We start from the raw sequence: 54,751 nt of genomic DNA, 5'->3' as shown, positions 1-54,751 counted from the left end.
TCGGGCGGCTTCGAGACTGTCGGCCCTATAGATGATGAGGCCAATGCCCTGCATATGCTCGCCGGTTTCATCCGACATGGGACCTGCAAAAGCCAGCTGCCCCGAATGTTCAAGCTTCGCCTGATACGCCAGGTGATCCGGCAGTGAAGCCTTTACGTCTTCGGGCGCTTTGGCTGGCGTGCTCAGTGCGACGTAAAGCTCCAAAGCAAGCGCACCGCGGCTTTTTGCTTCTGATTTGTAGTCTGCCCAAGCAACCATTCGCGGCCTCCAAAAATATCGATATTATTTGACATATGGCAAAATAGTCGGCAAAAATCAAGCAAGCTAACATGGAAGGTGACAATGAAATACCTGGTGGGAGAGACTTCGGAAGGCACAGCGGTTTTTGCCGTGAACGGTGAAAACGCAGTGAATCTAACGGCTTTGGACCCTGCCGTCGGTTCCGACTTGATGGGTTTGATCAGCAAGCCTGGCCTGGCCGACTCGCTGGCTGAAAAAATCACCTCGGCAGATAGTGTGCCGTTATCCTCAGTCACACCGGCGTTGCCCGTGGCGTCACCCGGCACGATCATTTGTATGGGTTTGAACTATACGGATCACATCAAAGAGGGCGGCTACGACATCCCCGAATATCCAACGCTGTTCATGCGCGGTAAGAATTCGATCATGGCGGCAGGCCAGCCTATGGTGCGGCCTGCGTGTTCGGAAAAACTCGACTACGAAGCCGAACTAATGCTGATCGTTGGAAAACGCGGCCGCCATATCTCGGAGCAGGACGCGCTGGATTATGTCTTTGGCTACACTGTATTCAACGATGGTTCGCTGCGGGACTATCAGCGCAAAACCGTTCAGTGGACGCCCGGCAAAAACTTTGATGACACGGGCGCGATCGGTCCTTTCACCGTGACGCCGGATGAGTTGCCGGAAGGGGCATCTGGTCTGAAGATCGAAAGCCGTGTGGGCGATGAAATCCTGCAAAGCTCGAATACGGCCAATATGATTTGGGGTGTCCGGCAGGTAATTGCGACGATTTCGGAATATACTACTTTGGAGCCGGGGGATCTGATTGCGCTGGGCACGCCGCCTGGTGTGGGACACGCCCAAAAGCCCAATCCCCGTTGGTTGAAGCCCGGCGAAACCGTTGAGGTCGAGATTGAAGGCATTGGAATTTGCGCCAGCCCAGTCATTGACGAAAAAGACGCCAAGTCCAAGGTGGCCGCAGCATGACCGCACCAACCGGGGCAGAGCTGGAAGAACTTCGCGCCAAGGCGCAGCAAGATCATCGTGATCTGCGCGAGCGCATTCCGCGTTTGTCCGACGATGCGATTGCCTTGATCCTTCGCGAGTCCAGGTCTCACTATGCGTGGACCGACCAGCCAGTTTCTGACGATCTGCTCGAAGAGATTTATGACATCACGATCAACGGTGCGACCAGCATGAATACGCTGCCCGCCCGCTTCGTTTTCGTGAAAAGCGCCGAAGGAAAAGAGCGGCTTGCCAAGTCGTTGAAGCCTAAGAACGTTCCAAAAATGATGGATGCGCCGGTCACGGCGATCATTGCCTATGACATGGACTTCTGGAAGGAATTGCCCTTTCTTTTCCCGCATGAAGACCGACGGCCATTGTTTGAGAACAATCCCGAATATGTAGCCGATACAGCGTTTCGCAATGGAACGCTTCAGGGCGCTTACTTCATGATCGCCGCCCGAGCGGTAGGGTTGGATGTCGGTGCGATGTCAGGCTTTTCGAACAAGATCGTCGACGAGGAGTTCTTTGCAGGAACAACGCTCAAGTCGAACTTTTTGTGCAATTTGGGCTACGCAGATGAAACGGGACTGTTTCACAAGCTGCCTCGCTTCCCATTCGAAAAGGTTTGCTCTTATGCATGAGGAGGTGACCCTGTGGCCATGAAAGTGAAACCTGTCGTTACGTATCGCACGACAGCTCAATGCCCGACGCACGCGCGCACCGAGATTCCCATTCGTGATTTGGATGTTGTCGTCGACGAACCGGTCGAACGGGGCGGAACAAATCTTGGCCCGTCTCCGACCGAAACCGCAATGGCAGCGCTGATCGCCTGCACCAACGTCATTGGGCACAAGAACGCGCACCGTTTGGGAATTGATCTTGGCACAGTGACGATAGACGCGAAATGCAGGTTGGATCGGCGCGGCGTCCTGATGGAAGAAGAGATCGATGTTCCGTTTCCGGAAATTGAACTCACCGTGAATTGTGAAACACCCGCCAGTCAGGAGGAGCTGACACGCGTTGGTGAGGAAACGGCCAAATACTGTGCCATCGCAAAGCTGTTCGAAGCGGCAGGCACTGACCTGACCGTCAACTGGGTCAAAACAAGCAGCTAAAAGTCAATAGACCCGACTTTCTGGGAGGAGAGAAATGAAAAACTGGACCAAACGCAGCCTTGTTGCGGCTGCTGTGGCAAGCGTCATGGCGATGCCTGCCAAGGCGGAAGAGACCATTTCAGCCGTTGTGATTGATGGGTACCCAGATCGGGCCCTATGGGTGAAGGAATTCACCAATTTCTTCATTCCAGAAGTGGACAAGCGGCTGGCTGAGTCCGGTAACTACAGGATGAATTGGCAAGAGAACTATGGCGGTTCGATCGTCAAGCCGAAGGGTGTTTTGGAAGGTGTCCAGCTTGGCCTTGGAGATATTGGGATCGTCACAACGATCTTCCATTCTTCAAAGCTTCCCAGTCAGGGTATCTCGGGTTCGACGCCCTTCGTTGCATCCGACGCCCGTGCTGTGGCCAAAGCCGTGGATGAAATCGCGCGTGAGTTCCCGGCGATGCAAAATGAGTTTGCCGCGCAGAACCAGGTTTACCTGGCAACTGGTGTCGTGCTCGATACCTATCAGGTTTTCTGTACAGAGCCGGTTTCGGCTGTTTCAGATCTGGAAGGCCGAAAAGTGGCCGGAGCTGGACTGAACCTCAGATATCTTGAAGGCATCAAAGACGCGGCCGGGGTGCGTGGTGGCCTGACCGATTTCTACAATATGCTTCAAACTGGCCTAGTCGATTGTGCGATGCTTTGGCCCGAGGCTGCCAAAACATTCAAGATCGCCGAAGTAGCTCCTTACATGCTCAAAGCTGACTTGGGTGCGGTGAATTCCAAGACGATAACTGTGAATTCTGACTATTGGGCAAAGTTGCCGGACGAAGTCAAAGACGTTCTTAAGGCCGTCGCCATCGACTACCGTGATCATGTGGCCGGTATCGCCATGGACCGCGCCGCGGCCTCAAGGGATGCCTATACCGAAGCCGGCGGAACGATTGTCGAAGTTTCGGACGAAGAACGAGCGGCTTGGGCCAACGCTATGCCAAATGTTGCACAGGAATGGGCAGCCACCCTGAATGAAAACGGAGAACAAGGCGACGCGATTTTGGCCGCTTACCTCGGCAAGCTGCAGGACGCCGGTTTCACCGGAGTTCGTGACTGGACGGCCAAATAACCAGTTGGCGATCCACGAAAGGGGCCTCTCATGCTGAAGACCGCAGTTGCTGGCTTGTCGCGGGTCGCCAATTCGCTTGCAATCGCCGCCAACGCATTGGGTACGCTCGTCGTCCTTGCGCTGGTGGTCATTCTGAATGTTGACGTCATTGCACGGGGTCTGTTTTCGGCCCCGCTGCGCGGAACCTATGAGATGGTGCAATTCTCGGTCGTGATGATCGTGTTCCTGCAGCTGGCCGACGTGGTCAGAGTGGATCGATTGACACGCTCGGACGGGTTTTTGAACCTGCTACACCATCGTCGCCCCGGTCTGACAGCCAATCTCAGGCGCATCATCAACGCGATTTCCGCAATCTTCATGGCCCTGATCGCTTATGTAACCTTCCCGGAATTTCTTCTTATGTGGGAGACACAGGACTACTTCGGAGTACCGGGTCTTTTCACATTGCCTTGGTGGCCGGTCAAACTGGTCATCGCGTGCGGTACCGCGCTTGCCTGCGTGATCTTCCTGCTCAAGGTCGTCACGGCGCAGGACCGCCCACAACTTGTCCGCACCCCAGAGCATGACGAGGCCGCAAAATGACTCCGATCGAGATTGGCCTGATCTCGGTCATCGCCATCGTCTTTCTGATTTACGCGGGCGTTTACATTCCTATCGCTCTGGGCGTGGTCTCGTTCGTGTCGATCTGGCTGATGCGGGACAACTTCACGCTTGCGCTCAACCTGTTGAAAGTGGCGGTTGGCGATAGTGCGATGGAGTATAGTTTTGCGACCATCCCGCTGTTTACTTTTATGGGGCTGATTGTTTCGAAGGCGGGTTTGGGTCGCGACATTTACGAAGTCATGACCATGCGGTTTCGAAAGGTCAAAGGCGGTATCGGTATGGCAACTGTCGGAGCCAACGCCGTCTTTGCCGCAGTTACCGGTTCGTCAATTGCATCTGCATCCGTTTTTACCAAAGTCTCGGTCCCGCAAATGATGGCGCAGGCTTATAACCCGCGCTTTGCGGTTGGGGTAGTAGCAGGGTCTTCGGTCCTGGGGATGATCATCCCGCCGTCGGCAATGCTGATCATCTATTCCTTCGTCGCCGAACAATCCGTTGGGGACATGTTTCTGGCGGGGGTCATTCCTGGGATAATGCTGGCAATCGCTTATGTCGGCGCAATTTGGGTCATGGGGCGCTTCACCCCAGCTTTCGTCGGTGGTCGTGTTGTTGAAGACACTGAGTGGATGTCTGGGCGCGAGATCGCCTCCAAGACACTGCCGACACTGTTCATTATTACCATCGTTCTTGGTGGTATCTATACGGGTTGGTTGACAGCAGTAGAAGCAGGGGCCGCCGGAGCTTTTGTCGCGCTAATCATAGCGGTTGCCCGCAAGTCGATGTCACCACGCGCATTCTGGGACGCATTGCTGGAAACCGGGCACATCACGGCGGCGATCCTGTTCCTGATTACGGCGGCTTCAATATACAGCCGAATGCTGGGACTGGCCGGGCTGCCCAATCAACTGCAGGATCTGCTCGCGGGCAATTCCGCATCTTTCTGGTCGATCATGCTGCTCTATGTTCTTCTGATGCTGTTCCTGGGAACACTGCTCGACACCGCGTCGATCATTCTGATCGTTGTTCCGTTGTTCCTGCCCATGGCTGAGGCGCTGGATATGTCGCTGATCTGGTTCGGCATTATCACCGTGGTCGGAGCCGAAATCGGTCTTTTGACACCGCCTTTGGGCATATCCTGCTTCGTTATCAAATCCACGATCAACGATGACCGCATATCACTCAAAGACGTGTTCATGGGCGCAATTCCCTTTGCGTTCGTGATGCTGATCGTTCTGTTCATTCTGATCGAGTTCCCGATCCTCAGCCTTGCCCTGATTTAAGGAGGCCAAGATGCGCTCTGTCACCAAAGACAATATCACTGACGTCTTCATGGGGTACCTGTCCAAAGACACCGATCCACGGATGCGTGAAATCATGGGCACTCTGGTCAAACACCTGCACGATTTCGCACGGGAAACCAACCTGACGCATGACGAGTGGCGGGCCGGGATTGCGTTTCTGGAAGGCTGCGCCGCGGTGGAAACCGAGGATAGGCATGAATTCGTGCTAGCCTCGGACGTGTTGGGCCTGTCGTCATTGGTTGACATGCTGCATTCCAGCCCTGACGCGACCAGCTCGTCTGTGTTGGGGCCATTCCATGTCTCGGGCGCCCCCCCGCTGCCGATCGGTGGCGATATGAAACGTAACTATGGAGGGCCGGTTCTGCTGGCCGAAGGCGTGATCCGGGATTCAAGGGGCAATCCGATTGCGGGTGCCGAGCTCGACATCTGGCAAACAGCGCCAAACGGGCTCTACGCCAGTCAGGATGAGGAACAGGATATCTACTCTTTTCATGGCTTGATGACGGTCGGCTCAGATGGCCGTTACGCTTTCACCACAGTCAAACCAGTCGAATACACGGTGCCATCTGATGGGCCAGTCGGAGACATTCTGCGAGCCTGTGGTCGCCATCCCTGGCGACCGTCGCACCTGCATTACATCGTCAAAGCTCCCGGTTATCGTACTTTGGTGACCGAGATATTTCCCGACGATGATCCCTATCTGGATGAAGACACGGTGTTTGGCGTGCGCGACGATCTAGTGATGACCTATGTTGAACGCCCAGCTTCTGAATTTCCTGATGGCATGGAGCTTTCTGGTAAGATCACTGAACCTTTCTTGCATGTGAATTTCGACGTGACGCTTGCCAAGGACTGATTGACAGATAGGAGGCTTGAGGTGCTGAAACGTATCTTCATTTTGGGCGCTGTGCTGTTTTGCAGTGCCGCCATCGCACAAGAGCGCCCCATCTTCGACGCGCATATTCATTACAGCCACGACGCCGTCGAACTGGTGCCACCAGAACAGGTGGCTAAAATCCTTCGGGATGCGGGAGTGCGGAAAGCGCTAGTATCCAGCTCAGACGACAATGGCACTCAGCTGTTGTTGGCCGCGGCACCGGACATCGTCGTTCCAGCGTTGCGCCCGTACCGTCGTCGCGGCGAAATCAACACCTGGATGCACGATGAAACTTTAATTGACTATCTGGAAGAAAACCTGGCCAAAAACGACTACGAAGCTATCGGCGAGTTTCACGCTTACGGCGACGATATCAAAACGCCGGTCATCCAGCGTATGATTGCACTGGCCAAAGAGCGGAACCTCATTTTACACCACCACGGTGATCGAGAGGCAGTTGACCTAATCTTCGAAACTTGGCCAGAGGCGCGGGTTTTGTGGGCGCATTCTGGCTTTGATGACCCGGCCAGTGTGTCTGACGCGTTGGATACCTATCCCAGACTTTGGGCGGACTTGGCTTTTCGGTCGGATATGGTTTCACGCGGCCGATTAGACCCGGATTGGAAGGCCGCGTTCGAGGCGCATCCCGATCGGTTCATGGTCGGTACGGACACATTTGCGCCGGAACGTTGGTACTATGTTGGCCCCCACGCAGATTTTTCGCGTGAATGGCTGGATCTGCTGCCGGATCGGATCGCAGACAACATCGCCTATGCCAACGCTGAACGTTTGCTGGCATCAGAATGATCCGTTGGGTTGTATGGCTTCTTGCTTCACCTGGCGCAGCAATTGCTTGTGACGCTGTGGGGCAACGCATGGGGTCGGAAGCCCCAGATGCGCCTGAGGTTTATTTGGATGTCATCGAAATTCCGTTGGCCCAACCGTTTTCCGTTCTGATTTCAGTCTGCGGTGAAGCAACAGCACATGAGATGCATGTTGATGCAATCATGCCCGCTCATCAGCACGGGTTGAACTACGCTCCCGAAGTTTCGCCATTGGGCGACGGAAAGTTCCGGGTCGATGATTTGCTGTTTCACATGCCGGGACTTTGGGAACTGCAGGCTGACGTTGATATTGGAGGGCGATCGTTGTCCTACACGTCAGAGATTACGCTCAAATGAAGTTCTGGACTTTAACCGCGCTAATGACGCTTCCGGCTACTGTACACTCAGAAATTCTATTGTCCGAAGATGAAATACAGCAAACGCTTTCCTTCGGGCCGTGGCCGCCAACATACCAGCCAGACCCCAGTAATCGCGTTTCAGGTGACTCAAGAGCTATTTCGCTCGGCGCGGCTTTGTTCAACGATCCGGTGCTGTCGGTAGACGGCGCTTTTTCTTGCGCGAGTTGTCACGACCCCGAACAGGCATTTGCAACATCCGAGGCGCGGGCGCTCGGCCGTGTCAGGTTGGATCAGAACACCCCATCCCTGAGAAACCTTGCGGGTCTGCGCTGGTACGGTTGGGGCGGCAAGAGCGATAGTCTCTGGGCAGCAAGTCTGCATCCGATCATCGAAGAACAAGAGATGGCTCATAGCAGCGAAAGTCTAAAGGCGGCAATTTCCGAGAGTTCTTATGCTGCTGATTTTGAGTCCATTTTTGGCAATATCCAAAATCAAGACCCGGAGTTGGTGCTGGTCAACACTGCCAAGTCTCTATCAGCCTATTTGGAGACGCTTAGAACCGAGCGGACACAATTTGACAGTTTCCGCGATGCGCTGGAACGCGGAGATCTGTTGGCGGCTGCGAACTATCCCGAAGCTGCTCAGAGAGGTCTAAAGCTCTTTCTGGGGCGCGGGAAATGTGCCCTTTGCCACAATGGCCCGGCATTTTCCAACAATGAATTTCACGACGCCGGGGTGCCTTACTTCCTAAGCGAAACCGAAGTCGATGAAGGACGGTTCGGCGGGTTGAACTTCCTGTTTTCAAGCGTCTACACACTGGACGGGGAATGGAACGACGATCCCGCCAAGCAAGGTGCATGGGCGGTTCGCAGTGTGCGTAGGCGTCATTCTGATTTTGGGACCTTTCGTACGCCAAGCCTGCGGGGAGTGGCTGAAACTCCGCCCTACATGCACGACGGCAGTTTGATCGACTTGGATGCGGTGGTCCGGCACTACAGCGAGCTTGATACCGAAAGGCTGCATGCCGACGGTGAGGCCATACTTGCAGAATTGAGCTTGTCCGAGCAGGAGATCGCCGATCTCGTTACGTTTTTGGAGACTTTGTCCGACGTTACATGGCGTTGAAATACTCTATTTCAGCCTAAGTGCCGCCCGAGTTATGCGGCACGCCGCATTTGGTTGACCCCATCTCCACGTCAGAGAGTGTGGCCATCAATCCAAGGTCGTTGCTGTCGTCCGAATGATCTATGCCGAATACCTTGTCGGCTACCGTGGTTGGGCCGTTCCCGAGTGAAATATCGTATTGCTCCAGCGCCTACCCACAAAAACTCTCGTCACGGGTCGCTTCGCATCCTGCAAGGCTGCACTAAGGCAATTGGGTTGGGCGCTATCAACAAACGGCAAATGGGCAGGTGACTCAACAACCACCTCGAGAATTCCCACCTGCCGTTTCGACGACTCGACCTCGCGTTACAGCGTTTCAAACACATGCGATATCTATAGAAATTTGCCGCCTTCAAATCCTCTGAATTTGACCACCTCAACTAGGAAAGATCGCTAACCAGCCCGGGCACCTTCAGGCTGATCCGCGCCGCCGGTCTCAGCGAGTGTTGTCAACTCTGTTCCGGACGGGTTTGGGGTTGCCGCGGTAAACTGAGACTAATTCGAATTCGCCTGACAGCGCCGCTACTCATTCCCGCCACCCTGCACTTAACTTTTCCGTCACGGGTTTCTGTCGACATTACCGTGGGTTGTGCCGCCTTCCTCAATCGGAGACGGCCCGATTTGCAGATTGAGGGCGCATTCTCGATGCAAGTCTCTGTTCCTTTTTTCGGACCAGGCCAGAGATTATTCGCTTGGAGGAAAAGACTGCATTCGGTTTCCGCTGCCGCTGCGGAATCTGCAGGATCTTGAGCACGAGCGCTGCATCGACGTGACCAATAATTCAGTACGGTCCTAGCGGCGGTTTGCGCACAGTTTGCGGCTGAGATGCGCAGGTAACACTTCCAGCTTATGCGCGGATATTCCAATTGGCGATGGCGCTTGGATGAGATGTTTGTGGGGATCAACGGCGACCGGCACTGCCTTTGCGGAGACTGGTTCTCATCCGTCCGACACCACGTTCCGGAAGACTGTTGGTTGTCCGCCCTAGGCCAAATCCAAAGTCACTCCGCAGCGATCGCTTTTTCTTGCTGAGTCTTTTCGCCTTCAACCAACAAAGTGCGGGTTGGAAACGGAATATTGATATCGGCTTCGTCCAGTGCCTCTTTGACCTTGCGCTTCATGTCTGCCTGGTATTGGAAGTAGTCCGAAGACTTGCACCAAACGCGGACAAGAAAATCGACGCTGCTGCTGCCAAGATTGTTCACCTGGATGAACGGTTCTGGGTCGGCCAGTGAACGAGCGTCCGACGTGATCGTGTCGCGAATTACACGCTCGGCCTCCGTCAGGTTGACGCCGTATCCAACGCCGAACGTCCACTCGGCACGACGGGTCTCGTAGACGGAATAGTTCTTGATGGTGTTTCCCCACACCTCGGCGTTGGGAACGATAACCTTGACATTCCCCATATCCGCAATTTCGGTATAGTTCAGGGTGATGTCTTTGACGGTTCCGAGCACCCCATTCACGTCGACGAAATCCCCGATCTTGAGTGGCCGGAACAGGATGATCATCACGCCGGCTGCAACGTTGGACAATGTGCCTTGCAGCGCAAGTCCAATGGCCAAACCCGCGGCACCGATCAGCGCGATGATCGACGTGGTCTGCACCCCGAACGTGTTCAGAATGAACAGCCCCGTAAACGCCAGAATCGTATAGCGCGCCAGATTGCCGAGAAAGTTGAACAGCGTATCATCCAGGCGTTCCGATTTTTCACCGACGCCCCGGATCTTCCGGCTGACATATCTTGAAATCACAAGCCCAAGAACCAGAAGGATCAGCGCCGCAATCGTGTTCGCGACGAGGCCAAGAAGGGCCTCGAGCGTCAGCAGGTCGCTTAGCGATTTCCCGTCATAAAGTTCGGTATTCAGAACTTGCGACAGCTCGGCCCAAACGGTGTTCGTCACGGTCTCTGCGGTCTGTGCAATCTCGTTTTCCATGGTATTCCTCGTGTGTCATCGCCGGAGTGTGAGTGTCTTGCAGCGCGGCCCAGCTGCGTCAGACCTCGATCACGGCGCTAGAGGCAAAGAACATGGCCTGGCTGACGGCCGATTTGACCTGTTCTTCAGTGTAGGGTTTGGAAATCAAAAAGGCCGGTTCGGGCCCTTTGCCCGTCAGAAGGCGCTCGGGGAAGGCGGTGATGAAAATGACGGGGCAATCGCCGTGCTGGGCAATGATGCGGTTCACCGCATCGATCCCGCTGGATTTGTCCGCCAGTTGGATGTCTGACAGGATCAAGTCGAACGGCTCGCGCTCGGCCAGTTCGATGGCGGCGGTTTCGGTGCGTGCGACCCCGGTGACCCGGTGGCCCAGGTCGGAGACCATCGTTTCAAGATCCATCGCGATGATTGCTTCGTCTTCGATGATCAAAATGCGACCGGATGTGTGGCGGGCCATTTCATCGTAGGCGATATCGATCAGCTTCTGAGCCTCGGCGGGTTCTATCTGCATGATCGCGGCGATATCGCTGACCGAGAACTCTTCGACCGTGCGCAGCAGCAAGGCCTCGCGCGTGTTCGGCGTCAGGCGTGCCAACTGGGCGTGAGCGCGCGATTGAATGTCAGAACTGCCGCCATCGGTGTCAATAGGCATTCCCGACGTTGACCAGATGCTGTGAAAAACACGAAACAACGCGACCCGCGGCGTGAGATCGGCATCGAACTGGGCGGGATCTGCAAGGATCGCTTCAAGCGATGCAGCGGCGTAGGCGTCGCCACTGTCCTGTGAGCCAGTGAGGGCACGGGCATAACGGCGCAGAAACGGCAGCAGCGGGCCAATTTGATCTGCGACGGAAACTCCGGTCAGCTCAGTCATCTATGTTTTCCTCATTTTTTTCTCTAAACTCGGGAACCAAACGCATACTGGGGCGTTATGGTTCCAGCAAAAGTAAAAATTTTTGATGATGCCATGACAAAACCACAGCCCAGCCGAGAACATCGGCAAGAAATAGAACAAAGGATCGACGAGAACCTCAAGCGGGCTTTCGATGAGGTTGCCAGCGAACCGGTTCCGGATCGGTTCGTCGATCTTCTTGAAAAACTGCGCAATCAGACCAGTGTTCCCAAGAGCGGTGACACGGGAGGCTCGGATGGTTGATCCCCGAGAAGAGCTTGTCGAACATATTGGCGCGATGCGTGCCTTTGCGATCAGCCTGTGCCGAAACGGGGCCACGGCCGATGACATCGTCCAGGACGCATTGATCAAGGCATGGAGTAATATCGACTCGTTCCAGGAAGGCACCAACATGCGGGCTTGGTTGTTCACCATCGTCCGGAACACTTATTTTTCCCTGCACCGCAAGCGCAAGCGCGAGGTCGAGGATGTCGATGGTGTCATGGCCGAGACCCTTTCGCAAAAGCCCGACCATGACGGACGTTTGGCCTTGAAGGATTTTGCGGTTGCTTTTGATCAGTTGACGGATGAGCAGCGCGAAGCGTTGGTGTTGGTCGGTGCACAAGGGTTTTCCTATGAGGAAGCGGCCGAGATGTGCGGCGTCGCCCTTGGAACGATCAAAAGCCGGGTGAACCGGGCCCGCGCGCAACTGGCCGAACTGATGGATTTGGAAGATGACGAACCCATCGAATTGACCGATGCGGTAACGGCGGCAATCGTTCAGACGCAACCGGCGGCCTGACGATCGATGGATGCGAAGCCGCGCAGCCTGACCGTCTATCTTGCCGCGCTGGTCACTCTGGCGCTTCTGCCGTTGGGCCTGATTGCCGTCCTCCAGACCCGTGCGGTCATCGCAGAAGCCGACGACAACTCGCGCTCCTCGGTTTTGGCCCGAACAATCGAGGCGGCCAGCCGGGAACAAGAGCTGTTGCAAAAGGCCGTGGGTGCCGGCGCCGGTTTGGCGGCGGCGCTGGCGGAGGTGCGGGAAGATGGGGTCGCCTGTTCCGCCCTTATGCAGCGGTTCCTGAAAAGTGCGCCGGAATTTGTATTTGCCGGGTTCATCCGACCCGACGGTATCATGGCGTGTTCGACAGCGGACGAAGTCATGGACCTGTCCGACGCTTCGGGCTTCTCCAAAATTATCGAAAACCCGCAGCTGACTTTTTCCGTCAACCGATCCGGCGCTGTTTCAGGGCAATCCGTGATTATCGTCACCCGACCGGTCATGGATCGGGCACAGCTGCTGGGGTTCGTATCCATATCCATCCCCCATGCCCTCGCCAGCATTCCTTTGGATGTCGAGGACCAAAAGAGCGACGTCGTCATTGCCCTGTTCGATGCGAGCGGTGAGGTGCTCTTGTCGAATGTCGGTCTGGACGAAGTGAGCGGCTATTTGCCTCCCGCGCCGGACAAGCGTTTGGTGCTTTCCAACTCGGGAAAGACGTTCTCTGACCGTACACCCCTTGGAGAGGAGCGTATCTTCGCGGTTGCGACGATCATTCCGGGTGAAGTCGCCGTGATTGGTAGTTGGCCACGAGACGTGGCCTTGGCTTCGGTCGGCGCCGGCAGTACCGCCCTGACCATTGCCTTCCCGATCCTTATGTGGGTAACGGGGCTGGGGGTGGCGCTGTGGGGCTTGCATCGGCTGGTGATCCGGCATCTCGACAGCTTGCGTTCGGCCGTGCGTCGTTTTGCGTTGGGTGAGCGCGATCCGATTGAAAGCCTGGAAGGGGCGCCGCAGGAGTTTCAGCAAATCCAGACTGCATTCAACCGCATGGTCTTGTTGATCCGCGAGGCTGAGGCACAGCACGAACGGGATCTTGTCGAAAAAACGCTGTTGTTGCGCGAGGTTCACCATCGTGTCAAAAACAACCTGCAACTGATCGCTTCGATCATGAACATGCATTTGCGCAAGGCTGAAACCCCCGAGGCCCGGCGCTTGCTGGAACAGTTGCAGCGTCGGGTTCGCGGCCTGGCCATGGTGCACCAAACCTTGAACCAGAACTCGCAGATGACGACGATCAACACCGAGGCTCTCATCGGGCATTTGGTGGCCGAACTGGCGCATCGACCGCCAATTCTGGGTCAGGTGGTCGAGGTCGACTGCCGGATCGCGCCGGTCGAACTGGGGCAGGATCAGGCCGTCACGATGTCGATGCTGGTGGCCGAGGCGCTGACGAACGCGGTCAAATACGTAGGCGTACCGCAGGACGGACCGCCGACAATCTCGGTGGAATTAACCCGACCCGAGGAGAGCATCTTGCATCTGAAAATCTCCAACACGCGCGGGCAGACAGACGACGGTGCGGATTTGTTCCACAGTGGCGGGATCGGTCAACGGCTGATGCAGGCCTTCCTTCGCCAATTGGACGGTTACGAAACCATAACCGAGACATCATCGCATTATGTATATGAGGTGACGTTCGAAATCGCCGAAGTAGAAGGGGATAGCGAACCACAGACCATTGCGGATGAGAGAGGCGGTGATGCCCGTGCCGCAGCAGAATGACTTTGAGGTCCTGATCACGGCCGAGCAAGCCTGGCCCGCCTTGGAAAAAGCGGTTCTGGAGGCCCGGCACCAGATCAAGGCAAGTTTTCGGATATTCGATTTCATGACACGGCTGCGCAGCGATGAGGCGCGCCGGATCGGCGATACCTGGTTTGACCTGATCGAGCATGTCATCCGCAAGGGTGTCTCGTTTCATTTGGTCATCAGCGATTTCGATCCGATCTTTGCGACCGAGTTACACGAACTGAGCTGGCGCACCAAACGGCAGGCAGTTGCGCTTGGGGAAATCCTTGGCCTAGAACTGGCCGCGCGCTTGAGCGTTCGCGTGTCCATGCATCCCGCGCAGGCCGGCGCATTGCCTTGGGCCACGCTGTTGCCCGCGGTTTTGCGAAAAAAGGCGCAGCGGATGCAGGAGCTGTCCCGCGAACGACGCGAACGGCAGGCGGTACGGCTGGGGTCGGACATGTTGCCCCGGCTTCACACCGTGTCGCACCATCAGAAAGTCGCCGTGATCGACAATGAGGTCTGCTACCTCGGCGGATTGGACTTGAACGAAAGGCGCTTTGACACACCGGATCACAACCGTCTGGCCAAGAACACCTGGTCAGACGTTCAATTGCTGGTCCGCGGACCCGAGGCCACCGAGGCCGCGCGCCATATCGACCGGTTCGAACATGAAATCGCAACCGGACAACCGGACCCCCAGACGACCCATCTGCGCCGCACCCTGTCCAGCCCGCGCCGGTTTGCGTTCTGGCGGCTGTCGCCAAAGACCATCGCGCATGAGATCGAGGACGAGCACATCGCCGCCTTTCAGGCCGCGCGGCAACTTCTGCACATCGAGACCCAGTATTTCAGATCAACCCGGCTGGCCGAGGCCTTGGCTGAGGCGGGCCATTCCAAGCAGGATCTGAAACTGGTGCTTGTTCTGCCAGCCTTGCCCGAGGAAGTGGCCTTTGGCGGGCATGACGGACTGGACGCGCAATATGGTTTGGACCTGCAGGCCAAATGCCTGGAGATCATCCAGCAGGGGTTCCAAGACCGGGTTTCGGTGTCGACCCCGGTCCAACCGATTTCAGCCAGTGGGGCCGATGCCAGCGCCGAGGTTCTGAGCGGGTCTCCGATCATTCACGTTCACAACAAAGTTCTGGTGGTGGATGACCATCATGCTTTGGTCGGGTCCGCCAACCTGAACGGACGGTCTTTGCGGTGGGACACAGAAGTCGCCCTTCGGGTAACCGACCGGCAGCGGGTTGCGGTTCTGCGGCAGGCCCTGGTGGACCATTGGTGGTTCTCGGATGATCTGAGCAAACCGATCGAGCCCGATTCCATGTTCGCGTGGTGGCAGCGAGAGGTTCGCGCCAACGGTGTGCGGCGCCCCGAAGCGCGCAGTGGTTTCTTGGTCCCGCATGACGCCGATGTCGCGCGCGACATGCGGCAACCGTTGCCGGGGGTTACTGAAAACATCGTCTAGGTGTTTTCGATCGAACTCATGACCTTGGGGTTCATCAACACGCCGAACCACAACAGGATCGGCAGCGCGACGATGGCCCCGACCGGCCCCCACAGCCAAAGTCCGAAGATGATGGCGATGAACACGACCAGCGGGTTCACCTGTAGACGCTGGCCGACGAAGGCGGGTGTCACGAATTGCGCCTCGGACAAATTGATTGCCAGGAAAACCAGCGGGGGCAACAAGGCCGCTGCCCCGCCGAACTGAGTCAAACCGGCAATCAGAAGGCCGGTCATGATCATCAGAGGCCCCAGATACAGCACAAAGTTCAGAAGGCCGGCGGCCACCCCCCAGATCACGGCGTCATTGATGCCTATCAGTCCCAAGGCCACGGCCGTTACCGTCCCAAGGCCAATATTGACCAACGTCACGGCAGCGAAATAGCGATAGACGGCGCGGTCGGCCAGATACAGCCGCTCTTTCAGGGGACCAGCTGCGGCATAGAGCTCGGGTCGGGTCAAAACGAAGAAGAACAGCGTGCCGATGAAAATCAGGATCTTTGATCCGAAATTGGGCGCCAGCCACAAAGCATCCATCACTGACGGAAGGGCGGACTCCGTTTCCGCTGCCCCATCGGCGCCGACGGTTTCCTCGATCTCGCGTCCAAGCGTTTCGATACCCCGAATGAATTCGGACATCGCAGCGACCCAAGAGCGCAACTCGCGTTTGATGGCAGGCAACTGTTCGACCAGCGCGGACAGCAATGGTTCGAGCAGCAGGAAAGCCGCGACGATGACGGTGCTGGTCACGAACAGCAGTGACGAAGCGGATATCACACGTGGGCAACCGACCTTCTCAAGCTTGTCGGCAAGCGGGGCGACCACGACCCCCAAAACCAACGCAAAGGTGATCGGAGCGACGATGGACCGGGCCAGGTACAAAGCGGTGATGATGGCGATCCCGGTCAGGATCGCCAACATTGCACGCAAGGCCGATGGAGAGCTGAAGGCAGTTGGCATGGGCGCGCTTCACTGACTGCGCAAAGCGTCAGAGGCCCGATCAGCCGCCTCATCCAGCCGTACACTGGCCGCGGCATGCAGCTTGTCCAGTTCTTCATTCAAAACCCTTTGGGCGTGTAGCATCAGCTGATCGCGCCGATGGCCCAGCAACTCGTCCTCTTTGCGGGTGTTGGGCAGCAGAGCACCAGCCAGAATACCTACGCCGAGCGCCAATGCTCCGGCCGCCAGCGGCTGATCATGAACGAAGGTTTGCGACGCCTTCGCCGCCTTCCGCGCACGCTTCTCGACCGCTTGCTGTGCACCGATTGCGGCCTTGCGCGCTTCGATCACACGGGCACGGGCTTGGGGTGAGAGCTTGTCCAGACCACGATCCAAGGCGGCGGACAGCACGCTGGCAGATTGGCTGTGTTCAGTCATTCCGGTCATCTCCTGTTTCATGCGGCTGTCGGCGTCGGCAACACGCCGGTCAAACCCGTCGAACGCCTGCTGCGGAGGTACGGCCTGGGGCGGGGATTGGGTGCTTTTTGCGCCAGACTCAGGACCCGCGACCAAAAGGGCTGCTCCTGCACCGAACAGAGCAAAGGCCGCCGGGTTTTTCCGGGCCGCGGACCAGAGCTGCGCACCGATCTGCCCGCCATAGGTTTCGAGCGTCGATTTCGCCTCGTCTGCCAGGCGCTGCGGTGCCAGCGTATCCGACAGAGCATTCAGCGAGCGCGCAAGGGCGCTGCGTTCATATGCGATCTGCGTTTCAAGGGGTGTCAGGTCAGACATGGGTCGACTCCTTCATCGCTTCGATGTCGCGCTGCAGGTTTTTCATGGCTTGCTCGGGAACCAAGGCGGTGGCGGACATGCGGGACCGGCCAAAAAGCGCCAGGCACGCAGCAACCAGTGCCAAGCCCGCGCCAACGAGCAACGAGGCCATACCCACCGATAAGCCATTGGCGGTGATATACGCGACCAGGGCTGTGGCCATGAGGTTCAGCGCGATCATCAACAGGATCAGAGCAATGCCAATGCAGGCCAGCCCTACGCCCGCTCGCGTCAGGTTTCGGGACAACTCCTCCCTCGCAAGCTTCGCCTCAGCCTGAAGCAAACCTGACAGATGTTTGAGCGCGTGTGCCAAAAGCCCCGGTGCAGATCGCAGATCGTTGGGGTTATGCATCGCGGCCACCATTCATTCGCGCCAACGCGCTGGTGTGGCCCGAGGTATCGACCGAGGTCCCATGCAGCGGCGACGGATCAATATCCCATGGATCTGCACCAAAAGATGCGGATTGAGCCGCGCCCGTATTGCGCGCGCTCAGAAAACGGGCTGCGGCAAACCCGGCCAGGGCAGCCGATCCGACGAACAACAGCGGGTTTTCCCGGGCGAAATCAGATACCTTTCGGCTCATACTGGCCAAGTCGGCAGAGCGCACCTGCCCAGCCACGGCCTCCATGTTGTCGGCAATCCTCGACAGGACCTGATGCTGCACAGATTGGTCGGGAAATGCATCGGCGGCTGCTTCGGCTGCATAAGCGGCACTCTCAGCCTCCTGCGCTGCGCTGTCTTTCAAGGATTCGGCCCGGGCCGATGCCTCGGCGGTCACGGTGTCCTTGACCTTGCCGGTCAAGTCCTGGGCATGGGCTTTCGCTTTCTCCGTGGTCTCGGTTCGACGTGGCATGGTTCAATCTCCTGTGTTGAGGTCTCGGTCCTCCAACGCATGGAAGGCGAGATTGTTCCCAAGACCAGTTCGAACGCCACTGAGGACAAATTTCGGTAACTGCCCGACCCCCTTTTTTCCGGGGCCAACGCAGAAATATCGCCGGCGCCCGGAACCAGCTCGCGTTTGGCGCGTTTCACTGACAGCGACGAAGCAATCGAAAGGAAATTACGATGAACTGGGACCAAATTCTTGGACGCTGGACCGAATTCAAAGGCAAGCTGATCGAGCGTTTCGGCGATTTGACTGATGATGAGATCGAACAAGCCCGGGGCGATCGCGAGCAATTGGAAGGCATCATCCAAAAGAAATACGGAGATTCGAAAGAAGACGTTCGGGAAATCGTGGATCGCCTGATGAAGGACATGTAGCCCAAAGGTAGATGCGCACATCGCGTGGGGTGGCGTCAGACCAATGGCGCCCCACACACTCCCAAAATCGACCCCAAAGGTAATCACGAGCGCCATGAAGCTGTCTGACCTCACCAACACGCCCGTTGTCCCAGCTGGAGCCGACCAAGCGATTGGTCGCGTTTCCGATATCGCCATCCGCGCTGGGCAGACCGAGTTGGAGTACGTCTTGGTCAATCTGAGCCTCACCGGAGGGAATGACCCGGTGGCGTTCACGGCCGATACGCTCGAATTTGGCGCAAGCGAGGTAACGTGCGCGATTTCCCAACAGCAAGTGGATCATCTGCGCCAGCGCAAAGACGACGAAGATCCCCTTGCAGTGGACATCGAAGGCCTGCCGCCCTTGGTCGTAGGGCCGTTCGGCAACGCGATTGCACCGGTTGTGATGGGGGCGGTCCTGAATGACGCCCTCCGCCAACGCCCCCAACCGACGCCACCCGGTAGCAACTTCCGGTGGTTTACGAAGGTGCAGGGCAACCCCGTGTTTGACTCGACTGGTGAGTTGGGCAGATTCAAGGATATTGAGTTCGACCCTGACACCAAGGCACTGCGGTTTCTTCTGATCGACGGGCGACCAGATATCCTGAGTTTTCCATTCGCCGAGTTACGCAATATTCCCGACGACGAACACTACATGGTTCTATCCAGGTCTTCCGACCCGCTGCACCCGGTCTGAGTATCTGGACACGGCTTGTCAAACTGCGCAGACGCGCGGTTTTTTCTTTTTAAAACAAATATTTTTGCATTTTTCTGGGAACAAGTTTCTGCGTCATTCGTTTGTTCAACAAGACCGCGGGAAATGCGGTCAGAACAGACCAAAGGAGTGAGCTATGAAACGTTTTCTGACCACAACTTCGATCGTTCTGGTGATGTCGGCATCGGCCTACGCAGAAAGCTCGAATGTCGAAGAAGTCGGCAAGAACCTGGAAGAGGCAGCCGAGGCAGCCGGTGATGCGCTGTCCAATACCGCGCAGGATATCAAGAACGCTGCGCAGAACACGGCGGAAGACGTCGACCAGGCAGCCGAAGCAACCGGTGAGTACATCAGCGAAAAAGCCGGACAGATGGCTGATGCGGTTGATCCCACCACCATCGACATCGAGGGTTATGTCCCCGTTGCCCAGGGCACTATCCCGGCCGAAGACCTGACCGGCATGCGCGTCTATGACGTCTCGCAAGAGTGGATCGGCGAGATCGAAGAGGTCGTCGTCGACATGGACGGAACGGTCGATGGGGCCGTGATCGGCGTCGGCGGGTTCCTCGGCTTGGGGGAAAAGGATGTTCTGATCGATTTCTCGCGCGTGTCGCTGATGCGTGAAGTCGATGGTGACAACACCTATGCATTTGTTCACGGGGACAAGGAGATGCTGAAGGACATGCCGGCCTACGAAGGGTCGTAAACCCTCTATTCAGTCGCAAAGCATGTGATCAAGCCGCCGGCCGATTTTTCGGTCGGCGGTCTTTCAATTCCTGTCCATCCGCCACGTTTAGATCAGCGGGCGCGGAACGGCTTCGGTGATTTCGACCAAGCCAAGCTCGGCTAGACCCTCAAGATCGTTAATCTGCAGCACATTGTTGGACCACTCGGCCAGGCCGAGAACCTTCAGCCGGCGCAGGGTCTTGTTCGTGTGAACCAGCGACAAGCCCAACGCATCCGCAAGATCCTGCTGCCGGTATGGCAGCGGACACCGCAAGCCTTTGGCCAATCCGACGGCCTGGGACCGTGTGTAGAAGCGGTGCAGGCTCCACGCGATCTTCTCGATCGCGCCGCGCTGGCCAACGGTTGTCAAGGCGTCGCCCAGGAAATGCTCTTCGACGGCTGCCAGGAATGTCAGGTCAAAGGCCCGATCAGGCTGGTTCTGATATAATTCGAACAGCCGCGAGCGATTGAACACGCATAGCCTCATCGCGGTTGTCGCCTCGACGGAGTGCCGCATCTCGCCCATGACCCCAGCCTGCAACCCGACCAAATCGCCGGGAAGCACAAAGCCGATGACCTGCCTACGACCGTTTTCCAGCGTTTTGTAACGAACGCCCATCCCGCTCAGGACCGTGAACAGATGCGCGGATTTCGCGCCCTCGATGAACAGTTGTGTTCCGGGTTCGGCCTGCATCTCGCCGGTTTTGAAACTCTGCATGAACCGCAGGTCGTCTTCCGCGAACGGCAGGAAGACGTCCATCTGCCTCAGCGGACAGTCCGCACATGCGATCAGAGAAATTTTTCGTTGCTGTGTCATAGTTTGTTGCGGCGCTGCGGGATTGCCCTACGGTGGCATCGAACAGATTTCAGGATGGTATTGATGAAAGCCTCTTCCCGCAGCGTAGCAGATGTTTTGATTGTTACGGAAAACTTTATCGAAGCAGCGGACATCAGTGATGCCGTCCCCGGAGTTTCGCCCGATCGCATTGTCCATATCCGCGAGCTGCACGCGGGCGGGCATTTCTGGCAGAATCCCAAATTCGCCCCGGCCTTAGGCGTTCTGAGCTATCGCAGAAGTGAGACGTCATTCAACGCCGTCGCGCGGCTGTTGGTTGAACGCGGCAGTGCACTGTTGCTGTTGGACCCGTCCCCCGAGGTGCAAGCTCAATTTGAATGCGCGGCTCTGACACGGCCTTTCACGGCCGCGGATCTTACCCGCACGATTGCATCCATTGATTTCAGTGGGAACGGCTTGAAGATCGGTTCTGATCCTGGGTGAAACGGCGCAGGGCGCATTGTGCCCCCAATATCCTTGAACGAAAAAAGCGCGGCCGATGCCGCGCTTTGTTTTGTACTGACAATTTCCGAACTGATCAGATCGCGCTGCGCGCGGCCTTCGGGCCAAAGATCAGCCAGCAGATGAATCCGATGACCGGAAGCAACAGAACGAAAAGGACCCACAAGATTTTTGCACCGGTCGTCGCAGACGAACCGATGATCGAGATAATGGCCCAGATCGACAAAACCAGGACGATCAGACCGCCAATGCCATATATTTCCACCATACCGAAGTTCCTTTCGAATTACGTGTCGTTGTTCCTACGAGGATACAACGCGATAGGTGGCTGAAAGTTCCCGACAAAGATCTGGGTGTGATCCCAGTTCTCGTAGAAGTCTTGAGGATTTCTTCGCCTGACGGAACCAAAACGACCGGCAGAACGTTGGGATTGAAGGTCGATACATGGGGTCAAAATGTCCGATACACACGAAGCGCCGCGAAAAGATCTTGTCGAGAAAGAAAGCGAGCGCGAAGCGGTCGAAGAAGCGTCTGGGCTGTCTCCGCGCCTGATATTCGAGATCATCCGCCAAAACGGCGAGGAGGAACTGGATCGCCCGACCAAAGCGTTGTTCTGGTCCGGGATTGCCGCAGGAGTGCTGATCAGCTTTTCGGTGCTGGGCGAAGCGATCTTGCGGGCACATCTGCCCGACACCAGCGGTCGGTTCCTGATCGAGAACCTGGGCTATTCTCTCGGCTTTGTTCTGGTCATTTTGGGGCGGATGCAGTTGTTCACCGAGAACACCATAACGACCGTCGTTCCAGCCATGATTAATCCGTCTGTTGCCTGCTTCACCAAAACCGCGAGGTTGTGGGCAATCGTTCTGGGTGCCAATGTGCTTGGGGCGTTTGCGATATCTGCCTTCCTGATCCATACGCCGGTGTTGTCGCCCCAGCTCGTCTCAGTCATCAACGACCTGAGCCACCACGCCACTGGCATGGGCGCCTGGGTTGGCTTTCTGCGCGGAGTACCGGCAGGGATCCTGATTGCGGCGATCGTTTGGATGCTGCCATCGGCACAGAACAACGAGGTGCTGGTCATCGTAATCTTCACTTGGATGATTGCGGCCGGTGACTTTACCCACGTCGTTGCCGGATCGGTGGAAATGGCGGTTCTGATGCTTCAGGGGCAGTTGCCACCAGGCGCAGCCGTTTTCAGCTTTTTCCTGCCCGTTCTGGCCGGCAACATCATCGGAGGAACCGCTGTCTTCACGATGCTGGCCTACGCCCAGATCAAACCCGAAATAGAAGAAGACCCAAAGCGCGGCTGAGGCGCTTTGGGTCTTTGGATCGCGGGTTGGTTGGCGTGGCAGTGACGAATAGCGGTTTCAGCGATTCCTGATGAAAAACCAGATCAGTAAACCGGCCAAACCCAAGCCGAGCATGGCCGGCAATACGTATTCGATGCCCATATCGGTCGCAGTGTACCGCGTGTTCTAACCGCGGTCCGCCTTGCGCAAAGCGAGGCCCAACAGGACACCCACGCCCAACGCTCCGACCATTGCCAAACCCGGGTTCTCGCGCACGAATGCGGCGCCCTTCTCGGATGTCTGTGTCAGCTGCTTTTGCGCCTCGTCGCGCGCCGTCTTCAACGTGTCACGCGTTGCGGTTACGCCATCTTCCAACGCTGATTTGGCCTCCTTGGCCACTTCGTCGATCCGCGCCGCCATCTCCACATGCGGAGTGTCCTGAGGGGCCTTCTTCGCCGTTTTCTGTGTCATGTCAGATCTCCTTTCACCGACCCAACGCGAGCGGTCGCCAATGGTTCCACCAAAATGATCCGGAACCAATCTGGGCTTCCAAGCGTTGACCCGTCAGTAGCCACAGAAATGAAAGGAAATTCCATGTTGTCCTGGGCGTTGATCTTTTTCGCACTTGCTATCGTCGCTGGCATCTTCGGGTTTGGCGGCATCGCGTCGGCCTCGGCCGGTATCGCGCAGATCCTTTTCGTGATCTTTCTGGTCCTGTTCATCGGTTCGCTGATCTTGCGGCTGATCCGTGGGTAAGCCCCCGCGCATCCGCACTCCCTGAAACAGTACCCCGAGGTTCAAAGCCCTATGAAAGATGCCGTCCATACCCAAACCGCCGCCGAATTGCTGATTGCCTGCCTCGAGGCCAACGGCGTGACCTGTGCATTCGGTGTTCCGGGTGAGGAAACAACCGATCTGATCGCAGCAATCGACAAGTCGAGCATCGACTTTGTCTTGTGCCGGCACGAGCAGTCGGCGGCGTTCATGGCATCGGTTCACGGTCGATTGACGGGGAACCCGGCGGTTTGCCTTTCGACGCTTGGACCTGGAGCGACCAACCTTGTCACCGGTGTGGCTGACGCTACGCTTGACCATGTGCCGCTGATCGCCCTCACAGGACAGGGTGCGCGGTCCAGGCTGGGCCGCGAAAGCCATCAGATCATCGATCTCGAAGCACTCTTTGCGCCAGTCACCAAGTTGAGCCGAACGCTGATGGTCGCGGATGAAATTCCCCAAGTCGTTGCCGAGGCCGTGCGGTTGAGCAAGATCGACAAACCCGGAGCCGTCCATCTTTCCCTGCCCGAGGATCTGGCCGAGGTCCCGACACTGGCCGAACCTTTCGTGGCCCCGCCGCCAGCCGAGGTGCGACCGGCGGCCGATGCGGTCATCCGTTCCGCGCGCCTGCTGGCCGAGGCGAAAAAGCCCTTGATCCTTGCAGGACATGGGGTGATCCGATCCGGCACCGCAAGCGACGTTCGGGCACTTGCGGAAAGCCTTTCCGCACCGCTCGTCACGACATTCATGGCCAAAGGCGTTTTGCCGCCGGGTCACCCGCTCTCGCTGCATTCGATCGGTCAACCGGGCAAGGAATTGGCATCAGAAGCCTTCGACCTGTGCGACCTGATCATTGCCATCGGGTTTGACCCGGTTGAATATCCACCCTCGAACATCTCGATGGGCGGTAAGAAGCCGGTACTCGAGATCACGGACGTGGCCTCGACTGTTGATGTGGACTGGCCGGTAAAGGCCGCTCTGACTGGGGATCTTCCGCACTGCATCGACGTTCTGGCCAAGGCCACCGCCGAACGTCCCACGCAAAGCTGGTTCAAAGGTCTCCAGCGGAGGATTGACGCCTCGCTGGAGGGTGGACCAACAGCTACCGATGCCGCCTGCGTCGCGCCGTCGGACATTTGTCAGGCGATTTCCGAGACGCTTCGCGAAAGCGACGTTCTGTTGTCTGGCGTGGGCCTGCACAAACTTTGGGTCGCCAGCAAGGTTCAAGCGCGCCGGGCGGGGCAAATCATCATTCCGAACGGCCTGGCCGGTATGGGCCTTGCGCTGCCCGGAGCGATCGAGGCTGCCCGCCTTTTGGACGAGGGTCGGGTGATCGCCGTTTGCGGTGATGGGGACTTTCTGATGAACGTTCAGGAGATGGAGACGGCGGCCCGGTTGTGCGTGCCCGTGACTCTTCTGGTCTGGGAAGACAACGGCTATGGTCTGATCGACGAAAAACAGCCAGGTGCGCGCGAGTTTTCCTTCGGCAACCCCGATTGGGAGTCACTTGCCCGATCCTTTGGCTGGGTCTACCACGACATCGAAAGCCACGGCAAACTGGCCCCTGCGCTGCAGGCGGCGGCTGACGTCGCCGTTCCGACCTTGCTGCGGGTGTCGGTCGACTATTCGGCTGATGGCGGGATGCCGACTGTCACCTGATTTTTTGCTGAAAGTGGAACAATACCCGGCTTTGGGCGTTTCTTCCCCAGTAGAAAAAAGGAGTTGTCATGACCGACGCATTGAACGTTGTCCCGAACGAAAACCCCGTTTCCACTGGCGTGCGCGACACCGCGCCCTTGGCCAAGGGTCTGGCTGATGTTCTGGCCGACACCTACCGGCTGACTTTCAAGACACATGCGTATCACTGGAACGTGGAAGGCCCGCTGTTCTATTCGATCCACAAGCTGACCGAAGAACAGTACGAAAACATGTTCGCCGCCGCTGATGAGATCGCGGAACGCATTCGCGCGCTGGGCCATCTGGCGCCCTCGCGGATGTCCGACATCCTGGATTTCTCGGCCATCAAGGATCGCGAAGGGGACCTGTCCGCCGCCGAAATGATCGAAGATCTGGCTGCTGATCACGAGCGGGCGGCTCACCGCCTGCACGCCCTGACCGAGCTTGCAGGAAGCCGCAAAGATGTCGTGACTGAAGATCTGGCGACCGAACGTTCGGCATTTCATGAGCAGGCAGCTTGGATGCTGCGGGCGATCTCGAAATCAAGCTGACGCGGTGACCGGGCGCGTGTGTCGTTTTGCGACCCAACTGTGCGCGTTTAAGGTCTTGTGCAGGCTTGCCGAAAAACCGGCAAGCCTGCACATTCCGATCTGGTGACTAGTCCAAAGGTCGGCAATGTCTGAAAAAAACACGAAAAGCCAAAACTTGGCCGAGGAGCGGACCGACTGGGCCGAAGACCGCACCATTTTGGCAAATGAGCGTACATTTGCGGGATGGATGAGAACCGGAATGGCATGCGTGGCCATCGCCCTTGGCCTCAAGGCCGTATTTTCCGCCGTCGAGCCCGAGTGGCTGGCGAAAGCCGCAGCCACTCTTTTTGTGTTGATCTCGCTGCTGATCTATTGGGGAGCGTGGATGAACGCCCGCCGCGTGTATTCCCGATTGGAAGCGCACAGCGCCCAACCGGCATCTCGCTTCCACTTGCAACTGGTTGTCGGAAGCCTGTCCCTAGGTTCAGTCGCGTGTTGCCTTGTGTTGTGGTTGGTTTAGACGCCCTTGTGCCGTCGTTGTTTGACTTCGTTTACGGTGCGGCCAAAGACAGCCAACCCTAATTTCCCGCTTGCCTGATCCCCAGTTGCTCTGCCTGCACTGGTCCAGGAAAAATCCAGCTCCCGGCGGTCCAATGCCGAGGAGCAGTGCACTAATTTTTTTTTGCAGCATCGAAATTTTGGGCTCGAAGTGGCCCTTCGCGGAATTGCTTTGTGACCGCTCATTGGAGCTATCGGCCGTTTGCCCAATAGCCCGGGCTATTTAGAACGCGTCGATAGAACGTACCCTGACTTCGCGCCCGTATATCTTGTCTTCTGTGCACAGTCCAAATTTAGAGCTTCTGAGGTTGCGGTTTGCCTTGCGATTTTGGACAGGGTGCTTCGTCAGGCGATCAAATTTTTTAGTATGACAGGCTGACTGGCTTTGAGCCGCAATTCCTCTGGAACGACACGACTCCAAGAAACCTCCCCACCTTTCTCGGAACATACTTGCAATCGTGCCTCTTGGCGTAGTCACCTATGAGCGACGAGCGGAGGAAGTCGATGAAGCCTTGGACAATCATGTTTTGTGCGTTCTGCACATTCGCTCTTGTCGCTTGTGCCCCGAAAGTTCGTACATATGAGAAGGTTAATTCGGTTTCATTTTCGGCTAGGACAAACAACGCACTTGGGCAGGCGGCGACCCGGCTTGGGGACCCAAAAGACGGCCGGTCCGGTGTCAAATTGATCAGCGACGGTGAACAAGCCTTGGTGTCACGGCTTCTACTCGCTGCAGCAGCTGAACAATCGATCGACGCTCAATACTACCTTTTGCATAACGACCCGACAGGTCATCTCTTTGCGGCCAGTCTTTTGCAGGCGGCGGACCGAGGCGTACGTGTTCGCTTGCTTTTGGATGACATGGACACATCCGGATATGACGCGATGACAGCCGCATTGGACTACCACGAGAATATTGAAATCCGTTTGTTCAATCCTTTCTGGCGCAATCAAAGCCTGATCATTGCCGGGCTCACGGATTTCAAGCGGATCAATCGCAGAATGCACAATAAGTCGATGACCGCAGACAACGTGTTCACAATTGTCGGTGGCCGGAATATAGGCGCCGAGTACTTCCTGGCACGGGAGGAAATGAACTATGCGGATCTGGATGTTCTGGCAGCCGGTCCCGTCGTAAATGAAGTTTCCAAAAGTTTTGACGAATATTGGAACAGTGAGTTCGCGGTTCCGGCCCGCGTGGTCGTCGGGCAACCTGAAGAATTTTCGCTTGGTCAAGCGCGAAGCAGACTGAATGAACTCGTGGAGGCGGCAAAGCGGACCCAGTACGGCGAAGCTCTCAGAAAATCTGCAAGGGAGAGTTTTGCAGACGGCACGCTTTCCTTGGATTGGGTGCCTGCAAAACTCTACGCCGACCCGCCTTCCAAAGCCGCAGGGCTTGATAACTCAGGTCCAATTCTCGCGTCGCAATTGCTGCCGTATTTCGAGAGTGCCGACAGGGAGGTCAATATCGTTTCGGCCTACTTCGTGCCACGCAACAACGGCGTGAAGTGGATGACCGAACTGGAAAACCGAGGTGTCGAAGTCAAAGTCGTAACCAACTCGCTTGCTTCAAACGACGTAGCGCCAGTCTATGCACACTACGCCAAGAAACGCCGGGCTTTGCTGCGCGGTGGTGTCGAGCTTTATGAATTGCGGCCTGACGCTTATCAGGTCCAACGTCGTGGAATAAACTGGGCTCAATCTCGGTCAGGTCTTCACTCCAAAGCGTTCGCTGTCGATGACCGATATCTGTTTGTCGGTTCGTTCAATTGGGACCCTCGTTCAGTCAACATCAACACGGAAATGGGCATTCTCATCGACTCTCCAGCGCTGACCGCACAAACGATGGGTGCTTTGGATGATGCGCTTCCAGCTTATACATATCATGTGACGCTGGAGAGTGCTGGCCAACTCAAATGGAGAACCCGGGGCGAGGACGGAGAAATTCTTGAATATGACTCAGAACCAACGGGTTCGGCTTGGGACCATATCGTGGCTGGATTTTTTAGTATTCTACCAATCGGCTCTCAGCTTTAGTAGAGTGGGAGAAGGTCCGTTCTTCTGCTGTGCTGTTGACGTTCTATCAATTGCATTGCGCTTGTGGCAGTCTTCTTCGCATTTGAAGAAAAGTGGATAAGCAGGAGGGGCACATGGAAATCCGAACCACATCCGGGCGCGGCCGTCTATACGACAGCGTCCTGGACACGGTCGGCAACACGCCGTGCATTCGCATCAACAAAATCGCGCCGGCCAACGTGAAGGTCTACGTCAAGTTTGAAGCCTTCAACCCCGCGGGCTCGGTCAAGGACCGCCTTGCGCTGAACATCATCGAAGCTGGTGAAAGGGAAGGTCGGCTGAAACCCGGGCAAACGGTCGTCGAGGCTACCTCGGGAAATACCGGGATTGGTCTTGCGATGGTATGTGCCGCAAAGGGTTATCCGCTTGTGGTCACTATGGCTGACAGCTTCTCGGTGGAACGCCGCCGGTTGATGCGGTTTCTTGGGGCCAAGGTTGTGCTCACGCCTCGTGCGCTCAAGGGTTTTGGGATGTACTACAAGGCCAAGGAGTTGGCCGAGGCAAATGGCTGGTTTCTCGCCAGCCAATTCGAGACAAGCGCCAACGCCGACATCCACGAGGCCACGACAGCGAGGGAAATACTAAGCGACTTCGAAGGAGAGCGGCTGGATTACTGGATCACTGGTTATGGAACGGGCGGCACTGTTTCGGGCGTCTCGCGCGTGCTCAAGCGGGATCGCCCTGACACCAAGATTATCCTGACCGAACCTGCAAACGCTGCGATTGTCGGGTCTGGCTACGTGAACACCCGCAACGAGGCCCATCAGCCCACTGAGAGCCATCCGGCCTTCGAGCCGCATCCCATTCAGGGTTGGACGCCCGACTTCATCCCGTATGTGCTTCAGGAAGCTCTGGACAATGCTTACTACGATGAACTGCTCCCCGTCGCCGGAGCGGATGGTATTGCATGGTCCAGGCGTCTGGCCGCAGAGGAGGGGATATTCACCGGAATCTCAGGGGGATCCACATTTGCCATCGCAATGGAAGTGGCCAAAAGCGCCCCGGACGGATCGGTGATGCTGGTGATGCTGCCCGACACAGGCGAGCGGTATCTTTCGACACCGCTCTTTGACGGGATTGCCGAAGATATGACGGATGAGGAACGAGCGATTTCCATGTCGACACCAACGGCGCAAATGCCGTCTGATTGAGCCGGGTCTCGTTGCTAATAGATCCGGGTATTAGACCGTTCGATCTGCGGCGTTGATGCCGTCTGAAATTCTGCGGACAGCGTGGTTATGGCAATGCGTGGCTCGACGATCAAACGCTCCGGTTGGGTCGCGATGCATACGTTGAGCAGGCTTCAACGAGGGGCTGCCGAGTTTCCTTTATCATGGTCGCGCCTGTGCGGGTGAATACTGACCTATTGCGTTGATCGAGAAAGCCTGTCGGTGACCAAAGACTGTCTACTCAGCGGGAAGCGCAGAAATTGCACCGCCAACTGAGCAGTGCCTAAGCGCCCTTCCGCAGGGCGGATTGGGTGATCCAGCACCTCCGCAGCCTCAGGCTGGGGGTGTATCATCTTCTGGGGCATTCGATGGGCAGCATGATCGCTCAGGAAATCGCCCGGCGGGATTTTGAAAGGGTGGACCGATTGGTGTTGTACGCAACCGGCGCGATTGGCGTTTTGCCCGAGCGGTTCGAGACCATTGAGGAAAGTAAAAAGCGTGCGGCAGAGGACGGCCCCGCCGCAACCGCCCATCGGATCGCTGCAACTTGGTTTCTGGATCGTGAAGCCGCACAAGGGTTTGAGCACTGCGCCGCCGTCGCCGCGCAAAGCAAACTGGCTGCAACAAACGCTGGCCTGGACGCGATGTACTCTTGGTCCGGAGAGCAGAACCTCAGCCAAATCCGGCAGGAAACACTTGTGCTTTGGGGCGATCGGGATCGGACTTATCCGTGGAGCCAGACTCATATGCTTTGGCAAGAAATCCCCAAGACCTCGCTTGCGGTCGTGCCGGGTTGCGCCCATGCGGTTCATGCCGAGAAGCCTGAACTACTCCAGCGTCTGGTCTCCGACTTTCTGGAGTGATGGGTGCTGCAGGCGGCAGGGTGCTCTGCAGGAAATAGCCGCGTTCGGGCTGTTGAAGTTGCCTTGGCGTCTATACAAGAGCGAAGCGGGTTTTTCTTCGTGCCAGTCGCAACGCGCAGGTTTCCTGCGCTGGGCCAGAAAAACCTAAGTCAATCGCTCGTAGCTTGATTTGACGGCGACATAGGGCCAACACTCATGTCTCACGAAATGCTTTCGCAAAATAGTCGCTGAACGGTTTGATCAGGTAGGCAATCGGTGTTCTGTCCTGCGTCCGTATGAAGGTTTCGACCGGCATTCCAGGAACCAGAGGTGTTTCCGCGGGCAGTTTTTTCTGCTCCCCGGCGTTCAGTGCGATTTCGGCCGTGTAGTAGGTCTGGTTTGTCGAAGCCTCCTCGAACGCATCCGCAGAAACCAAGGTGACCCGTCCTGTCAATTCGGGCGTCTTTCGCTGATCCATGGCCGAGAAGCGCAAAACGACATCTTGTCCCACGAACATCTGGTCGACGTGAATAGGGTCGACGCGGGCACTTATGATCAGCGGACGATCCTGCGGAACGAGGTACAATACCGGATCAGCCGGTTTTACGACCGCACCAAGGCTGAAGATGTTCAATCCGTGTACGACCCCAGAGACCGGCGCCGTGATTTCAAGGTTGGCGATACGATCTGCAATATTCGTCGTTTCCTCGCGCAACTCCAGTTCCCGATACCGCAGGTCCCTGAGGCGGGTAATGGCATCTTCGCGGCGTTTGCTTTGCAATTTGAGGATTTGAATCTCGATTTCGGTCTTTCGCCCTTCGGATTCCGCGATACGGGCAGTCAGATCACCCATCGTGCCGCTCAGGCGTGCTTCTTCCCGTTGCAATGACAGAACGCGGGATGCGGGGGCCAATCCGCGTTCAAACAAGGACTCTTGATCCGTCAGTTCCTTTCGTATCAGGTCCAGCTGGGTGGCAAGCGCCAGTTTTTGAGCATCAATCCCGACAATCTGGCTGTCGATCTGACCAACCCTTTTGAGTTGTTGATCAATCTCCTGCGCGATGGATTGCTTGCGCGCCACAAACAAACGTTCCTGCCCAAAGACCAAGTCCGCGATGTCGACGTCCAAAGATGCGGCTTGTTGAAGTATGGGATCAAAGCGGATTTCTTCGGATCCGTCTCTTTCCGCCTCAAGCCGGCCACGGCGGGCCATGAGTTCGTAAAGCTCTTTTTCGGCGATCGCCAATTTGGTGGCAAGGTCATTGGACGCCAGCTTGATCAGCACATCACCGGCCTCGACCACGGACCCTTCGTCGACACGTATCTCGGCGACCACGCCGCCATCAGGGTGTTCCACAACCTGTTGATTTTGGTCAACTTCAATTCGACCGCTGGCAACGATTGCCCCGGCAATATTGGTCGTGAAGGACCAATATCCAAAGCCCCCAAGCAACAGTATCAGGCCCACGAGACCCACGAGCACTGGCCCGCGCGCAGACCACGACAGGGACGAGTTCACGTCGGACCGTTCCGGTTTCATTTCAGGCCTCCCTGTCTGGCGGTTTTTGCGATTTGTTCGTGGTTGATAACGAGTTTCCGAAGAACGTCTTTCTTGGCGCCAAAGTCCCGGACGGTGCCGTTTTCAAGCATTATCAGCTTGTCGCATTCCTGGATTGCGGCCGGCCGGTGGGCCACGATCAACACGGATTTTCCGTTTGCCTTGAACTCTTCAATTGCGCGATTGACCGCGGCACTGCCTTCCACGTCGAGGTTTGAATTTGGTTCGTCCAGCACCAGCAGAACGGGGTCGCCGTACATGGCGCGGGCAAGGCCGATACGTTGCATCTGACCACCGGACAGTTGCCCTCCGTTCGCCGACACGTAGGTGTCATAACCATCAGCGAGCCGCAGTATCATCTCATGCGCATCTGCTTTCTTTGCGGCTGCCACGACGGCGGCATCGTCCGGCTCGGGCGCCATTCGGGCAATGTTTTCGGCAATGGTGCCGTCGAACAGTTGAAACCGCTGCGGAAGGTAGCCGATAAGGCTGCCAAGTTCGGTCGAGCCGTATTGATCCAGCGCGGCGCCATCCAGCCGGATCGTGCCGCTGTGCGGACGCCATACGCCAGTCAGAGATCTGGCGAGTGTGGACTTTCCCGCGCCGGACGATCCAATCAAGCCAACCGCTTCGCCTGGGTTCACGTTGAAGGAAACGGATTTCAGAGCGGCTTGCCGTGAGTTCGGCGGAAAGACGGTCAGGTTTTGAACAACCAACTTGGCTTTGGGTTTCGGCAGTCGCGTATTCACACGTTCGGGCGGTACGGTGCCGAGCAGTTCGGCCAGATTGTCCCAGCCTCTTTTTGCGGTCTGAACCAACTGCCATTGCGCCACAAGCTGCTCCATCGGTGCCAGCGCCCGGCCCAGCAGGATTGAGCTGGCAATCATTGCGCCTGCAGTCAGTTCCCCCTGAAGCACAAGATATGCACCAACGCCAAGGATGGCTGACTGCAAAAACAACCGGAAAGTCTTTGTTACGTTCGCAAAGCTGCCGCTTACGTCGGCCGAGCGGATCTGCTCCTTCAGCGCCCGGTCGCGCAAGGCCTTCCACCGCGTGAAGGTCGCATCGCGCATACCCATCGCCTCAACGATTTCGGCTTCGTTCCGCAGCTGGTTGGACATTGCTTCGGACGAGGCGACAGCACGGCTGGCATTCGACATGGGCCGTGCCGAAAAAACTCGGTTCAAACCCGTCAGTGCCAAGATGAGCAAACCACCCAACGCAGCAACAGCGCCAAGCCACGGGTGGAATATCCAGATGCCCAAGAGGAAAACGGGCGTCCAGAATACGTCGAAAAAGGCCATTGGAACCGGAGATGACAGAAGCCGCTGAACAGCCTCAAGATCGCGCAGGCCGGTTTCCGTTTGATCGTCCGGAGCGACCGAGGCCTTACGCTGCACAGCTTCGAAAACCCGACGGTCAAGGCGTGCCTGGAAACGCGCCGCGACGCGTCCGAAAATCCTTCCCCGCGCATATTCAAGCAGGCCCAGAATGCCGTACAAGAATGCAACAAGCACAGAGAGAGCGACCAGCGTTTCCACCGATCTGCTGCCCAGAACCCGGTCGTATACCTGCAGCATATACAATGGCCCGGTCAGCATAAGAAGGTTGGTGAAGCAACTGAGAACACCGACAAAAACGTAAAGCCGCCAGCTTTCCCGACGCACTTCGCGAAGTTCCTGACGCCCCGTTTCGACTACGAATTTGGGTTTTCCCATTGGCCGTCACCTTTGTTCTCAACTGATGACCGATACGCTGATCAGACCCGGCCGGATTTGTTTTTTGATTTTGGCCTCAGCGGGCGCGGGAACGATCCACGCGGTGTCGCGAGGAACATATCGTGATTCATAAATATTTGATCCGAACGGCCTGTGCGCTCCGTACCAGCGGTAAGCCAATCATTGGCTTGCAAATCTCAGGTGGAGGAAATTATGACGACAATTGCAGGAATTGCCGCAGGAAATCCAAGCTTTAGCATTCTTGTCGCAGCAATAGGTTTTATCGATGACCAGAAGGGGACTGACTACCTCGGTGTCCTCAGTGGAACGGCCGGTGACCCTTCTGCGACCTACACGGTTTTTGCCCCGACAAACGCGGCATTCGGGCAGCTCGCAGCTGATCTGGGTTTTGCGGGCGACGTTACCGACACCGCAGCCGTAACCGCATTTCTGACCTCTTTGAACGAAGATCCCGTCGAAACCGCAACGCTGCTTGAGACGATCGTCACCTATCATGTTGCAGCTGGCACCCAAGGGTCGTCCGAGATTGCGTCGGCGGGTTCGGTGACCTCACTTCAGGGCGGAGTGATCGATGCGTCCGAGCTGCCGACACTTGGCGATCTGGAGCCGGACCTCATCAACCCGTCGCTGGTGCAGACAGACATTTTGGCGGACAATGGCGTGGTCCACGTGATTGATCGCGTTCTGCTGCCGATCGATCTGCCAGGCAATGACGCCCCGACGATCACCGAAACCGTTCTTGCGGTAAGCGGCGCATCCGGTTTTGACGAAAACGGAGGTGATTTCGATATTCTTCGAGAAGCCCTGATCGCGGCTGATCTGGCGGGCGCCCTGAATGACCCGAATGCCGACCTTACCGCCTTTGCGCCGACCGATGACGCGTTTATCGCGCTCTCGAACTCGCTGGGATACGAAGGCAGCGATGAGGGCGGAGCGTTTGCATACCTTGTAGACGCACTGCGTTTGCTCAACGGCGGAAACGATCCCATCGAGCTGTTGACAACGGTGCTGACCTACCATGTCTCGGGTGAAAGCCTGCAGGCCAGCCAAGTTCTGGCATCTGAGGAAATCGAAACGCTCCAGGGCGGAACGATTGGTGTGGATGCCGAGACCCTTACCCTTATCGATGCCGATCCGGACGTTCAGGATCCAAGCCTCATCGCGACCGACATTCAGGCGTCGAACGGTGTGATCCATGTGTTGAACGGCGTTCTGCTGCCCGCCGATCTGCAGCAATCTGACGGTTCAGGGGCAGTCGATTTCGTCATCGGAGACGATGGTCGCGAAGTCATCCGCACGGGCCGGGACAATGACCTGATCGATGCCAAGGGCGGCAACGATATCGTTTTTGCAGGAAGTGGTGACGATCTGGTTCTCGCCGGTGACGGTCGGGACAAGGTTTTCGGCGGCAAGGGTGACGACACCCTGAACGGCGAGGGTGGAAACGACATCATCTTCGGCGGCCGCGGAAATGACGAGATCGCGGGCGGTGCCGGAAACGACAAACTCATCGGCGGCTCGGGCTCTGACAGCTTCGTCTTCGAACAAGGCGGCGGTCATGACACTGTGTTCGGCTTTCGCGCAGGTCGCGACAAGATCGACCTCAGCGCCTATGGCTTCACAGATTACGAGGAAGTCGAGGATGCGATCAGCGGCCGTTTCTTCAAGACCAAGATCGATTTGGGAGACACGGAAATCTCGTTGTTCGGCGTCCGCGCCAGCAGCCTAGACGAAGGTGATTTCATACTCTGATGGGCAAGCCCGCCTAGACTGGTCAAAACTGTTTGGGCGGGCTTTTCTTGTTGAAATTGCTTCACTACATTTTTCGTTAACAGTGTTTTGGATGTGTCTGGCGACAGCCGGGGCAAACCCCGTTACTTTACGTAAGTCATTAATTTTCAATGATTTTATTTTTTAGGCCCGCGTGCATCCTGCATGACGCAGGCACCCAATCAAGGCCGAAAACTCGTGATTACAGCGGTGCCGGGCGAGGTCGGACCACGCATCGCGCGAAGCTCACCGCTGGCGTCCTCAAGGCAGACCTCCCTGGCCACCATCGGCTGTATGTCAACGTCACCCCGCTCGATCAGTCCAAGCAGACGCGGGTACTTCCAGGACGGCATGCCCCGGGTGCCAAAAACCGAGAGCTGCTTGGAATAGATCGCGCGCATGTTCATGCGCATCCAACCGTCACCCGACGGCATCCCAATCTGTACATGACGGCCCAAGATCGCGAGGCACTCCAGTGACGCGTTCGTCGTTGTTTCGATGCCAAGAGCTTCGATGGAAACTTGCGCTCCTCCACCGGTGATTTCCAGGATCGCGGTCGCCGCATCCTCTTTGGATGCATTGACCGTCGCGTCCGCGCCGTGGAGTTTTGCGTGCTCGAGTTTCTCATCGACCACATCCACCACGACAACCCGGCATCCCAGCATTTTCGCAAGCAAGAGGACGGACAGACCAATTCCACCGGTTCCATGGACAGCAACCCATTCGCCCGCAGCAACATCTGCTCGGTCCGTCAAAGCATGCCATGCGGTGGTGACGCGGCAGCCCAGGCCGGCGGCGAGGGCAGGGGAGAGTGTGTCTGGCAAGTGAACCAAGTTATGGTCAAAGGGCACCGCAACATATTCCGCATAGGCGCCCGGTGCGCCAAATCCGGGAACGATCTGGTTGGCGCAGGTATTCGACACTCCGGTTTGACAGGCATGGCAACTGCCGCAGCCCAGGATGAATGGGGCGATGAGGCGATCACCCACCTTGTGTTTCGCATTGGACCCGGCCTCGACCACAGTGCCACAGTATTCGTGCCCCAGGATGGAGCCGTTTTGAACTTTCGGGTGGGCACCGGACCAGCCGTGGTAGTCCGAGCGGCACACGCCGCATGCGGTGACCTCCAAGACCACTCCGTTGTCGGGGCAGGTTGGGTCCGGGACCGTTTCAATCGAAAGGTCCTCGTTGAACTCTCTGACGACTGCAGCTCGCACTTCGCGCTCCCAAAATGGTTTCTTCGACGGTGAAATCCTGTCCAGTCGAAACTAGACGGGGCGGTCGCCTTTCACGGTTACACGCCGCCCCTTTCGTTCCGCGGGCCAATAGTCCCAGATGGCGCGATGCATACAGCAACGATTGTCCCAAAACGCCATATCGTTGAGCGACCACCGGAACCTGATTTGATAGTTGATCTGTTCGGCATGCTCGAACAGCATGTTGAGGATCGCCTCACTTTCCTTGTCCGACAAGCCGATAATCTTCGTTGTGAACGTTCGGTTGACGAACAGCGATTTTCGCCCTGTCTCAGGGTGAGTTCTGACGATCGGATGAATTGCTTCGGGGCAATCAATATCGGCGTCCTTTTGGCCCCGGTCGCTGTACCGGCCCTTGTAGATGTGCTCGGAGCTGTGGAGGGCGGACAGGCCGTCGAGCATGCTTTTGATCGGTTCGGACAGATCGTCGTAAGCCGCATACATATCGCTGAACATGGTGTCCCCGCCGCAAGGCGGGGCAATGTGGATTTGAAGCATTGTACCCAATGGGGGCGTTTCATCACATGACACGTCCGAGTGCCAGAACTCACCGTTGGCCACCTTTGAATTCTTGGTGGCATGGATCTCGAATATCTCCGGATACCCTTCCATCGTTGGGGCTGCGGGGTGTGCGTGGAGCGGCCCGAAGCGTTTCCCAAACTCGATGTGCTGCGCAGGCGGTATCTCTTTCTGCTCTTTGAAGAACAGAACCTGATAGGTGTGAAAGGCATCGCGGATTTCGGCGAACTGTTCGTCGGGCACAGGCTGGCTCAAATCGACCCCATAGATCTCGGCCCCGAGGTTCGGAGCGAAAGGCTTGGCAACGATGGACGTGTAGGTGTTGGACTTTGGGGCAACCATAGGGACCTCGGGGCGCTGTTTCATTGAGCTTGTTTCGCGCAGGTTACAGATCAAAAAATGTAAACAAAAACGAAAATGATTTGATCCATCGGTGAAAATCTCTCATCTTACGTGGACCAGGATAGAGGTGGCGAGGTCTTTGAAATGAGTATTCGTGCCTTGCGAACTCTGATCGCAATACATCGGCATGGAAGCTTTCGAGCCGCATCGGAGGCCGAGCATCTGACGCCGTCGGCGGTAAGCCATCAGATGCGGAACCTTGAAGTCATGTGGGGGCTCGACTTGTTTGACCGGTCGGCGAAGACACCCAAACTGACCAGTGCGGGGCTCATGCTTGTTGAAGAAGCGGCGGCGGTCGTCGCTGCCTATGACGGTCTGGCCGACAAGGTGAGATCAGACAAGGAACTTGCCGGCGAGATCATCTTGGGCGCAGTTCCAACGAGTTTGACGGGTTTGGTGCCTGCTGCGTTATCAAGGCTGAAGTCAGAACATCCTGACGTGCGTGTCAGAATTGTTCCGGGCTTGACCAATCAACTGCTGTTGCAGCTGGACCGCAAACAGGTTCACGCGGCAATCATCTCACGCCCGGATATCCTGCCGAAGTCGCTGGAGTTCTCGGAAATCGTGACCGAGAAACTGGTCTTGCTCGTCTCGGAAAAAACTCCGGACCTTTCTCCCGAAGAACTGCTCGGCGCGTTGCCGTTTATTCGGTTCACTCGCGACGCGGTTGTAGGGAGGCAGATCGAGACCTGGCTGCAAAGGATGGGCATAGAAGTCAAAGACGCCATGGAGCTTGAAAGCCTCGAGGCAATATCAAGCATGGTCGGCGCTGAACTCGGAGTCTCGATCATACCTGACAGTCGTCTGGCGTCTAATGACCATTTGCGGCTCAGAAAAATTCCTCTGGAGCAGTTCGGACCCCGACGCATCGTCGGTCTTGCGAGTGCGGCAATGTCACCCCGTGCCAGAATGGTAGATGCAGTCCGGGGCGCACTACTGGATGCGGTGGGCACCCAGTCGGATCTCAGGCGGAGCCGTAGCCCCTGATTGCTTTCGAGGAATGCTTTGGTGGCTACACGTCGTTGAAGTCAGAAGCCGGTAGAGGGGCGGCGATGATTTTCGCTGCACCCAGAAGCAGTTTCGTCATCGACGGGCGGGCTGCCGTTCGCTCGAAAACTGTGCATTTCTTGGTGGGCCGCCAACTAGAAAAGCCCGTACAACTTGCAAACTTTGAAATGATCGTCACACTTCTCGTATGAGCGAGTATTTTGATGAGATGTTCAACGGCGACGGATCTCTCAGAGGTCCTTACGAAGAGATCGGACGTTGGTTCAATGCGGAAGATGTCTCACGGCTGAGGGCCAAACAGCGCGAAGCCGAGGAAGTATTCAGGCTGACGGGGATCACTTTCAACGTCTACGGCAAGACCGAGGCCGAAGAACGCTTGATCCCATTTGATATCGTTCCGCGCGTGATTTCAGGGCGCGAATGGCAACGTCTGGAGCGCGGTATCGAACAACGGGTTCGGGCGATCAATGCGTTTCTTCACGACATCTATCACCGTCAGGAAATCGTGCGTGCCGGTCGCGTGCCGGCAGAGATGCTTGCCAGCAACGAAGCCTTCCTGCCGCAGATGCTGGGTGTCTCACCGCCGGGGCAGGTCTACACCCATGTGGTCGGCGTTGATCTGGTGCGTACCGGGCCGGATGAGTTCTTCGTGTTGGAAGACAACGCCCGCACGCCGTCCGGGGTCAGCTACATGCTCGAAAACCGGGAAACGATGCTGAAGATGTTCCCCGAGCTTTTCAGCGCCACGAATGTGCGCAATGTATCCGACTACCCCCGCAATCTGAGACGCTCGCTTGCGGCCAGTGCGCCGGCCTGCGCGGATGGCGAGCCGACCGTCGCGGTATTGACACCGGGGATCTACAATTCAGCCTATTTTGAACATGCGTTTTTGGCCGATCAGATGGCCGTTGAACTGGTCGAAGGGCACGACCTGCGGGTTGTTGATGCGCGCGTCTGCATGCGCACCACGCGAGGCTACAAACCAATCGACGTTCTTTACCGCCGGGTTGACGACGATTTCCTGGACCCGCTGAACTTCAACCCGGACAGCGCGCTGGGCGTTCCGGGAATTCTGGACGTCTATCGGGCCGGGGGCATTACAATCGCCAACGCGCCGGGCACGGGCATTGCCGATGACAAGGCCATCTATTCCTACATGCCTGAAATCGTTGAGTTCTACACGGGTGAGAAGCCCCTGCTTAAAAATGTTCCTACGTGGCGCTGCAGCGATCCCGAGTCGCTGTCCTACGTATTGGACAATCTGTCAGATCTTGTCGTTAAAGAGGTGCACGGCTCGGGCGGCTATGGGATGCTGATCGGTCCGACCGCCAGCAAGAAAGAGATTTCGGCCTTCCGCGACAAGCTTAAGTCGCGGCCGTCTAACTATATCGCGCAGCCCACATTGTCTCTCTCGACGGTGCCGATCTTCGCCCGTTCGGGACTTGCCCCCAGGCATGTCGATCTGCGGCCGTTTGTTCTGGTGTCCCCCGATGGGATCGAGATCACCCCCGGCGGCCTGACGCGCGTTGCGCTGAAAAAAGGGTCCCTAGTCGTGAATTCAAGCCAAGGCGGCGGGACCAAAGACACCTGGGTTCTGGAGGACTGACCATGCTGGGAAAAACTGCTGGCGGGTTGTTCTGGATGTCCCGGTTTCTTGAGAGGGCGGAAAACACGGCCAGACTGCTTGAAACAGGCCAGAGGATGGCACTGACCCGGACCAAGAACTCCGATGCGGAATGGGGCTCGGTTCTGAAAACCGCCGGCGTTTTCGGCGGTTACAGCGCCAAATATGATGAGATTTCAAAAGACAATGCCGTGGATTGGATGTTGCGTGATGCCGACAACCCATCCTCGATCAAGTCCGTCATCAAGCAGGCGCGAGACAACGCGCGTCTTGTTCGAACCGCATTGACCCATGATGTCTGGAGCGCGGTGAACGCCACATGGATGCAGATTGATCAAGCCATGAAGCGCCGCGTGAATGAGAGGGACCTGCCGGGGACGTTGGAGCTTATTCGTCAACAGGCGGCTCTGGTTCGTGGTGCGACGCTGGGGACCATGCTGCGCAACGATATTTTCGATTTCACCCGGATCGGCACTTTTGTCGAGCGGGCCGACAATACCGGGCGCATCCTGGACGTGAAGTACTATGTCCTTCTGCCCACGGCCTTTTCGGTCGGCTCGTCACTGGACAACATCCAATGGGAAAGCATTCTGCGGTCCGTGGGTGCGGGCGGTGGCTATCGCATGACCCACGGCCAGAATACCCGGCCGTCGGAAATCGCTCAGTTTCTGATCCTCGATCAGCGGATGCCCCGCAGTCTGCATTTCTGCTGCAGGAAAATCCAAGAGAACCTGTCCTATCTCAGCAAAGACTATGGTTTTATGGGGCCGTCGGTTACGGCAGCCGATGCGCTGTCCGAAAAATACCTCGACCGGCAGATTTCTGATATCTTTGACCTTGGGCTGCACGAGTACATTCAGGACTTTTTGAAGGATCTTGGGAACTTGAGCCGCCAGATTGAAGTTGACTACCGGTTCTATGAGTGACCAATGAAACTGCATATTCGCCATGAGACACGATACGATTTCGACGCGCCGGTTCCCTTTGGCCTGCAGCAGCTGAGAAAGACGCCCAAATCCTTCCGCAATCAGAATATCCTCTCTTGGAGCACCGAAGTGACCGGGGGGCGCAAGGAACTGAGCTTTGAGGACTACCACCGCAACACGGTGGAGCTGATCAGTTTCGAAGCGAATACACAAAGCATCTCTTTGATCTCGGAAGGTGTTGTCGAGGTTGAAGATACGAATGGTGTGTTGGGACGTCACGAGGGGTCGACACCGTTGTGGCTTTTTCAGCGGAGCACGCCTTTGACAACGCCGGGCAAGGGTGTTGCAGACGTAATCGCCGAGTTGCCGGATGGTGAGCCGCTTGAGCGGATGCATGCGCTGTCCGAAAGAGTTCGGGCTCAGGTTTCCTACGAAGTGGGAGGCTCGCACCCGGACTGGAGCGCAGAAGACGCCCTCAAGGCCGGGCGCGGCGTGTGCCAGGACCACGCGCATGTTTTCATCACCTGCGCGCGGAAGATCGGCGTGCCGGCCCGCTATGTCTCGGGTTATCTGATGATGAACGAAACCGAATTGCAGGATGCCACCCACGCGTGGGCCGAAGTTCATCTGGACGGGCTTGGCTGGGTTGGATTTGACGTGTCCAACGGGATTTCACCCGATGATCGATACGTGCGTGTCGCAACCGGTCTGGACTATGCCCAGGCGGCCCCGGTAATAGGAAACAGAATTGGGGCAGCGGGCGAGCAGTTGACGGTTCAATTGCAGGTCGCACAGCAGTAACGGAGAACCTGATGACCTATGCTGTGGGCATGCGGTTGAACCGCGGACTGGTTTTCATGTCGGACACGCGTACGAATGCAGGTGTCGACAACGTGTCCACCTTCAACAAGATGTTCAATTGGACCGTTGAAGGCAACCGTTCGATCACCTTGTTGTCGGCCGGCAACTTGGCGACTACCCAAGCTACCATAAGCCTGCTGGAAGAACGCACAAAAGCCCCGGAAGACCGGTCGCCGTCGATCCTTGAGGCGCCGACGATGTTTCAGGTCGCCCAATTGGTTGCGGCAACGCTGAACGACGTCATCGAGGGGCATTCCCGAGCGGGCCAGCAGGCTGACAGTGCCTTTCACGCAACCCTGATCCTGGGGGGGCAGATCAAAGGCGGCCCGTCGCGCCTGTTTCTGATCTATCCCGAGGGCAATTTTATCGAGGCCGGTGAGGACACCCCGTTCTTTCAGATCGGTGAGACGAAATACGGCCGCCCCATACTGGTACGTGCGTTTGATCCGGACATGAGCTTTTCCGAAACGGTCAAGCTGTTGCTGGTCAGTTTCGATTCAACGATCAAGGCCAATTTGTCCGTCGGTGCACCGCTTGATCTGCTGCTTTATGAGGAAGACAGCCTAACGGCCGGTACGCGTTCAAGGTTCGAGCCTGACGATCAGTACTTTCGGACAATATCCGAAGGGTGGGGCGATGCGCTGAAGGTCGCCCTGTCAAAGCTTCCGGCATACGAAGCCTGAGGAGCGAGTTCTTGTGCTCCTGCGGGGTGCATTTCGGGCTGCCAGACCCTCAGCAGGCATTTGACTCAGGGGCGCTCAGGTAGGCGATCATCTGGTCTAGGTCGCGGCGAATCCTGTGCAGGTCTTTGATCTTTTGATCCACATCGGCCAACTTGCTCCTTAGGTTCGCGATCACCTCGGGCCGCGGGATGGTGTTTTCCGGGTCTTCCGGTAGGAAGCGCTTGATTTCCGACAGAGAAAAGCCAAGCGACTTGCTCATTGCGATGGTCTTGATGCGGGAAATCATTGCATCGGGATAGTCGCGATAACCGTTCTCCAGACGCTCGGGCGGTGGGATCAGGCCGTGTTTTTCGTAGAACCGAATGCTTGACGCTGACACGCCCGTGGCTTCTGCCAATTTTCCGATCTTCATGCCCTTGACCTTCAACCATTGTCGAAGGTTTATATCACCTGGGATCGAGAAGAAAAGGATCCCAAGATGACTGTTTCACCGCTGTTTGAACCGCTCACATTGCCAAATGGGGCGGTTCTCAGAAACCGTCTGGCAAAAGCTGCAATGGAAGAAAGCCTGGCGGCTTTCGGGCAGGTGCCAGACGAGAAAATTCACCGGCTCTACCGCCGCTGGGCCGCGGGCGGCGCGGGCTTGTTGATCACTGGAAATGTAATGGTCTCGGCTGATGCGCTGTCCGGCCCCGCCAGCGTGGTTCTGGAAGACGGAACTGATCTTGCGCCTTTCCGGGAATGGGCCGAGGCAGGGCAGATGCGCGGCGGAGCAATCTGGATGCAGATCAATCATCCCGGTCGTCAGGTCCTGGCGAGCCTGGGAGAAGAAGCGGTGTCGGCATCCGACGTTCCGGTCGAGATCCCCGGCATGTCCAAAAACTTCAACCCGCCGCGGGCCCTGACCGAGGCCGAAATCGAAGGCTTGATTGCCCGCTTTGCCCGAACAGCCGCGTTGGCCGAAGAAGCAGGATTTGACGGCGTTCAGATACATGCCGCCCACGGTTATCTTATCAGCCAGTTTCTATCGCCCTTGACCAATCGCCGCACCGACCATTGGGGCGGCTCTTTGGAGAATAGGGCGCGATTTCTGTTTGAGGTCGTGCGCGCGATCCGGGCCAGCGTGTCCAAGGGTTTCACCGTTTCCGTGAAGCTGAACTCGGCTGATTTTCAGAAAGGTGGATTTGGGCAGGATGATTCCAAATGGGTGGTCGACCAACTTGGCGATACGGCTATTGATCTGGTCGAATTGTCCGGCGGTTCCTATGAGAGTCCGGCCATGCAGGGCAGGCAGGAGGATGGCACCAGCACGGCCCGGCGCGAAGCCTATTTTGTAGACTTTGCGCGGGACATCGCTGCTGACTCGAAAATACCGATCATGGTGACCGGCGGCATTCGCTCTCGGGCTGTTGCCGAGGATGCATTGGCCAACAACAGGGGCGGGATTGGCGTCTCGGTTCTGGGGGTGGCCCGCGCGATGGCGTTTGAACCTGATCTTGTCGAAAACTGGCGGAATGGCAAATCACAGTCGGTCAATATCCCGGAAGTGTCTTGGAAAAACAAAAGGCTGGCGGGGTTCGCCTCGATGGTGCTGGCGTATTTCCAGCTAGAACGACTGGCAAATGGCAAGCCACCGAAAGTACCGCACTCGGCGTTTTTGGCGCTGATGCGAAATCAGATGCGGGCGAAGCGATGGACGAAACGATACCGTTCTTGGCGCGATGCCCGGGCATAGTGTGGTCAGGGATGCCTAAAGCAAGGAGCCAACGCCTTTGTGCGGGTGGTCACCTTGTAGCGGTGTCTTTGACGCCTGGCTTGGGGCGCCGACCGGAGGTGTTTCTTCCGTTGCCGCCAGTGCCGAAACCGGGCGCAACCTTACACAGGTTGCGCCCGAACTTTTTGTCTGCTCGCCGCTTCTAACCAAGCAACCCCGGCAGGGTCAGCGAGATCGCGGGCACAAAGGTGATCAGCATCAGGGCGACCAGAATTGCGAGGTAAAAGGGCCATATTGTCCGAACCGCCTTTTCCATCGGCAGTTTGCCGACGGCGCAGCCGACAAACAGGCAGGAGCCAACCGGAGGGGTGCAAAGTCCCAGGCCCAGATTCACCAGCAAGATCATTCCGAACTGCAGGGGATCAATACCAAGGCTGTTGGCAACCGGCAGGAAGATCGGCGTGCAGATCAGGATCAGTGCCGCCATGTCCATGATCATGCCCAGAAGCAACAAAACCGCATTGATCATCAGCAGGATAAGGATCGGGTTTTCCGTCAGACCTGTTAGCAGATCCACCGTTTTGTCCGGCACTCTGTAGAAGGTCAGCATGTAGGCAAAGGCGCCCGCGCAGGCGATCAGGATCATGACCATGGCCGTCGTGCGTACGGCAGACGCAACCGCGATGCAGAACTTGTCCCAGGTGATGCTCCGGTAGACCACGAGCGTGACGACAAAGGCATAGATTGCGCCGAACGCCCCGGATTCGGTGACCGTGAAGATGCCTGACAGGACGCCTCCGACGATGATCACCGCAGTCAGCAGCCCGGGGATCGCGCTGAGAAAGCTGATGACCAGAGCGTTCCAGCCAGGAAAGGTTTCGGCCTGATACCCTCGGCGCACCGCAACAAGATACGCGGCGACGGCAAGGCAGAGGCACATCAATACGCCGGGAACTACGCCCGCGAGGAAAAGCTTCGAGATCGAAATGCCGCCGCCTGCTGCAATGGCGAAGATGATCATGTTGTGGCTGGGGGGGATGATGATCCCTGCGATCGACGACGTGACAGTCACATTGACCGCATAGTCCGCGTCGTAGCCTTTCTCTTTCATCACGGGAACCAGGATGGAGCCTAGGGCAGAGATATCGGCGATGGCCGATCCGGAGATTCCACCAAACAACATCGACGAAAACACGTTCACGATGCCCAAGCCGCCACGAACGGCGCCAACCGCTGCTGACGCGAACCGCACCAGACGCATGGCGATCCCACCGTGGAACATCAGTTCACCGGCGAAGATGAAGAACGGGATTGCCATCAACGAGAAAACGTTGATGCCCGAGACAATTCGCTGGAACCCGATCATCAGCGGCAAGCCTTCGAACCAGAAGGCCGAGATGGCGGCAATGCCCAAGGCGAAGGCCACGGGTGTTCCGATCAGTACACACAGGGCAAATACGCCAAGCAAAAGAAAAATTCCCATGATCCGCCTCTATTCGATGCTGTCTTTTCGCTCGTCAAAGCCGACGCAGAGGCGGATCAGATGACCAACGGAAAACATAAGGATAAGGCCCCCGCCAATGGTCAGGGGCAGTGACCGCAAGCCTTCTGGAACCTGGATCAAGGGGATGAGCGACCCCCATTTAAACATCGTAAGCCGCGCCCCGAACACCAGCATCAGAGCACCGAATCCGGCCATGATCACGTCTGTACAAACGACCAGAGCCGTCCTGACTCGCCGCGGAACCGCCGAGCGCACGAGGGACACGGACAAATGCGTGTTGTCGTGCACACCGACCGCCGCGCCGATGAACGCGATTGTCATGACCAGTAGCAGGGCGACCTGCTCGACCCACGTTGGCGTTGCGTTCAGGACGTAGCGGCCGAAGACGAGCCACCCGAAAATGACGGTGACCACGACCAGCGCGACACCGGTCACGATCCGGCATGCATCGGCGATGCGGTCCAGAATCCGGACCATCTTGCGCAGCGCGGACGGGGGCGGAGATGTATTGCTCATAAGCCTGAAACTCTTGATCAGATGTCCGGCCCCGCATTGGCAGGGCCGGGCGGTGTCAGATCCGATGCGGTCCGATCACTCGGTCGCCTGGATGGTTTCAACCAACGGGCGGAGGTCAGGGTTCGTTGCGAAATAGGCCTCGTAGACCGGGGCCATCGCGGCCTGGAACGGCGCTTTGTCGGCCACTTCGTTCACTACCACACCTGCAGCCTCGACTGCTGCGCGGCTGGCCGCTTCACGTTCGGCCCACAATTGCCGCTGCAATTCAGCGGACTCTTGCGCCGCCTCTCTGACTGCGGCCTGCAATTCGGGCGACAAGGCGTTGAATTTGTCGGTGTTGACGCAAACGCATTCGGGAATGATCAGGTGCTGGGACAGCGAGTAATAGCCGGCAACCTCGAAATGGCCGGTCGACTCGTAGGATGGCCAGTTGTTCTCGGCGCCATCGACGACCCCGGTCTTCAGCGCCTGATAAACCTCGGCGAAGGCCATGGGTGACGGGTTGCCGCCAAGCTCGGCGATCATGCCGGTGAACAGGTCGTTGTTCATGACCCGAACTTTCATGCCTTGGACATCGGCCGGGGTATTGATCGGCTTGGTTCCATTGTAGAAGGATCGGGCACCGGCGTCATACCAGGCAAGCGGGGTCAAACCCTTGGCTGCCATACCGGCCGCGATCGCGGCACCGCCCTCGCTGTCCAGAACGCGGAACATGTGAGGGACGTCCTTGAAGATGAAGGGCAATGAAACGACATTTGCCTCGGCGACAATCGGTCCAATCGGACCCAGGTTGAAATTTCCGACCTCCAGGGCGCCAGCACGGACCTGTTCTACCGCATCGGGCTGGCTGCCCAATGTGCCGCCGTGGAACATTTGCAGGTTGATTTCACCGCCGGTCTTTTCGGTGACCAGTTCGGCGAATTTGTCCATCGCGACAGTATTCGGGTAGCCGTCTGCGTGGATGTTCCACCCGCGCCAATCCTCGGCCAAAGATGCGCTGCCGGTCATGACGACCATGGCTGCGGCGCCAATCAGTGTTTTTGTAAGTTTGGTGTTCATGCTTTCCTCCCTAGAAGCAGACAGATGTTTTTGGTGATCGGTCGAAGCCGGCTATGAAAAGAGCAAGCCTCCGTTGATGTCGATGTTCGCGCCCGTAATGAATGCGGCGGCGTCCGAGGCCAGAAACGCGACGAGGTTTGCCACATCCTCTGACGTGCCTTCGCGTTTCAGCGGTGTGGCGCTGGCCACGTTGGTTCGGACTTCGGTCTTGGTGAAGACATTGTGGAAATCTGTGTCGATCATGCCCGGGCAAACCGAATTGATCCGGATGTCGGGGCCCAGTTCCTTGGCCAGCCCACGTGTCATCGTCATGACCGCCCCCTTCGAGGCCGCATAGGCGACCGCGCCGGGACCGCCTCCGTCACGACCCGCTTGACTTGCAAACCCGACGATTGCGCCACCTTTTTTCATGTGCGGCAACACCGACTGAACGGCACGGGCAAAAGAAGTGGTGTTCAGGTCCATAACGTAACGCCAATGGTCCATGTCCATCTCGGACAGGGTCTTTCGGGCCACCAACCCTCCGGTCACGTGGACAAGAATGTCGATCTGGGGCCCGAAGGCGGCAATCGTTTCTGAGACCAGCCTGTCTACATCTGCGCCAGAGGTCATGTCGCCCTGTACGGCGATCGCTTGACCGCCGGCAGCCGTTATCTCCTGGACCGCCGACTCTGCACCCGTGGATGAGCTGTGATAGTTGATTGCGACCGACGCTCCGGCCTCGGCCAGTTTCAGAACACAGGCACGGCCAATGTCCCGTCCGCCGCCGGTCACGATCGCAACCTTTCCTGCAAGGTTCCGGTTCAGGCCAATCTGTTCAGCGTTCAATTCGGTCATTCTCTTGTCCCTTTGGATCCCCGGTCAGCCTGTTGGCGCGCCCGTTCCGAACTTTGAGTCCCAACAGGCATGGAGCAGTGTTGCATATTTTAGTCGACTAGGATACTAGTATTGTCAACAACTTTGTTTGGGGATCACAAACGGCATCGCACGGCGCGTGCCAAATCAATTGGCTAGAGATACATTGAGGAGTATCGAGGGAGGGGCCTCGAGCCTCAGAAGATCGCCCGAGTTGGTCACGCGCAGAAAAAGGCAGGAAATGCAAAGTATTACGGACAAGATCGAGCGGCGCACAACCACCGACATCGTTTATGAGAGCCTGTACGAGGCGATCGTTTCGCTTGAAATCCTGCCGGGGACGAAACTGTCCGAAGCAGACATCGCAAAAAAATTTGAGGTGTCCAGACAGCCTGTCCGCGATGCTTTCAACAGGCTCGAGGCGCAGGATTTGCTGCTGATCCGGCCTCAGAAAGCCACCCGGGTACGTAGCTTTTCAATGGAACGGATCGGTCATGCACGCTTTGTTCGCCTGGCCGTCGAGTTGGAGGTGGTGCGCGCTGCATGCCAGGTCTGGAAGCCCGAATACTCGAAGCTGCTGGAAGACAATCTCAAGCAGCAGAAAGACGTGGTTTCAAGGAGCGACGCCGAAGAGTTCCATCAACTCGACTACGACTTTCACCGGTTGATATGCGAGTTGAGCGGCAACCCGCTGGCCTTCGACACGATCCAGGAATGCAAAAGAAAGATCGACCGCCTGTGCGTTCTGAGCCTCGGGCGCGAGAGCGAGGCCGAGACTCTGGTTCGGGATCATGTGGCGCTGGCCAAGGCGCTTGCAGACCGCGACGAGGCGATGGCAAGCGAAACCATTCGCCGTCATCTGGGCCGTATCGACAAGACCATCGAGGAGGTTCACGCGAAACATGCCGAGTATTTCGAGTGAAATGAACGCCGCCGCCTGACCGAGGACACTGCATCATGACAAAAAGCTATCCGATTGTGTCGCCCGCGCCGGGCGTATGGCGCCAGGTTTTGGCAGATCACGAAGACCTCATGATGGTGTCGTTCCGGTTTGACGAAGGTGCCGAAGGCGCACTTCACGACCACCCGCATGTTCAGTCGACATTTGTGCGGTCCGGGCGGTTCAATTTCGTCATCGGAGATCAGGAGCGAGAGCTTGGGCCCGGCGACAGCCTGATCATTCCGTCCGGGGTTAGCCATGGTTGTGTTTGCCGGGCGGCCGGAGAGTTGATCGATTGTTTCACGCCCAGGCGGGACGACTTTCTGTAGGACGCTTACCACGAGCGACCTTGCCTCGGGCTGCGATTATCTTGACGCCTTGAGGCCACGTAATCTGTTTTTTGGCGAGACGGGCCGGGCGCGGGGCATATCATTGCGCCGGAAATCGGATCAACCGACAGTGGCTCCGCAGCTTGGGCTAGGAATTGCGGCCCTCGCGTGCTGATCCAATGCCAAGGATCAGGTCAGCGCATCGTTCGCCCAGCATCATGGCGGGTGCGTTTGTATTGCCTGCGTTAATGTCCGGCACGGCGGACATATCGCACACCCGCAAGCCCTCGATTCCGCGCACGCGCATTCTGGGGTCCAGCACGGCCATTCCATCACCGTCCCGGCCCATTCTGGCAGTGCCCGCCGGGTGATAGTTCGTCTTCACGAACCGTTTGCAATGTGCTCGCAGCGTCTGGTCGTCGTCCGCTGTAGGAATCACGATTTCGCGGATCCTTTGCGCAAGCGGGCCCGAGGTGAATGCCCGACGAAAGAAACGCTGCCCCCGGATCATCTCCTGCATATCGTCTTCATGCTTAAGAAGGTTCGGCGAAACCACTGGCATGGCGTCGGGGTCTGCCGAGCGAAGCCGAACCTCACCGCGTGATTTCGGTTTGACCACGACGGTCGTGACGGTCAGGCCAAAGTCATCCTGCACCTCGTCCAGCGCGTCGCGATCCAGATAGACGATGGGAACGCAAAAGGCCTGAATGGTCGGTTCCCCATCAGGGTTCGACGGATTGACGAACGCGCCGGCTTCTACCCCCGCCGAAGTCACCGGGCCGCTGCCGAACAGCTTGAACTGGATGCCGTTGCGCAGCATCCGCCAGCCCTCACCTTGCTTGAAATATCCGTAAGCGCCGTTGGCAAAGGCGGTGATCGGAACCTCGGGGTGGTCGATCAGGTTCTGGCCAACCCCGGGCAATGAGCAGACCACGGGAATATCGTGTTCGGCAAGATGTGCATCCGGTCCGATACCCGACAGCATAAGAATTTTCGGCGTGACCAGGGCGCCAGCCGCAAGCACAACCTCACCATCACACCGGACGGTGTGGGACCCGCGTTTGTCGCGATACTGCACGCCGACGGCCCGGTCGTTTTCGATGATGATTTTGCTGACTTTTGCGCCAAGCCGGATGGTCAATTTCGGGTTCGTCTCGAGTGGGGCGAGGAAAGCGTAAGCTGACGAACTGCGCTTTCCGGCGCGATTGGTGAATTGATAGAACCCGACACCGCGCTGCGTGGCGCCGTTGAAGTCCGTGTTGAATGGTTCGCCAAGGGCCTGCACCGACTGAACGAACCAACGGGACATGTCGTCGATATGCCCCGGATCCGAGACCTGCACCGGACCGTCGCTGCCATGCAGGTCGTTGTGAAGCCTGTTGTTGCCTTCCATCCTGCGGAAATAAGGCAGCACATCGTCCCACCCCCAACCGACCCCGTCGTTGTTCTGTCGCAGCAGGTCGTCCCACGAATCATAGTCGGAAGGCCGGCCACGCATATAGACCTGCGCATTCACCGACGACCCGCCGCCCAGTACATTGGCCTGCGGAATGTCATGCATGCGGCCGTCCAGGTGGTCCTGCGGTTCGGTCTGGTGGTAGGTCATGAACTTGGACCCGTTGATCATCTTGAAGATACCCGGCGGCATGTCCAACAGCGGATGGCGATGCGAATGCCCCGCCTCCAGCACCAGAACCCTGCACTTGCCCTTGTTGACCAGCAGCGCTGCTGCCGCGGCGCCGGCCGAGCCGCCGCCGATGACGATGTGATCGAAGGTTTCCGTCATGATTTCGCCTTCAGGTCCGGCGTTTGGGTTCGCTGATCGAGTCACGCTCGACCAGTTCGCATTCAAGCTTCACGAGTGGATGCCGCTGACCGTCCGTCGGTCCATGGAACAACTGTTCGACGACCCAGCGTCCCATCGCCCGGGTGGGAAGGATCATCGACGTCAGGGGCGGCGACAGGTGTCGCGCGGTTTCGTCATCGTCAAATCCAATGACCGAAATGTCCTCGGGGATGGACAGGCCAAGTTCCTTGAGCGCCTCATAGCACCCGATCGCCATGCGGTCATTCTGGCAGAAAATGGCGGTTGGCGGTGAGGGCAGGTCCATCAATTCCCGCGTGGCGGCGTAGCCTGCGCTGGGCAGCCAGTTGCCCTCGATGACCAAATCCTCGTCAAATGGGATGTCGGCGGAAGCCAGAGCGTTTCTGTACCCGGTCGTACGCCCGGCGGCGCATTCCATAAACGGCTCGCCGGTGATGGTGGCAATTCGTTTGTGCCCGGCCTTGATCAGGGCGTTGGTCGCCGTATGTCCGGCAGCGACTTCGCCGGGGATCACCGCAGGAAAAGAGAGGTCGTCGCAGAAGCAGTTCAACAGCAGAACCGGGGTGGCCGTCTGCCTGAGGATGTCCGGCACGACCACCCGTCGCGTGAAAACGGTCGCGTAGATGATGCCTGCAACCTGTTGGTCGAGGAAATACCTCAGCGTTCTGGGCTCGACCTCGGGGTCGTTTTGGGTTTCGGCCAGCAACACAAGATTTCCGGTGTCCCGAACGGCCTGTTTCACCCCGTTGAACGCGTTCACCATTTCGGGGCTCGACGCCAGATCATCCACGACGAAAGCGATGGTTCCGTCCAGCGCCGCGGGCCGGCGCGCGCTGTCCTGGGGTGTCCTGAGTTGAGAGGGCATGGCGTATCCAAGCGTGTTGGCGGCATCCAGGACCCGTTGCTTGGTATCCTCGGAGATCTTGACGGAATCATTCTTGTTGAGAACCAGCGATACTGTCGTCTGCGAACACCCGGCGACCCGCGCAATGTCGTGCATCGTTACGCGCTGCCGGCCCGCGACTCGTCCTACGCCCCTGTGCTGCCCGGCTTTGTTCGCTTGATCGTTCATCGCTCAACCTTTTTGTTCGCATCCTATTTATCGACTATCCGGAGGGCGCGCAACTAATATTAGTGGATGATAATTAATATTAGTGTTGACGAAATAATATTATTAGTGTTTTGATCGGCGGTGCGGTCGCCATTGTGGTCTGGCCGAGCAAGTGCGGGAGGCGAAATTGCGGTCTGTTGTGGGGGAGTTGGGTCAAGTCGTTCGTCATTCGATGTTCATCGATGGCCGCTTTGCCGACTTTGACGCGAACGCGGTCGATGTCGAAAACCCTGCAAATGAAGAGATCGTTGCGCAGGTTCCAGATGGTGGTGCCATTCATGCCGATGCGGCGGTCGATGCGGCCCGCCGGGCTTTTGGCGCGTGGTCTGCGCGCCCGGCGATCGAGCGGGCGCAAATGGTCCGAAAGCTCGCCGAGGCTATCCGGGCCGACGCCGCGCGTCTGGCTGCTTTGATCACAGCCGAGCAGGGCAAGCCGATCTCGCAAGCTCGAGGTGAAGTGGATGCCGCCGTCACCTTTCTGTGCCATGCAGCTGAAGAGGCCCGACGCATTTCGGGTGACATAGTGGCCTCGGACAACAGGTCCGAAGAAATCCAGATTCGGCGCCATCCCTATGGTGTTGTCGTTGCGCTGACGGCCTGGAACTATCCCTTGGCATTGGCCGCCAGGAAAATCGGGCCAGCGCTGGTCGCGGGCAACACCGTTGTTTTGTTGGGGCATGAAATCACGCCGCTGTCCGGTCTCGCGGTTGCCGAGCTTGCGGACAAGGTCGGCTTTCCGCCCGGCGTTCTGAATGTTCTGACGGGGAAAGGGCCGGTGGTCGGGCAGCGGTTGGTTGAACACCCCGATACGTCGCTGATCACGATGACCGGCAGCACGCGCGCCGGGAAAGAGATTTTTCGCACCGCGGCCGACCGGATCAAGGTTGTCCGGCTCGAGCTTGGGGGCAAGGCTCCGTTCATCGTGATGGAGGATGCGGATGTTGACGCCGCCGTTTCGGCCGCCATTGCCGCCCGGTTTGCCAATTGCGGCCAGATTTGCACCTGCAACGAGCGTATGTATCTGCATCGCGACATTGCGGATCAGTTTTTGGAGAAATTCGTGTCCGCAGCCCGCGCTTTGTCGATCGGGGATCCGATGGAGGACTGCGACCTGGGGCCCAAAGTCAGCAAGGACGAAGTGACCAAGGTCGCCGGAATCATCCAGCGCAGCATCGCTGAGGGTGCCACGGTGCATCTCGAAGGTGGGCCTTTGAAGGACGGCGCGCACCGCAAAGGGCACTGGATGTCCCCGACCGTTCTCGAGGTCTCCGACAACGGCAATGCCGCAATGCAGGAGGAGGTCTTTGGTCCCGTGGCGACAGCCATGCGAGTCGATGATTTTGATCAGGCGATAGCCTTTGCGAATGACACGTCTTTCGGGCTGTCCGCCTATCTCTTTACGGCATCGCACCGTCGATTGATGGAGGCCCCGAGCCGTTTGAAGTTCGGCGAACTGTACCTGAACCGGTCGAATGGCGAGGCCGTGCAGGGGTTTCACACTGGTTGGGGGCTGTCCGGGGTTGGGGGCGAAGACGGCGCCTATGGCTTCGATGGCTATCTGAGGAAACAGACAACTTACATGAATTGGGCATGACCTGAAAACTCGCGGTCAAAACGGAGGCGACCGCACCAATGGAGGAGGAATAACCATGAAACGCAGAACTCTTTTGATCTCGACGGTTGTCGCAGGTGCGCTGTTGGGCACCACGGCGATGGCGCAGGATCTGCCGCCGCTTGAGCAGAAAGATCGCTACAAGGTCGGCTTTGCGCAGATGGAGTCGAACAATCCCTGGCGTATTGCCGAGACGAAATCGTTCCATGACACCGCCGAGGCCTGCGGCTGGGATCTTATCGCGACGGATGCGGCCGGATCTGCGGCCAAGCAGGTTGCGGATGTGGACAGCATGATCGCCCAAGGCATCGACGTCCTGTTCCTGCCCCCGCGGGAAGAAAAGCCGCTGATCCCGGCCGTTATGAAGGCTCGTGCCGCCGGCATTCCGACCTTTCTGGTGGACCGCTCGGTTGATCCGGCCGTCGCCAAGCCGGGCGAACATTTCGTGGCATTCCTTGGGTCGGATTTCATTGATCAGGGCAACCGGGCCGCGCAATGGCTGATGGAAAATTTCGAGGGCGACAAAGGCATCATCGTCCAGTTGGAAGGCACGACAGGGTCCTCGCCTGCAAATGACCGCAAAAAGGGCTTCGACGACGCGATCGCAGCGGATGACCGTTTTGAAATCGTGGCGTCTCAGACCGGGGACTTTGCGCGCGACCTGGGTCGTCAGGTGATGGAAACCCTGCTGCAGGCGCATCCTGACGTGAACGTGGTCTACGCCCA

The 54,751-nt window shown here is 57.4% G+C and carries 58 protein-coding genes (2 of these 58 only partly in view); 37 read left to right on the top strand and 21 right to left on the bottom strand.

Annotated features, from left to right (window positions below; genetic code table 11):
- Positions 1 to 258, bottom strand: partial view of a YciI family protein gene (locus AC2FNL_RS10085; protein WP_170585915.1) — the 5' portion only. The gene continues 129 nt to the left of window position 1, outside the view; only the first 258 of its 387 coding nucleotides appear in the window; its start codon is at positions 256 to 258; its stop codon lies beyond the left edge, outside the window.
- Positions 259 to 342: 84 nt separating this feature from the next.
- Here AC2FNL_RS10085 and AC2FNL_RS10080 point away from each other — a divergent pair, with 84 nt between their 5' ends.
- The 10 genes from AC2FNL_RS10080 to AC2FNL_RS10035 are packed head-to-tail and all read left to right on the top strand — an operon-like array spanning position 343 to position 8,560.
- Entirely contained in the window at positions 343 to 1,227 is an 885-nt protein-coding gene (locus AC2FNL_RS10080) for a fumarylacetoacetate hydrolase family protein (protein ID WP_496833422.1), read from the top strand.
- Positions 1,224 to 1,889, top strand: coding sequence for a malonic semialdehyde reductase (locus AC2FNL_RS10075; protein WP_176432412.1), 666 nt, complete (start codon positions 1,224 to 1,226; stop codon positions 1,887 to 1,889). Before AC2FNL_RS10080 ends, AC2FNL_RS10075 begins: the two co-directional genes overlap by 4 nt.
- Positions 1,890 to 1,907: 18 nt before the next feature.
- Entirely contained in the window at positions 1,908 to 2,363 is a 456-nt protein-coding gene (locus AC2FNL_RS10070; RefSeq protein WP_093961649.1) for an OsmC family protein, read from the top strand.
- 34 nt (positions 2,364 to 2,397) lie between these two features.
- A complete protein-coding gene (locus AC2FNL_RS10065; RefSeq protein WP_170366813.1) occupies positions 2,398 to 3,471 on the top strand; it encodes a C4-dicarboxylate TRAP transporter substrate-binding protein in 1,074 nt (357 codons plus the stop codon).
- Between the two features lie 30 nt (positions 3,472 to 3,501).
- Positions 3,502 to 4,053: a TRAP transporter small permease subunit gene (locus AC2FNL_RS10060; RefSeq protein WP_093961651.1), complete on the top strand. Its 552-nt coding sequence runs from the start codon at positions 3,502 to 3,504 to the stop codon at positions 4,051 to 4,053.
- Complete coding sequence (locus tag AC2FNL_RS10055) at positions 4,050 to 5,354, top strand: TRAP transporter large permease (protein ID WP_496833419.1); 1,305 nt, start codon at positions 4,050 to 4,052, stop codon at positions 5,352 to 5,354. Before AC2FNL_RS10060 ends, AC2FNL_RS10055 begins: the two co-directional genes overlap by 4 nt.
- Before the next feature lie 10 nt (positions 5,355 to 5,364).
- Positions 5,365 to 6,231: a dioxygenase family protein gene (locus AC2FNL_RS10050; RefSeq protein ID WP_496833418.1), complete on the top strand. Its 867-nt coding sequence runs from the start codon at positions 5,365 to 5,367 to the stop codon at positions 6,229 to 6,231.
- A 21-nt stretch (positions 6,232 to 6,252) separates the two neighbouring features.
- The gene (locus AC2FNL_RS10045; RefSeq protein WP_496833416.1) at positions 6,253 to 7,059 is read left to right on the top strand and encodes an amidohydrolase family protein; all 807 of its coding nucleotides are present in this window, start codon (positions 6,253 to 6,255) and stop codon (positions 7,057 to 7,059) included.
- Positions 7,056 to 7,433, top strand: coding sequence for a hypothetical protein (locus AC2FNL_RS10040; protein WP_496833415.1), 378 nt, complete (start codon positions 7,056 to 7,058; stop codon positions 7,431 to 7,433). The genes AC2FNL_RS10045 and AC2FNL_RS10040 overlap by 4 nt, the downstream gene beginning before the upstream one ends.
- Positions 7,430 to 8,560 carry a cytochrome-c peroxidase gene (locus tag AC2FNL_RS10035; RefSeq protein WP_496833414.1) on the top strand — a complete coding sequence of 377 codons (1,131 nt, stop codon included), beginning with the start codon at positions 7,430 to 7,432 and terminating at the stop codon, positions 8,558 to 8,560. Before AC2FNL_RS10040 ends, AC2FNL_RS10035 begins: the two co-directional genes overlap by 4 nt.
- A 1,040-nt stretch (positions 8,561 to 9,600) precedes the next feature.
- On the opposite strand, the gene AC2FNL_RS10030 is transcribed toward AC2FNL_RS10035, so the two are convergent.
- Positions 9,601 to 10,536 carry a mechanosensitive ion channel family protein gene (locus AC2FNL_RS10030; RefSeq protein ID WP_496833413.1) on the bottom strand — a complete coding sequence of 312 codons (936 nt, stop codon included), beginning with the start codon at positions 10,534 to 10,536 and terminating at the stop codon, positions 9,601 to 9,603.
- Positions 10,537 to 10,594: 58 nt separating this feature from the next.
- Positions 10,595 to 11,410, bottom strand: coding sequence for a response regulator (locus AC2FNL_RS10025; RefSeq protein WP_496833412.1), 816 nt, complete (start codon positions 11,408 to 11,410; stop codon positions 10,595 to 10,597).
- A 57-nt stretch (positions 11,411 to 11,467) separates the two neighbouring features.
- Between AC2FNL_RS10025 and AC2FNL_RS10020 the strand changes: the two genes are divergently transcribed.
- The 4 genes from AC2FNL_RS10020 (at position 11,468) to AC2FNL_RS10005 (ending at position 15,471) form a co-directional block, all read left to right on the top strand.
- Positions 11,468 to 11,692, top strand: a complete 225-nt coding sequence (locus AC2FNL_RS10020; protein WP_254430821.1) for a NepR family anti-sigma factor — start codon at positions 11,468 to 11,470, stop codon at positions 11,690 to 11,692.
- Complete coding sequence (locus tag AC2FNL_RS10015; RefSeq protein WP_093961659.1) at positions 11,685 to 12,230, top strand: RNA polymerase sigma factor; 546 nt, start codon at positions 11,685 to 11,687, stop codon at positions 12,228 to 12,230. The genes AC2FNL_RS10020 and AC2FNL_RS10015 overlap by 8 nt, the downstream gene beginning before the upstream one ends.
- Before the next feature lie 363 nt (positions 12,231 to 12,593).
- The gene (locus AC2FNL_RS10010; protein ID WP_496833410.1) at positions 12,594 to 13,997 is read left to right on the top strand and encodes a sensor histidine kinase; all 1,404 of its coding nucleotides are present in this window, start codon (positions 12,594 to 12,596) and stop codon (positions 13,995 to 13,997) included.
- Positions 13,975 to 15,471, top strand: coding sequence for a phospholipase D family protein (locus tag AC2FNL_RS10005; protein ID WP_496833409.1), 1,497 nt, complete (start codon positions 13,975 to 13,977; stop codon positions 15,469 to 15,471). Before AC2FNL_RS10010 ends, AC2FNL_RS10005 begins: the two co-directional genes overlap by 23 nt.
- Here AC2FNL_RS10005 and AC2FNL_RS10000 read toward each other — a convergent pair.
- Genes AC2FNL_RS10000 through AC2FNL_RS09985 form a run of 4 tightly spaced genes read right to left on the bottom strand, consistent with a single transcriptional unit; the run spans position 15,468 to position 18,133 of the window.
- The gene (locus tag AC2FNL_RS10000; RefSeq protein ID WP_093961662.1) at positions 15,468 to 16,469 is read right to left on the bottom strand and encodes an AI-2E family transporter; all 1,002 of its coding nucleotides are present in this window, start codon (positions 16,467 to 16,469) and stop codon (positions 15,468 to 15,470) included. The two genes, AC2FNL_RS10005 and AC2FNL_RS10000, sit on opposite strands and share 4 nt — an antisense overlap.
- A gap of 9 nt (positions 16,470 to 16,478) precedes the next feature.
- Positions 16,479 to 17,240, bottom strand: coding sequence for a hypothetical protein (locus AC2FNL_RS09995; protein ID WP_496833407.1), 762 nt, complete (start codon positions 17,238 to 17,240; stop codon positions 16,479 to 16,481).
- Entirely contained in the window at positions 17,233 to 17,643 is a 411-nt protein-coding gene (locus AC2FNL_RS09990) for a phage holin family protein (RefSeq protein WP_496833406.1), read from the bottom strand. Before AC2FNL_RS09990 ends, AC2FNL_RS09995 begins: the two co-directional genes overlap by 8 nt.
- Positions 17,624 to 18,133: a hypothetical protein gene (locus AC2FNL_RS09985; RefSeq protein WP_496833404.1), complete on the bottom strand. Its 510-nt coding sequence runs from the start codon at positions 18,131 to 18,133 to the stop codon at positions 17,624 to 17,626. Before AC2FNL_RS09985 ends, AC2FNL_RS09990 begins: the two co-directional genes overlap by 20 nt.
- Before the next feature lie 212 nt (positions 18,134 to 18,345).
- On the opposite strand from AC2FNL_RS09985, the gene AC2FNL_RS09980 reads away from it, so the two are divergent.
- From AC2FNL_RS09980 to AC2FNL_RS09970, 3 genes are all read left to right on the top strand, one after another.
- Positions 18,346 to 18,543: a CsbD family protein gene (locus AC2FNL_RS09980; RefSeq protein ID WP_093961665.1), complete on the top strand. Its 198-nt coding sequence runs from the start codon at positions 18,346 to 18,348 to the stop codon at positions 18,541 to 18,543.
- A gap of 94 nt (positions 18,544 to 18,637) precedes the next feature.
- On the top strand, positions 18,638 to 19,258 hold the full coding sequence (locus AC2FNL_RS09975; RefSeq protein ID WP_496833403.1) for a PRC-barrel domain-containing protein: 621 nt from the start codon (positions 18,638 to 18,640) through the stop codon (positions 19,256 to 19,258).
- A gap of 154 nt (positions 19,259 to 19,412) precedes the next feature.
- Positions 19,413 to 19,982: a PRC-barrel domain-containing protein gene (locus tag AC2FNL_RS09970; protein ID WP_496833401.1), complete on the top strand. Its 570-nt coding sequence runs from the start codon at positions 19,413 to 19,415 to the stop codon at positions 19,980 to 19,982.
- An 87-nt stretch (positions 19,983 to 20,069) separates the two neighbouring features.
- Here the strand turns inward: AC2FNL_RS09970 and AC2FNL_RS09965 are convergent, their stop codons facing one another.
- Positions 20,070 to 20,762 carry a Crp/Fnr family transcriptional regulator gene (locus AC2FNL_RS09965; RefSeq protein WP_496833400.1) on the bottom strand — a complete coding sequence of 231 codons (693 nt, stop codon included), beginning with the start codon at positions 20,760 to 20,762 and terminating at the stop codon, positions 20,070 to 20,072.
- Between the two features lie 111 nt (positions 20,763 to 20,873).
- Between AC2FNL_RS09965 and AC2FNL_RS09960 the strand changes: the two genes are divergently transcribed.
- A complete protein-coding gene (locus AC2FNL_RS09960) occupies positions 20,874 to 21,281 on the top strand; it encodes a hypothetical protein (protein WP_496833398.1) in 408 nt (135 codons plus the stop codon).
- A 94-nt stretch (positions 21,282 to 21,375) separates the two neighbouring features.
- Here the strand turns inward: AC2FNL_RS09960 and AC2FNL_RS09955 are convergent, their stop codons facing one another.
- Positions 21,376 to 21,567, bottom strand: a complete 192-nt coding sequence (locus AC2FNL_RS09955) for a PLD nuclease N-terminal domain-containing protein (RefSeq protein ID WP_496833397.1) — start codon at positions 21,565 to 21,567, stop codon at positions 21,376 to 21,378.
- A 187-nt stretch (positions 21,568 to 21,754) separates the two neighbouring features.
- Between AC2FNL_RS09955 and AC2FNL_RS09950 the strand changes: the two genes are divergently transcribed.
- Entirely contained in the window at positions 21,755 to 22,609 is an 855-nt protein-coding gene (locus AC2FNL_RS09950; protein WP_496833396.1) for a formate/nitrite transporter family protein, read from the top strand.
- Between the two features lie 165 nt (positions 22,610 to 22,774).
- Here the strand turns inward: AC2FNL_RS09950 and AC2FNL_RS09945 are convergent, their stop codons facing one another.
- Positions 22,775 to 23,059, bottom strand: coding sequence for a hypothetical protein (locus tag AC2FNL_RS09945; protein WP_496833395.1), 285 nt, complete (start codon positions 23,057 to 23,059; stop codon positions 22,775 to 22,777).
- Positions 23,060 to 23,182: 123 nt separating this feature from the next.
- On the opposite strand from AC2FNL_RS09945, the gene AC2FNL_RS09940 reads away from it, so the two are divergent.
- From AC2FNL_RS09940 to AC2FNL_RS09910, 7 genes are all read left to right on the top strand, one after another.
- Positions 23,183 to 23,344: a DUF1328 domain-containing protein gene (locus AC2FNL_RS09940; protein ID WP_093961673.1), complete on the top strand. Its 162-nt coding sequence runs from the start codon at positions 23,183 to 23,185 to the stop codon at positions 23,342 to 23,344.
- Positions 23,345 to 23,395: 51 nt separating this feature from the next.
- Positions 23,396 to 25,021, top strand: a complete 1,626-nt coding sequence (locus AC2FNL_RS09935; protein ID WP_496833393.1) for an acetolactate synthase large subunit — start codon at positions 23,396 to 23,398, stop codon at positions 25,019 to 25,021.
- A 68-nt stretch (positions 25,022 to 25,089) separates the two neighbouring features.
- A complete protein-coding gene (locus tag AC2FNL_RS09930; RefSeq protein WP_496833392.1) occupies positions 25,090 to 25,590 on the top strand; it encodes a Dps family protein in 501 nt (166 codons plus the stop codon).
- A gap of 226 nt (positions 25,591 to 25,816) precedes the next feature.
- Positions 25,817 to 26,089, top strand: coding sequence for a DUF202 domain-containing protein (locus tag AC2FNL_RS09925; RefSeq protein WP_496833390.1), 273 nt, complete (start codon positions 25,817 to 25,819; stop codon positions 26,087 to 26,089).
- 542 nt (positions 26,090 to 26,631) lie between these two features.
- Positions 26,632 to 28,164, top strand: coding sequence for a phospholipase D family protein (locus AC2FNL_RS09920; RefSeq protein ID WP_496833389.1), 1,533 nt, complete (start codon positions 26,632 to 26,634; stop codon positions 28,162 to 28,164).
- A gap of 113 nt (positions 28,165 to 28,277) precedes the next feature.
- Positions 28,278 to 29,354 carry a PLP-dependent cysteine synthase family protein gene (locus AC2FNL_RS09915; RefSeq protein ID WP_496833387.1) on the top strand — a complete coding sequence of 359 codons (1,077 nt, stop codon included), beginning with the start codon at positions 28,278 to 28,280 and terminating at the stop codon, positions 29,352 to 29,354.
- Positions 29,355 to 29,683: 329 nt separating this feature from the next.
- Positions 29,684 to 30,235, top strand: coding sequence for an alpha/beta fold hydrolase (locus AC2FNL_RS09910; protein ID WP_496833385.1), 552 nt, complete (start codon positions 29,684 to 29,686; stop codon positions 30,233 to 30,235).
- Between the two features lie 193 nt (positions 30,236 to 30,428).
- Here AC2FNL_RS09910 and AC2FNL_RS09905 read toward each other — a convergent pair whose 3' ends face one another.
- Together AC2FNL_RS09905 and AC2FNL_RS09900 are read right to left on the bottom strand one after the other, a co-directional pair.
- Positions 30,429 to 31,754 (bottom strand): HlyD family type I secretion periplasmic adaptor subunit, encoded by a 1,326-nt coding sequence (locus AC2FNL_RS09905; protein WP_496833384.1) that lies wholly within the window; start codon positions 31,752 to 31,754, stop codon positions 30,429 to 30,431.
- Entirely contained in the window at positions 31,751 to 33,490 is a 1,740-nt protein-coding gene (locus AC2FNL_RS09900) for a type I secretion system permease/ATPase (protein ID WP_496833382.1), read from the bottom strand. The genes AC2FNL_RS09905 and AC2FNL_RS09900 overlap by 4 nt, the downstream gene beginning before the upstream one ends.
- A 213-nt stretch (positions 33,491 to 33,703) precedes the next feature.
- Here AC2FNL_RS09900 and AC2FNL_RS09895 point away from each other — a divergent pair, with 213 nt between their 5' ends.
- Complete coding sequence (locus tag AC2FNL_RS09895) at positions 33,704 to 35,263, top strand: fasciclin domain-containing protein (protein WP_093961680.1); 1,560 nt, start codon at positions 33,704 to 33,706, stop codon at positions 35,261 to 35,263.
- 200 nt (positions 35,264 to 35,463) lie between these two features.
- On the opposite strand, the gene AC2FNL_RS09890 is transcribed toward AC2FNL_RS09895, so the two are convergent.
- A complete protein-coding gene (locus AC2FNL_RS09890) occupies positions 35,464 to 36,498 on the bottom strand; it encodes a zinc-binding dehydrogenase (protein WP_496833381.1) in 1,035 nt (344 codons plus the stop codon).
- 51 nt (positions 36,499 to 36,549) lie between these two features.
- Entirely contained in the window at positions 36,550 to 37,422 is an 873-nt protein-coding gene (locus AC2FNL_RS09885; RefSeq protein WP_496833379.1) for a TauD/TfdA dioxygenase family protein, read from the bottom strand.
- 120 nt (positions 37,423 to 37,542) lie between these two features.
- Between AC2FNL_RS09885 and AC2FNL_RS09880 the strand changes: the two genes are divergently transcribed.
- The 5 genes from AC2FNL_RS09880 (at position 37,543) to AC2FNL_RS09860 (ending at position 42,560) form a co-directional block, all read left to right on the top strand.
- Positions 37,543 to 38,445: a LysR family transcriptional regulator gene (locus AC2FNL_RS09880; protein WP_496833377.1), complete on the top strand. Its 903-nt coding sequence runs from the start codon at positions 37,543 to 37,545 to the stop codon at positions 38,443 to 38,445.
- Between the two features lie 208 nt (positions 38,446 to 38,653).
- Positions 38,654 to 40,072 carry a circularly permuted type 2 ATP-grasp protein gene (locus tag AC2FNL_RS09875; protein WP_496833376.1) on the top strand — a complete coding sequence of 473 codons (1,419 nt, stop codon included), beginning with the start codon at positions 38,654 to 38,656 and terminating at the stop codon, positions 40,070 to 40,072.
- Between the two features lie 2 nt (positions 40,073 to 40,074).
- A complete protein-coding gene (locus AC2FNL_RS09870) occupies positions 40,075 to 41,016 on the top strand; it encodes an alpha-E domain-containing protein (protein WP_093961683.1) in 942 nt (313 codons plus the stop codon).
- Positions 41,017 to 41,019: 3 nt separating this feature from the next.
- On the top strand, positions 41,020 to 41,817 hold the full coding sequence (locus tag AC2FNL_RS09865; RefSeq protein ID WP_496833374.1) for a transglutaminase family protein: 798 nt from the start codon (positions 41,020 to 41,022) through the stop codon (positions 41,815 to 41,817).
- Positions 41,818 to 41,828: 11 nt separating this feature from the next.
- Entirely contained in the window at positions 41,829 to 42,560 is a 732-nt protein-coding gene (locus AC2FNL_RS09860; RefSeq protein WP_496833373.1) for a proteasome-type protease, read from the top strand.
- A gap of 49 nt (positions 42,561 to 42,609) precedes the next feature.
- On the opposite strand, the gene AC2FNL_RS09855 is transcribed toward AC2FNL_RS09860, so the two are convergent.
- Entirely contained in the window at positions 42,610 to 42,972 is a 363-nt protein-coding gene (locus AC2FNL_RS09855; protein WP_496833371.1) for a MerR family transcriptional regulator, read from the bottom strand.
- A 66-nt stretch (positions 42,973 to 43,038) separates the two neighbouring features.
- Between AC2FNL_RS09855 and AC2FNL_RS09850 the strand changes: the two genes are divergently transcribed.
- On the top strand, positions 43,039 to 44,295 hold the full coding sequence (locus AC2FNL_RS09850) for an NADH:flavin oxidoreductase/NADH oxidase family protein (protein ID WP_496833370.1): 1,257 nt from the start codon (positions 43,039 to 43,041) through the stop codon (positions 44,293 to 44,295).
- 181 nt (positions 44,296 to 44,476) lie between these two features.
- On the opposite strand, the gene AC2FNL_RS09845 is transcribed toward AC2FNL_RS09850, so the two are convergent.
- From AC2FNL_RS09845 to AC2FNL_RS09830, 4 genes are all read right to left on the bottom strand, one after another.
- Positions 44,477 to 45,757 carry a TRAP transporter large permease gene (locus AC2FNL_RS09845; protein WP_496833368.1) on the bottom strand — a complete coding sequence of 427 codons (1,281 nt, stop codon included), beginning with the start codon at positions 45,755 to 45,757 and terminating at the stop codon, positions 44,477 to 44,479.
- A gap of 9 nt (positions 45,758 to 45,766) precedes the next feature.
- The gene (locus AC2FNL_RS09840) at positions 45,767 to 46,294 is read right to left on the bottom strand and encodes a TRAP transporter small permease (protein WP_093961688.1); all 528 of its coding nucleotides are present in this window, start codon (positions 46,292 to 46,294) and stop codon (positions 45,767 to 45,769) included.
- A 75-nt stretch (positions 46,295 to 46,369) separates the two neighbouring features.
- Entirely contained in the window at positions 46,370 to 47,353 is a 984-nt protein-coding gene (locus tag AC2FNL_RS09835) for a TRAP transporter substrate-binding protein (protein ID WP_093961689.1), read from the bottom strand.
- Between the two features lie 51 nt (positions 47,354 to 47,404).
- Positions 47,405 to 48,190, bottom strand: a complete 786-nt coding sequence (locus AC2FNL_RS09830) for an SDR family NAD(P)-dependent oxidoreductase (RefSeq protein ID WP_496833367.1) — start codon at positions 48,188 to 48,190, stop codon at positions 47,405 to 47,407.
- A 259-nt stretch (positions 48,191 to 48,449) separates the two neighbouring features.
- On the opposite strand from AC2FNL_RS09830, the gene AC2FNL_RS09825 reads away from it, so the two are divergent.
- Positions 48,450 to 49,130: a GntR family transcriptional regulator gene (locus AC2FNL_RS09825; protein WP_093961691.1), complete on the top strand. Its 681-nt coding sequence runs from the start codon at positions 48,450 to 48,452 to the stop codon at positions 49,128 to 49,130.
- A 35-nt stretch (positions 49,131 to 49,165) separates the two neighbouring features.
- Positions 49,166 to 49,477, top strand: coding sequence for a cupin domain-containing protein (locus AC2FNL_RS09820; protein ID WP_496833366.1), 312 nt, complete (start codon positions 49,166 to 49,168; stop codon positions 49,475 to 49,477).
- A 148-nt stretch (positions 49,478 to 49,625) separates the two neighbouring features.
- On the opposite strand, the gene AC2FNL_RS09815 is transcribed toward AC2FNL_RS09820, so the two are convergent.
- Both AC2FNL_RS09815 and AC2FNL_RS09810 read right to left on the bottom strand, forming a co-directional pair.
- Positions 49,626 to 51,263, bottom strand: a complete 1,638-nt coding sequence (locus AC2FNL_RS09815; protein ID WP_496833365.1) for a GMC family oxidoreductase — start codon at positions 51,261 to 51,263, stop codon at positions 49,626 to 49,628.
- 10 nt (positions 51,264 to 51,273) lie between these two features.
- Entirely contained in the window at positions 51,274 to 52,302 is a 1,029-nt protein-coding gene (locus AC2FNL_RS09810) for a LacI family DNA-binding transcriptional regulator (protein ID WP_496833364.1), read from the bottom strand.
- A gap of 283 nt (positions 52,303 to 52,585) precedes the next feature.
- Between AC2FNL_RS09810 and AC2FNL_RS09805 the strand changes: the two genes are divergently transcribed.
- Together AC2FNL_RS09805 and AC2FNL_RS09800 are read left to right on the top strand one after the other, a co-directional pair.
- Complete coding sequence (locus tag AC2FNL_RS09805; protein ID WP_496833363.1) at positions 52,586 to 54,007, top strand: aldehyde dehydrogenase family protein; 1,422 nt, start codon at positions 52,586 to 52,588, stop codon at positions 54,005 to 54,007.
- Positions 54,008 to 54,062: 55 nt separating this feature from the next.
- A protein-coding gene (locus AC2FNL_RS09800; RefSeq protein WP_093961695.1) for an ABC transporter substrate-binding protein crosses the window boundary here: on the top strand, positions 54,063 to 54,751 show its 5' portion. The gene runs 286 nt beyond the window's last position; 689 of the gene's 975 nt are visible here — the first part of the coding sequence; its start codon is at positions 54,063 to 54,065; its stop codon lies beyond the right edge, outside the window.

The organism is Ruegeria sp. CRTD044 (assembly GCF_059613485.1).
This window is presented reverse-complemented; position numbering and strand designations above follow the sequence as displayed.

Bases quoted from the DNA above. Each gene is read 5' to 3' on its own strand.
- AC2FNL_RS10015 (WP_093961659.1), top strand. From the start codon at position 11,685: ATGGTTGATCCCCGAGAAGAGCTTGTCGAACATATTGGCGCGATGCGT.
- AC2FNL_RS09805 (WP_496833363.1), top strand. From the start codon at position 52,586: ATGTTCATCGATGGCCGCTTTGCCGACTTTGACGCGAACGCGGTCGAT.
- AC2FNL_RS09990 (WP_496833406.1), bottom strand. From the start codon at position 17,643: ATGGTGGCCGCGATGCATAACCCCAACGATCTGCGATCTGCACCGGGG.
- AC2FNL_RS09825 (WP_093961691.1), top strand. From the start codon at position 48,450: ATGCAAAGTATTACGGACAAGATCGAGCGGCGCACAACCACCGACATC.
- AC2FNL_RS09995 (WP_496833407.1), bottom strand. From the start codon at position 17,240: ATGTCTGACCTGACACCCCTTGAAACGCAGATCGCATATGAACGCAGC.
- AC2FNL_RS09845 (WP_496833368.1), bottom strand. From the start codon at position 45,757: ATGGGAATTTTTCTTTTGCTTGGCGTATTTGCCCTGTGTGTACTGATC.
- AC2FNL_RS10070 (WP_093961649.1), top strand. From the start codon at position 1,908: ATGAAAGTGAAACCTGTCGTTACGTATCGCACGACAGCTCAATGCCCG.
- AC2FNL_RS10010 (WP_496833410.1), top strand. From the start codon at position 12,594: ATGGACCTGTCCGACGCTTCGGGCTTCTCCAAAATTATCGAAAACCCG.
- AC2FNL_RS09895 (WP_093961680.1), top strand. From the start codon at position 33,704: ATGACGACAATTGCAGGAATTGCCGCAGGAAATCCAAGCTTTAGCATT.
- AC2FNL_RS10050 (WP_496833418.1), top strand. From the start codon at position 5,365: ATGCGCTCTGTCACCAAAGACAATATCACTGACGTCTTCATGGGGTAC.
- AC2FNL_RS09950 (WP_496833396.1), top strand. From the start codon at position 21,755: ATGTCCGATACACACGAAGCGCCGCGAAAAGATCTTGTCGAGAAAGAA.
- AC2FNL_RS09815 (WP_496833365.1), bottom strand. From the start codon at position 51,263: ATGACGGAAACCTTCGATCACATCGTCATCGGCGGCGGCTCGGCCGGC.
- AC2FNL_RS09850 (WP_496833370.1), top strand. From the start codon at position 43,039: ATGACTGTTTCACCGCTGTTTGAACCGCTCACATTGCCAAATGGGGCG.
- AC2FNL_RS09915 (WP_496833387.1), top strand. From the start codon at position 28,278: ATGGAAATCCGAACCACATCCGGGCGCGGCCGTCTATACGACAGCGTC.
- AC2FNL_RS09970 (WP_496833401.1), top strand. From the start codon at position 19,413: ATGAAACGTTTTCTGACCACAACTTCGATCGTTCTGGTGATGTCGGCA.
- AC2FNL_RS09865 (WP_496833374.1), top strand. From the start codon at position 41,020: ATGAAACTGCATATTCGCCATGAGACACGATACGATTTCGACGCGCCG.
- AC2FNL_RS09835 (WP_093961689.1), bottom strand. From the start codon at position 47,353: ATGAACACCAAACTTACAAAAACACTGATTGGCGCCGCAGCCATGGTC.
- AC2FNL_RS09905 (WP_496833384.1), bottom strand. From the start codon at position 31,754: ATGAAACCGGAACGGTCCGACGTGAACTCGTCCCTGTCGTGGTCTGCG.
- AC2FNL_RS09940 (WP_093961673.1), top strand. From the start codon at position 23,183: ATGTTGTCCTGGGCGTTGATCTTTTTCGCACTTGCTATCGTCGCTGGC.
- AC2FNL_RS09975 (WP_496833403.1), top strand. From the start codon at position 18,638: ATGAAGCTGTCTGACCTCACCAACACGCCCGTTGTCCCAGCTGGAGCC.
- AC2FNL_RS09900 (WP_496833382.1), bottom strand. From the start codon at position 33,490: ATGGGAAAACCCAAATTCGTAGTCGAAACGGGGCGTCAGGAACTTCGC.
- AC2FNL_RS09830 (WP_496833367.1), bottom strand. From the start codon at position 48,190: ATGACCGAATTGAACGCTGAACAGATTGGCCTGAACCGGAACCTTGCA.
- AC2FNL_RS10025 (WP_496833412.1), bottom strand. From the start codon at position 11,410: ATGACTGAGCTGACCGGAGTTTCCGTCGCAGATCAAATTGGCCCGCTG.
- AC2FNL_RS09980 (WP_093961665.1), top strand. From the start codon at position 18,346: ATGAACTGGGACCAAATTCTTGGACGCTGGACCGAATTCAAAGGCAAG.
- AC2FNL_RS09960 (WP_496833398.1), top strand. From the start codon at position 20,874: ATGGTATTGATGAAAGCCTCTTCCCGCAGCGTAGCAGATGTTTTGATT.
- AC2FNL_RS09935 (WP_496833393.1), top strand. From the start codon at position 23,396: ATGAAAGATGCCGTCCATACCCAAACCGCCGCCGAATTGCTGATTGCC.
- AC2FNL_RS10035 (WP_496833414.1), top strand. From the start codon at position 7,430: ATGAAGTTCTGGACTTTAACCGCGCTAATGACGCTTCCGGCTACTGTA.
- AC2FNL_RS10080 (WP_496833422.1), top strand. From the start codon at position 343: ATGAAATACCTGGTGGGAGAGACTTCGGAAGGCACAGCGGTTTTTGCC.
- AC2FNL_RS10055 (WP_496833419.1), top strand. From the start codon at position 4,050: ATGACTCCGATCGAGATTGGCCTGATCTCGGTCATCGCCATCGTCTTT.
- AC2FNL_RS09985 (WP_496833404.1), bottom strand. From the start codon at position 18,133: ATGCCACGTCGAACCGAGACCACGGAGAAAGCGAAAGCCCATGCCCAG.
- AC2FNL_RS10005 (WP_496833409.1), top strand. From the start codon at position 13,975: ATGCCCGTGCCGCAGCAGAATGACTTTGAGGTCCTGATCACGGCCGAG.
- AC2FNL_RS09855 (WP_496833371.1), bottom strand. From the start codon at position 42,972: ATGAAGATCGGAAAATTGGCAGAAGCCACGGGCGTGTCAGCGTCAAGC.
- AC2FNL_RS10040 (WP_496833415.1), top strand. From the start codon at position 7,056: ATGATCCGTTGGGTTGTATGGCTTCTTGCTTCACCTGGCGCAGCAATT.
- AC2FNL_RS10075 (WP_176432412.1), top strand. From the start codon at position 1,224: ATGACCGCACCAACCGGGGCAGAGCTGGAAGAACTTCGCGCCAAGGCG.
- AC2FNL_RS09955 (WP_496833397.1), bottom strand. From the start codon at position 21,567: ATGGTGGAAATATATGGCATTGGCGGTCTGATCGTCCTGGTTTTGTCG.
- AC2FNL_RS09945 (WP_496833395.1), bottom strand. From the start codon at position 23,059: ATGACACAGAAAACGGCGAAGAAGGCCCCTCAGGACACTCCGCATGTG.
- AC2FNL_RS09880 (WP_496833377.1), top strand. From the start codon at position 37,543: ATGAGTATTCGTGCCTTGCGAACTCTGATCGCAATACATCGGCATGGA.
- AC2FNL_RS10030 (WP_496833413.1), bottom strand. From the start codon at position 10,536: ATGGAAAACGAGATTGCACAGACCGCAGAGACCGTGACGAACACCGTT.
- AC2FNL_RS09965 (WP_496833400.1), bottom strand. From the start codon at position 20,762: ATGGACGTCTTCCTGCCGTTCGCGGAAGACGACCTGCGGTTCATGCAG.
- AC2FNL_RS09885 (WP_496833379.1), bottom strand. From the start codon at position 37,422: ATGAAACAGCGCCCCGAGGTCCCTATGGTTGCCCCAAAGTCCAACACC.
- AC2FNL_RS09820 (WP_496833366.1), top strand. From the start codon at position 49,166: ATGACAAAAAGCTATCCGATTGTGTCGCCCGCGCCGGGCGTATGGCGC.
- AC2FNL_RS10060 (WP_093961651.1), top strand. From the start codon at position 3,502: ATGCTGAAGACCGCAGTTGCTGGCTTGTCGCGGGTCGCCAATTCGCTT.
- AC2FNL_RS09875 (WP_496833376.1), top strand. From the start codon at position 38,654: ATGAGCGAGTATTTTGATGAGATGTTCAACGGCGACGGATCTCTCAGA.
- AC2FNL_RS09810 (WP_496833364.1), bottom strand. From the start codon at position 52,302: ATGCACGACATTGCGCGGGTCGCCGGGTGTTCGCAGACGACAGTATCG.
- AC2FNL_RS10020 (WP_254430821.1), top strand. From the start codon at position 11,468: ATGGTTCCAGCAAAAGTAAAAATTTTTGATGATGCCATGACAAAACCA.
- AC2FNL_RS10065 (WP_170366813.1), top strand. From the start codon at position 2,398: ATGAAAAACTGGACCAAACGCAGCCTTGTTGCGGCTGCTGTGGCAAGC.
- AC2FNL_RS09920 (WP_496833389.1), top strand. From the start codon at position 26,632: ATGAAGCCTTGGACAATCATGTTTTGTGCGTTCTGCACATTCGCTCTT.
- AC2FNL_RS09840 (WP_093961688.1), bottom strand. From the start codon at position 46,294: ATGAGCAATACATCTCCGCCCCCGTCCGCGCTGCGCAAGATGGTCCGG.
- AC2FNL_RS09930 (WP_496833392.1), top strand. From the start codon at position 25,090: ATGACCGACGCATTGAACGTTGTCCCGAACGAAAACCCCGTTTCCACT.
- AC2FNL_RS10000 (WP_093961662.1), bottom strand. From the start codon at position 16,469: ATGCCAACTGCCTTCAGCTCTCCATCGGCCTTGCGTGCAATGTTGGCG.
- AC2FNL_RS09870 (WP_093961683.1), top strand. From the start codon at position 40,075: ATGCTGGGAAAAACTGCTGGCGGGTTGTTCTGGATGTCCCGGTTTCTT.
- AC2FNL_RS09925 (WP_496833390.1), top strand. From the start codon at position 25,817: ATGAGAACCGGAATGGCATGCGTGGCCATCGCCCTTGGCCTCAAGGCC.
- AC2FNL_RS09860 (WP_496833373.1), top strand. From the start codon at position 41,829: ATGACCTATGCTGTGGGCATGCGGTTGAACCGCGGACTGGTTTTCATG.